Below are 57,671 nucleotides of genomic sequence, written 5' to 3'. Positions count from 1 at the left end.
ATCAAGACGATATTGTTATTGCACCTTATACTACGGTTCAGAAGCGAATCTTGGCAATCGATCATTTAAATGAAATTTTAGCATCGGCTATAAGTGAAGAAGATGCACCGGAAGCAGTAATAGAAGTGACAGCAATTTTACGTGCCCAGCACAAATTAACAACCAACGAAGACGACGATTTTCACGTGCGGTCTATGGAAGAATTAATTTCGACCTTCAGTTCTACCAGTGATATGTTAACGGTGCTTTTAGTAGCGGTTGCCGGAATTTCATTATTAATTGGTGGTATTGGAATTATGAATATTATGTACGTATCTGTAAAAGAACGAACCAAAGAAATTGGATTAAGGATGGCTGTTGGAGGAAAAGGTTCGGATATCCTAATGCAGTTTTTAATCGAAGCGATATTAATTAGTATCACAGGGGGGATTTTGGGTGTAATCTTAGGACTAGTATCGACCGTGTTTATTGAAAAATTCTTAAATTGGCCTACCAGCGTGGCGATGTATTCTATTGTAATATCCTTTGCGGTTTGTGCAATAACAGGTATCTTTTTCGGATGGTATCCAGCACGAAAAGCGTCAGCTTTAGATCCAATCACTGCACTGCGTTACGAATAGCAATTATTGCAGTTATTTAGAAACAAAACGTAAATACAATGAAAAAGACACTTATCTTATTAATGATTGCACTTCTATTTGTGAGTTGTGCGAAAAAGAAATCAAAGTCAAAAGAATTGGCAAGTCGTTCTGAAGCTGTAAAATACAACGGAACGGCAAGTGTTACACAAGGTATAGCAACCACGATAACTGAAGATATTTATACTTGTGAACGCGGACGAAAAACAGATGTAGGAGAAATTACGTCTACCGATGGTAAAACATGGACGGTGCCTGCATCAACAAATTATACGAATGATGACTTTCCGTTTTCTTCAGACTTATTTAATTCGTGTGAAGGGAATACGTATGAAACGGTAGAAGAAGCTTTATCTCATTTTGATGATTCTAGCATTATAGAAATAGATGAAGACGGTGAGGTTTTCACCGCCTTTATATTTGCAGATAACTATTTTGAAATGTATGTTAATGGTATTCCTGTAGGAAAAGATAAAGTACCTTTTACCCAGTTTAATTCTAGTATCGTAAAGTTTAAAGTTGAAAAACCATTTACTATCGCCATGAAATTAGTAGATTGGGAAGAACATCTTGGTGTGGGGAGCGAAGCCAATAGAGGGAAAGCGTTTCATGCAGGAGATGGCGGTATGGTTGCTGTTGTTAAAGATGAACAAAACAAGGTTGTCGCTACAACTAATGAAAATTGGAAAGCACAGACATTTTACACCGCACCAATTAAAGATTTAAATTGTGTTTCTGAAGTTGGAAACTATCGATATTCTGAAAATTGCGATACCGATGGTGGTCAAGATGGAACGTCGTTTTATGCATTACATTGGGAATTACCAAACGGATGGATGGATGCCGATTACGATGATTCTAATTGGCCAAATGCAACGACGTTTACTAACGAAACTATTGGTGTAGATAACAAACCGTCGTATACCAATTTCACGTCTCTTTTTGACGATTCAGCACATGATGCTGAGTTTATTTGGTCTACGAATGTGATTTTAGACAATGAAGTTTTAGTCCGACATACCGTTAAATAATAATGCAATTACCTTATAATAAAATGAAACATCACAACATAAAAACGCGTTCGATACTTGGTCTGGGCATACTGCTTTTATTTTTAGCTACGTCTTGTGCCAACAAGGACACTTCTATTTATATGTATGATGATTTTATAACCATTCATCCCGATTTTAAATTGACTAGTAAAGCGGTAGCCGATGGAAAATTATTAGATGCTTTTAAATGTGAAGAGAAAGTAGATGATGTAGAAAATTCCATCCCACTGTCTTGGTCTAACGTCCCTGAAGGCACAAAGTCTTTAGCTGTAGTGATGTATCACTATCCACATAAGGATGATACATCAGAAATAAATTCCTATTTACTGTTATGGGGAATTAATCCATCGGTTTCCGAAATTCCTTATAAAATGGCAAACAATCCGAATTGGTATATGGGGCCTAATAAAGACGGAACCGCTATTTCTTATACGTCACCTTGTTCTCGCGGACCAGGAAAACATGAGTATACCATTGCGCTGTTCGCATTGTCTGAAACGCCGAAGCTTCCAGAATCGAATACGCTTGAAGTTGATTTAAATACATTTATGAACGCTATTTCTAGCGATATCGTTATTGATAGAACGACTTTGAGTTTTATAGATTCTAAATAATTTGTTCATGAAAAAATATATAACCCTTATAACCATCCTGTTTGTCTGTCTTCAGGCTTTTGCTCACGAAGGCGGACACGGTTTACCTACCAAAATTTGGTATTTTACAAATAGTGAAAAGAACTTAAAGGGTGAATTTATTGAACGCATAGACGAAACTGTGTATCTTATGAATGAGAACCATAAGGTCGTGTTTTTCGATATTTCAGAATTTACAAGTGAAGAGCAACACTATATTTTAAATAAAACCACTTGGATTACCGATAAAAACACTTCGCCGTCAGAAGATCAATTACTTTCGATTAACTATTCTAATCTTTTAATCTATTTGGGAGGTGCGTTATTACTATTTTCCTTCTTAAAAATAAAGGAAACGAATAAAGCTAAAATTTTAGCTTTTAGTCTCATTGGCGTTGCTTTTGTGATTACAGGATGTAAAACCAATGTATCCTCTAATGTCATTAAAATGGCAAAAAATAAGGTGTCCTATTTAGAATCAGTTTTTGGCGTTTCAGACAAAGTATCGACACGTTTCGATAACAAATATTTCTACATAGAATCCGATGGTATACCAGAACACGAGATGATGACAGGGATAACCAATTGGCAACAACAGGTTCCTATTAATCACGATTATACAGGTTCTAATGCTTGGGCGATTCCGTTGCAACCCGAATTGGCAGATAATCCGCTTTCGACCAAAGCTAATTTTATGAAAGGCGCCATTGCTATTGCCGCGAATGGAATACCGATTTTTAATCCGTTAAACAATCGAGGTGAAGATGCCAACGCTATTGGAGAATTAGATAAGTGGGGCGGACATTGTGGAAAAGCAGACGATTATCATTACCATTTAGCACCTACACACTTGCAGTCTAAAGTAGGAGCGGACAAACCCATTGCGTATGCTTTAGATGGTTTTCCAGTGTATGGAGAAACGAATGAGACGTTAGACGAAAGTCTTGGACGTTTTACATCAGACAGCACTTACCAATATCACGCCGTTAAAGATTATCCGTATTTAATAGCTTCTATGAAAGGCAAAGTTGAGCTAAATCCAAGAACGCAAGCTCCAGAAAACGAAATCATGCCACAGGCAAAGACAAAAGGTGTTCGACCAGATTTACAACCTTTACGTGGCGCTAAAATAATTGACTTTAAAAACCCTGAACCCAATCAGTATAGTTTAACTTACGAGCTTGAATCGGTTATGTATATCATTAATTATGGTTGGGATACTAACGAAACGTATAAATATCAATTTATTAACCCAGACGGTACAATTACAACGTCTACATTTAATAGATAGTAAATAGTCTATTTTTACAGCTAATAAATGGGTAATAAAATTAAACCGAATGCATAAAAATAAAAACATTACCATCTTTTTACATCTGTTAGTATGGCTAACACTATTTTGTTTGCCTTATTTGCTATCTTACAGTGAAGAACAAGAATTAGATCGAGTTAAAGCGCATTTTTGGATTCCCTTATTCTTTTCAGTAATTATATTTTACTTCAATTATTTTGTGTTAATAGATCGGTTTTTGTTCCCTAAAAAAACGATATTATTTATCGTACTAAATACGGCAATCATTGGGCTTTTTTTGTTTTTAAAAGAATATATTGAGGATAACTACTTTCAAGATATTTTAAAAAAACGTTTTGAGAATACCAGTAGAGAAGAACCTCCATTTAAAATTGCGATATACATACAACTATTGTCGTATCTAGCGCCTTTATTCTTCGCTGTTGCTTTGAAATCTACAAAACGTTGGGTAAAAACGGAAGCCGAACGAAAGGAAGCTGCTAATTTCAAATTGAAGTCGGAGTTGCAACATTTACGGTATCAGTTGCAACCGCATTTCTTTTTTAATTCGTTGAATAACATCTATTCATTGGTCGATATTTCGCCAGAACAAGCAAAATCTACCATTCATAGTCTAAGTAAATTGATGAGGTATTTGTTATACGAAACGAATATTGAAGAAGTACCACTGTCTAAAGAAGTCGATTTTATGAAGAAATATCTAGATCTTATGAAATTGCGTATTTCCGATAAGACTCATGTGGTTTATCAATTTCCTTCTGGCATAACGGCGATAAAAATCGCACCACTTTTATTTATTTCTTTAATTGAAAATGCCTTTAAACACGGGGTGTCTGCAAATAAAGAAAGTGAGATTAAAATCGCTATGTCTGCAGAAGGAAGTACGGTTCGATTTAAAATTGAAAATGCCAATTTTCCAAAACAAAGCGATGATAAAAGTGGTTCAGGTATTGGACTCCAAAACTTAAAAAAACGTTTAGATTTGTTATATCCCAACAAACATATTTTTAATACAGACATAATTGAGGGGCAATTTATAGTAGATTTACAAATAGAAACATAAGCCGCATGGAATCTTTAAAATTGAGTTGTATAATTGTAGATGATGAGCCTATGGCTCTGAATTTGGTAGAAAGTTATGTTGCAAAAACACCCTTTTTAGATCTTAAAAAAAAGTGTAGTAGTGCTATAGAAGCTTTAGATTTTATAAATTCTGAAACTGTAGATCTCCTATTTTTAGATATTCAAATGCCAGATTTATCGGGTATAGAATTTTCTAAAATGTTACCAAAAGGCACGCGTGTTATTTTTACAACTGCCTTCGACCAATATGCTTTAGAAGGTTTTAAAGTAGAGGCATTAGATTATTTACTAAAGCCTTTTGATTATGCCGAATTTTTAACTGCAGCAAATAAGGCCAGAACGTGGTTCGATTTGGTACATTTAAAAAATACTGAATCAGAAGCGGTTGTTGCGGGTTCCGTTTCAGAGAAAAAAGAGTTCCTTTTTGTAAAGTCGGAATACAAGCAACTACGTATCAAATTAGCCGATGTGTTGTATTTTGAAGGGTTAAAAGATTACATTAAGATTTGGTTAAAAGATAATCCGAAAGCGATATTAACTATTATGAGCTTAAAATCGTTAGAGGAAGAATTACCAAAATCAGATTTCATGCGCGTGCATCGCTCTTTTATAGTTTCATTAAAAAACGTAGAAGTTGTAGAACGGAGTCAGATTATAATCAACAACCAACGTATTACCATTTCTGAGCAATACAAACCTAAGTTTCTAGAATATATCAATCAGAACTCACTGAATAATTAATGCGTTAAAAACGCTACGTTTTGTGTCTTAAAGAACGCTATTAGTTCTAAAGGTATTGATCAACGTTTATATTTTAATGCCTTATTTTTTCCAGATTTCAGAACCTTAAGTCTTTATGATTTCAAAATTCATCGAAGGATTTGGCGTGTTTGTCTATCGTATTTTCATAATCGCAGCAATCCTAATATGTTTATACTTTCAACTCTAAATTTATAGTATCATGAAATCAATCGTGTGTTTAATAATTCTAAGTTTTTACACCTTTTCTGCAACAGCGTACGCAGAAGATGGTATTATAAAATCTGATACAATTGTGGGGTCTAGCGAGCAGGTCGATTATAAAGTCACCCAGCATCAAGGAAACCTCACGTTACAATTAAGTACTCGAGATAATAAAACGATGATGTCTATGTTAAGACACGGAGTCACTGTGTTTTTCGATTTAAAAGGCAAAGAGAAGGAAGACGTTGCTGTAACGTATCCTATCCAGCCGATTCAAATGTCTATGAAGCCTGAAGGTGGGCGTGAAGTTGGTTTTCAATCGGAAGCTGAAATAAATCAGATGAAAACTCAAATTAATACGTTAGTTACTACAGACTTTCCGGAGGAGGCATTACTTAAGCTATACGATTCTAAAGAAAATTTTAATGTGCTTTTAAATGGTATGGGTATTTCTGCTACCTATTTTTATAATCAAAAAGAGAATCTATTAACTTATCAATTAACGATTCCTCAGAATAAAATTAAAGAAAAATCTAAAAATGATTTCTCAAAATTAATGATCGGTGTACAAACAGCAAAGCCAGATAAATCTAAAAGAAGCGAAGGATCGGAAGATTTAAATTCGAGCATGAGTTCGCGTGGTGGTGGAAATCGTCAAGGTGGTTCTGGAGGACGCGGTGGCGGAAGAGGAGGTTCTCGTGATGGCGGACAAAGACCAGGAGGAGATGCTGAAAAGGCACCTCAAGGCATTGATTTTTGGTTTGAAGCACATTTGTAATTCAAGTCTTTTGAACAAAATACGTTTAAGTTGATTTTGAAACGTTACAATTCGGAACGGTTGCTAATCTGTAATGTCTCGTATATAATTTTTAAATGGTACTTCACCGTATTTACTGAAATGAATAAGATGTCCCCAATCTCTTTATTGGATTTGCCTTGTTTCACTAAATCGATAATTTGAAGTTGTCTTTCGGTTAAAGAATAGGCGTTTAAGTCTAATTTAGTATGGCCCGACTCATTTAATTCCTTTGTAACACGTTCTAATTCATTACGCATATTATCCATTTCTTGCTCTGCTACGATGCGTTTCTTCTTTGCCGATTTATAAAAATAAATTAATAAGAAAAGCAGAATAATAAGGGTGCCTACAAGTGTGATTAAGAAATTTTGATGCTGTTTTTCTTTTTCTACTTCTTGTTCTTTGCGTTTTTGTAATAGGTCTTTTTCTACCTTTAATAATTTACTACTTCTATTAGTTGCATCGTGAGCAGTAGATAATCTTTTTACTTTTTGTTCTGCCAATTGTGCGTTTTTAAAATCGCCGATTTCAGAATAATAGTAAGTCATATCATCATATAAGCCTAGTACATAGGCTGGTATCTTGTGTTTTCTCGCGTAGAATAAACCGGTTTCGAAACTTTCAATTACTTTGTCGTGCTCACCTAAGCTTTTATATAGTTCTATCTTTTTACGATAGACCAGAGGGAGCTGTTTTGGCTCATGTTTTAATAAGACGTCTAAAGCTTCATTTAAATATTTATCAGCTTTGTCGGTATTTCCTTTACGAATTTCCATGCGTGCTAAAACCATCCAATAGAACGACAGTGTTGTAGGGGTAATATACTTTAAATCTTCATCCGATATCTCAGATATAATTTCAGATACTTTGTCATATTCTAATAAGTCGAAATGAACTAATAATTTTTCAAGTTTAAATTGTGCTTTTACCTGTTCTTTCTCGTCTGTTAACAGCCCTGATTCCAAGGCTAAATCTAAATTTTCTAATGCTTGATCGTAATTGAATAATTCTTTATAAATTAAATATTTTTCATAATAAGCTCTGCAGATATCGTAAGGTGTAGAATCGCTATTATGAATAATACTTTCTAGTCTTTTAATCTTATTTTCATTTTGAGTATTGTCCTGTATAATAGGCTTATCATCATTTTGCTGTATACTAATTATAGTATTACCTCTGCATAAAATGACAAAAAATAGAAAAAGTAGAAGTAAAGTGTTTCTTAACACAAAATATGATTTAAGTAGGTCCTTAACAAATATAAGAGGTTCTGTTTAATTCACAACCATTTATAATCCAGATATATGTGGCGAAACCCTTAATTTCTTATGCTTTTTATAGCAGTTTATTTAAGCTACGAAATAGAATTTATAAATAATAATAAGTAGTGTAATTATTCATACGAAGTGCTGATTTTTTAATGTATTAATTATCAGTTGTTTAATACAGACTACCCGATGGGTAGTCCTTGATTTTAAGCGTTTTGGTTAAAACTACTCGCTAACTACCTAACCAATTTTTGTCTTTTTTAAGAAACTTAATCAAATTTGATAAACGTCAATACCGTATTAAAAACGATATAAATTTTTGATGTTATTTCCTAAACCTACTTAAACCGCTATTACTATGCTTAAGAAATCCCGATCGATTATTCAACAGTACTATTTTAAAGTTCCATGTGATGTCTTAATTACTAATGACTTTAATCGTGTATAATATGGAAAACGTAATTGAAATTTATGCGTTAATCATCCTTCTAGGTATTGGATTACTATATGGTTTTTACAAATTAACCGAGTATGCCTTTTGGTGCAATCAATTATGGATTGCTATCATGTTGTTAATGGTATATATAATAGATAGTGCGACCATTCCGTTTGTATCGGCTTTAATCTATTTTGGTTATACCTTTTTTTTATTAAATGTTATTGGCTTTGTGGTTTTCCAAAAAGAAGAATGCTTAGCTAGTAATGAATAGCTACCTAAAAACTCGAGATGTATTAATTTGCGAATACCTGTGGTGATATGCCGAACTTAAATTAAGTTTGCATTTATATGGATTCACTTACTCAAATCGTTTTAGGAGCTGCCGTTGGCGAAGCTGTACTTGGTAGAAAAATCGGAAATAAAGCTATGCTTTACGGAGCTATAGCGGGCACAATTCCTGATTTAGATGTATTAGCTTCTCACTTTACCGACACTGTTACGGCTCTAGAAATTCATCGTGGATTTACACATTCCATCTTGTTTTCTATTGTATTTGCTCCTGTAGTTGGATGGTTAGTCTCGCGATATGAACGTTATAAAAATGTAAAAGGTTGGTCTTGGTTATTTTTCTTGGCTTTTGTAACACACCCGCTTTTAGATGCACATACTACTTGGGGAACACAACTGTTTTGGCCGTTAGATTTACGGGTCGCTTATAAATCTATATTTGTTATCGATCCGCTATACACTGTGCCATTTTTGGTATTTTTAATTATGGCGATGTTTCAAAAACGTACGTCTCAGAAAAGAAGAACATTCAATAATTGGGGACTCGCTTTAAGTTCAATATATTTACTAATAACTTTAGTTTTAAAAGGCATTTCATTCACTAAATTCGAATCTGCTTTACAAGATCAAAACATTTCATATTCAGAGATAGACACACGACCTTCTCCCTTAAACACTATTTTATGGACGGCCAACGTAGATACTAAAGAGGCGTATTTAGTAGGACACTATTCTTTTTTCGATTCGCAACCGATCTCGTTTCATCGCTATCCCAAGCATCATGACTATATTACGGATATAATGGGAGACGCAAAGATGCAACGTATGATTCGTATTTCTAAAGGCTGGTATACTATTTCTAAACAGGATACAGATTTATACTTTAACGATTTACGATTTGGTACGTTAAGCATGAACCCGAATGCCGAAAATTTTGTGTTTCAGTATAAAATTGAAAAAGATAAAAACGGAAACATTCATTTCGAGGAAACACCTAAAGACCGTAATGATGCCAAACATCTACTAGGCGATTTATGGACGCGTATTAAAGGAAATTAAGAACACTATAATCACATTGTTTCAATTATAGATTAGTGTGTTTAAAATGATATTAAATTACGTTTACGCGCTGTAATAATCGTGCGACTTCCATATAAAACTCCAATTTTAGAAAGCACGTTTCCGTTTTAACGGACAATAAACGGCATTCGCTTAAAAGTATCTACACTTCACTTAATATGGTACTATGACAACATTATTTTGCTGACATTCACCTCATATTAAAAACTTTTAAACGTATTGAAATGAAAAAAGTAAGTATAATTTGCCTTTTAGCCTTGCAAATGGTCGTGATGTACTCGTGTGCAGATGACGATACAACAATAACAGACGAAACCACTACAGAAGAGAGTGATGTCGTTGAATTTGATGATACAGATTTTGAAACCACAGATTGGACAGAGGAAACGCACAGTAAAGATGCAGATCCCAATTTTGACGAAGTTTTCGAAGATGAAGCTGTAAAACGTTTAGATATTGTTATTTCTGAAACACGTTGGAATAGTATGTTAACAGATATGACCACCTTGTACGGTACGTTTGGCTCGCATTCTGGAGGAAATGGCTTGAGTGATAGCGACGAGGATCCTATTTTTGTTCCTGGAGAAGTATTTTATGAAGGGAAAGAATGGTATCGCGTAGGAATTCGTTTTAAAGGAAATTCTAGTTTACAATCTAGTTGGTCTTCAGGCATATTAAAATTATCGTTTAAATTGGATTTTGATGAATATGAGAAGGAGTATCCACAAATCGATAATCAGCGTTTTTACGGATTTAAAAAATTGAGTTTAAAAAACAACTATAACGACAAATCGATGTTACGCGAAAAAGTAGCGGCCGATGTGTTTAGAGATGCAGGATTAGCAGTGTCTCATACCGCGTTTTATACCGTGTATGTAGATCATGGCGATGGTCCAGAATATTTTGGTGTGTATACTATGGTCGAAGAAGTAGATGATACGGTAATCGATACACAATTTTCAGATAACGATGGGAATTTATATAAGCCTGATGGCGATGGTGCAAGTTTTGCATCAGGAACTTTTTCTGAAGATGTATTTGTAAAGAAAACGAATGAAGATGATGCTGACTTTACCGATATTCAAGATTTGTTTACGGCATTGCATGCGGCAAACAGAACAACAGATCCCGAAGCTTGGCGCTCAGAATTGGAGTCTATCTTAGATACAGATACCTTCTTAAAGTATTTGGCTGTAAATACGGTTATTCAGAATTGGGATACGTACGGAAGAATGACACATAATTACTTCTTGTATAATAATCCAGATACAGAGCGTTTGTCTTGGATTCCTTGGGATAATAATGAGGCTTTACAACGCGGAAACGGACAAGGAGCTGTGTCCATAGATTTTTCGAATGTGAGTAGTAGTGAATGGCCATTAATAGGCTATTTATATGCAGATGAAACCTATAAAGCACAATACGATACTTATGTACAAGAGACTTTAGATACTGCATTTAACACCAGTACAATTCAGGCAAAATATGCTGTGTATAGCGCATTAGTAGAACCTTATGCGACTACCGAAGTATCTGGATATAGCTTCTTAAATTCGAGTTACGATTTTCAGACCGCTGTTAACGAGTTGTATAATCACGTTTCCGAACGTACATCTACAGCAGTGTCTTATTTAAATAATTAGTTACTAATTAGATCTTTTTAATTCAAAACTAAAGCCAGCTATTTTTATAATAGCTGGCTTTTTTATATAGATATATTGGGGTTTACTATTCCGAAACGTAATCGTTTCAAACTAAATGATACTAGTATATTTGTTTTTTAAGTCACTTTATATGCGAGATTAAGAATACAATATCAAGAACACACCCAGCATAATTCCCGCTAAAGGCACAAGTTTTTTACGCTTATTTTGTTCTTTAAAAATCAAGCCTCCAATAACAACAGCAATTATAATTTGACTTCGTTTTATAGCCGACAGCAACATAATTAAAGCTTCGGGATCTTGTAAGGCTTTAAAATAGAAATAATCTGCGGTTTGTAATAATACACCAACAGCAGGAATAGACCAACGCCACTTAAATGCAGTCCGTTTTTCTACTTTCGGAAACCAAATAACAGACATAATAACTAATAAAATTAAAACAGTATAAAAGCAAAACCAAAATTGAAGTGTTTGTGGTGTTAGTGCTAAACTTTGTATTAGAAATTTGTCATATAATCCGCTTGACGCTCCAAGAAATGTAGCGACAATAATAGCTAATATCCATTTGTTACGTGTAAATACAATCCCTTCTTTTTTCCCAATTCGAGAATATAGAATAACAGAACCAATAATTAATACAAAACCAATCCACTGCAACGGACTCGGACGTTCCTGATAAATAAAAATGGCTCCGATAAATGTAAAAAAGGGTCCAGCAGAGCGTATAGGAGTAACTATTGTGATGGGTAAATGTTTTAATGCCTGATAGGCTAAAACCCATGAAGCCGCCATTATAGAAGACTTAATAAAAATAAATCCATGCGTTTTTAAAGAAATGTCTTCAATATAAAAACCTAAAGAATGCATATAATCTGGAGCAAATTGCGATCCCAAATAAAACGGGAGAATCAATAAAAACCCAGAACTTATAGTTCCTAAAAGTACAGGAAAGACTTCGTTGCCTTGAACGGCATGTTTTTTACATAAATTATGTAATCCTAAAAATACGGCCGAGAGTAGGCCTAAATACATCCACATGGCGGCAAATATAGGTTTTTAGAGATTTTTAGCTTTTGTTTCTTTTTAAAATTTATTCAAAATCTTTAAATATAAATTTTAATTAAAACTCTTAGCGGATTAATTTCTCTTATAGATTTCTTTAAATAATCCTTCAGATTGATTAAGCGTTATGAATTCGTTAAGATTTTAACGTTTATGGTGTTGTGTAGGAACTTCAATTTCATATTTTTGCGTACCTAAAAAAATAAATATGAAGTCAGTATGTATGGCACTTTTTATAGTGCTTTTCGTCTCTTGTAGTTCGGACGATGAAAATTCGAATAAAGATTATACCCTTGAAAATCAAGAAGAAATTTTATCGTATATCGCAACTAATGGTATTGATGCTATAGGCACAGATTCTGGTTTGTACTATGTTATAGACAAAATGGGAGAAGGAAATGCCATCACAGCAGATTCAGATGTTTCAGTGAAATATAAAGGGTATTTTACAGACGGTAGTGTATTCGATGAAAATACAGAAAGCGGAGTTACTTTTAATTTACAAGGTGTTATTGAAGGCTGGCAAGAAGGAATTCCTCTTTTTAATGAAGGTGGAAGCGGATTATTAATTATCCCTGCACATTTAGCCTATGGAAGTAATTCTTTTAATGGTATTCCTGGAGGTTCTGTTTTAATATTCGAAATTGAAATTTTAGATTATAACGCACTAAACAAACAAGAAATTGAAGACTATATCGCAGAAAATGAATTAAATGCTATGAGTACAGCATCTGGATTATATTATGTGATAGAAGAGCAAGGTGAAGGTGAAAAACCAACGAGCACGTCTTCAGTAACAGTTAATTACGAAGGGTATTTTACCGATGGTGAAATTTTTGCAGAAAGAAGTTCAAACCTAAATTTAGAAATAGAAGATATTTTAGAAGGTTGGCAAGAAGGTTTACAATTATTGAATGAAGGTGGGACTATGAAATTATTAATTCCATCTGAATTAGGATATGGTCTTTACGATTATTCTGTTATTCCTGGTGGTTCAGTAACTATATTCGATATAGAATTGGTCGATGTAAATTAACTGTTTCTATAGAAACCAAAATATTAAAAGCTCATCTGTATCAGATGGGCTTTTTTTAGGACTTCATTTTACATAGCACCTTAAAAGTCTACTATAAAATGAAGTTTAAAATGGCACCAATTATTACCAAAAATATAAAGTATATTCGTAACCTAAATTAAATTGATATGCACGCTAAGAGTGAAGATGAACAGGGACAATTGAGTCAGAAAGAAATAGACGAATGCCTACGTGTATTAGAACAATTAAATGCCGATACCAATCTTATTTTCGATATTCCAAAGGGTAAAAGAATTGCTTTAATTAAAGCTACCGGAGCTTTTTCTAGACCTAGTCGTGAAGAATTTGCAAAACGTAAAAAAGATGCAAAGAAGAATGCAAAACGTAAAAAGGAAGTCCAAGATCGTGTCGCTCGTAAAGTAACCGGTATAAGAAACGCAAGAGAGACGCCAATTTTTATGGCGCCTAAATTATTACTTGCTCAAGAGTTGGAAAACCGCGAAACCATAGAATTAGAAACCGCTAGAAATTGCTATGTATGTAAAACAGCGTTTACTAAAATGCATCATTTTTACGATACCATGTGCATTGATTGTGGCGATTTTAATTATGCTAAACGGTTTCAAACAGCAGATGTTAGCGGACAAGTAGCTGTGATTACAGGATCTCGTTTAAAAATCGGTTATCATATTACATTAATGCTATTAAGAGGAGGGGCAACTGTGGTCGCAACTACGCGTTTTCCTGTAGATTCGGCAATCCGGTTTGCTAAAGAAGACGATTTTAGCGCCTGGAAAGATCGCTTGCATATTCATGGCTTGGATTTAAGACACATTCCGAGTGTAGAAATTTTCTGTAATTATATTGAACAAAAATACGATCGCTTAGATATTTTAATCAATAATGCCGCACAAACCGTAAGACGACCATCTGGTTTTTATGCGCATTTAATGGGTAAAGAAGAGCAGTCTGTAGAAACATTACCACAAGCGGTTCAAGACCTATTATCAGATCATACAACTTGTTTAAATGAGTTGAAATCACTGACATCTGGCGCATCTTCAAACAAAAATATGCCCGTGACTTGGCACGGACCAGAACCTGGGATCGGATTAAGAGCTTCTGCAAAATTGTCTCAAATCCCATACAGTTTCGATAATTCGTTAGTCGCAGAAGAGGTGTTCCCTGAAGGGAAATTAGATGCCGATTTACAGCAAGTCGATTTAAGAAAAACCAACAGCTGGCGTTTAAAATTAGGGGCTATAGAGACTACAGAAATGATTGAAGTGCAATTGGTAAATTCTGTTGCTCCCTTTGTGCTATGTAATCGCCTAGCAGAGATGATGAAAAAAGAAAACACGGGGCAAAAGCACATTATAAATGTAACAGCTATGGAAGGTAAATTCCATCGTGTGTTTAAAGAATCGCGTCATCCACATACCAATATGGCGAAGGCAGCCTTAAATATGTTGACGCATACGGCATCTGGCGAATTAGCTAAAAGTGGGATTTTCATGAATGCGGTAGATACAGGTTGGGTAACGGACGAAGATCCTGCAGCTTTAGCAAAAATGAAACAGGAGGTGTACGACTTCCAACCGCCTTTAGATATTGTAGATGGAGCTGCTCGTGTTATGGATCCGTTATTAGACGGAATTAATACAGGAAAACATTGGTGTGGTAAATTTCTTAAAGATTATAGACCTATAGAATGGTAAGATTCAAAATTTAAGTGCGTAATTATTAGGGAAGTAATTAAACCTTTGTGTTTATATTTAGTCTGAATAGTGTTAACTTTCGATTTTACTATTTAAATCCCCATATTTTATAATGTCAATCCCATTGTGTAAAAAATTAAATATTGTAATTCTTAGCTTTTTTTTATTGATTATTAGTAGCTCTACGGTTAGCGCCCAAGATAAAAAAGAGATTATTCCAACCGTCGAAAATATATATTTACATACCGACCGGAATACGTATACGCTTGGCGAATCGTTGTGGTATAAGGCTTATGCTGTGTATCCCTACAATAATCAGCTTTACAATAAGAGTGATATTTTACATGTGGAACTCATATCTCCTGACAAACAAATCATTGCTCACCATAAGACGAGAATAGAAAATGGCTTGGGTTATGGTGATTTTAAGTTAACAGATTCCTCTGGTATAAAAAAGCCAGGAATTTATCAATTACGCGCTTACACCAATTGGAATCGGAATTTTGATAAAGCGTTTATTTTTAGTAAAGATATTACTGTTTTAAACGTTTTTAATAGTCCGGAAGTCAGCGGTATAGCTGAAACAAATAATAAAGAAAATTCAGATTCTGAAGCGGATAGTAAATCTTTTAAGGTGCAGTTTTTTCCTGAAGGCGGTTCTCTCGTAGAAAACGTTATTAATATTGTGGCTTTAAAAGCGCTGGACAGCAATGGGTTTCCGATAGAAGTAAAAGGGGAAATTTACACTACAAAAGATTCTCTAGTAACCTTTTTCGAAACGATTCACGATGGTATGGGAACGTTTCAATTAAATCCTAAAAACGGGGAGCAGTATTATGCTAAAACATCTCGTGTAGGAGCAAAGGAGGCTCTAAAATTTCCGTTACCTCAGGCTAGAGAAATGGGGTTTGTGTTAAGTTCAAAACCTGTTAAAGGCAACACGTCTAGAATACTTACCGTTAAAACCAATAAGAAAACACTTGCTAGTCAGCAAGATCAGAATATTAATATTATATGTAAAATTAAGGATATTATATATTTCGAAATCAATCAACCTATCACGAGTACGATCGTGAAATTTGAACTCCCTCAAGATAAACTTCCTGGCGGTATTAACCACATCACTTTGTACGATGCTAACAACAAGCCACAAAGTGAGCGACTTATTTTTATCGATAAAAGTGATAAATTAGAGGTTACGCTAAGTACAAATAAGCAAACTTATAAACCTGACGAAAAAGTAACGGTTACAGTGTCTTCAAAAACGAAAGCAGGAACGCCTGAACTGGCTAGTTATTCCTTAAGTAGTATAGATATGAACGGTATGGAAGATAAAGGTTTAGACACCAATATTTGTTCGTATTTTTTAGTAGAATCGGATATTAGAGGACAAGTATATAATCCGGGGTTTTATTTTAATAACGAAAACCCGTGGCGGATTGAAAAGTTAGATTTGTTATTATTAACCCAAGGGTGGAGAGATTTTGTATGGAAAGACAGTTCTAATATTACCGACAATAAATTGGCTTTTCCAGCAGAAAAAGGAATTAATTTAAGTGGTCAACTTACGCAAGTATTAAGCAATAAAGGGAAAGGCGGTAACAATATAACCTTGACGTTATTTAATAAAGGAGAGATTAAAATGTTAAATACGGTAACCGATTCTTTAGGACATTTTAAATTTGAAAATATACTGTTTTATGGCACTTCAGAAATAATTTTAAGTTCTAAAGACAATAAAGGAAAATCGCGAGGTTTGTTGTCTTTAGATGATAAAACCCAGTCTGATTTAGCTGTAAATTTTACACCTCAATCCATAAAAGTAGATGTTTCAGAAGACATTATTTTAAAAAACAATGTCTTAGAGAAATACAAATCGATAGGTATCATGGAAGAGAATGTTTTGGATGAAGTGGAGATTATAGCGCCCAAAAAAGATGAGCCATTATCTATGTATGGTACTGCAGATCGTTCTTATGTTTTTGGAGACGAGGTAGAAACCTTTTTATCCATTTACGACCTGATTCAGACCACACTTCCAAGTGTTGTTATTGAAGAACCTTCTATCCGATTTATTAGAAATGCTGGGCCAGCAATGATTATTGTAGATGGAATAATATGGCAACCAGACGAACTTTCGTTTTTACAGCCAGCAGATGTTGTTAAAATTGAAACTTTAAATGGAGCAAGTGCAACTATTTTAGGATCTAACGGTGGTAATGGTGCTATTTTAATCTACTTGAAGAAAGGCGGAACTACTAACGAGAAAATAGTACTTCAGACCGTAAAAGAAAATCTAGAAGGACTTTACGAACCTCGTGTGTTCTATGCTCCAGATCCAACCGACATCACTTTTGAAAATCAAAAAGAAGACGTTAGAAACACGCTATATTGGAACCCCTTTATGCATCCAGATACTACCGGAATTGTAGAAGCAGACTATTATAATAGTGCTGTGGAAACAGAAATTAAAGTGACTATAGAAGGTGTAACAGCCTCCGGAATTCCTGTGGTTGTTAAAACGCGGTATACCATAGAAGAATAATAAAAAGCTTCCAATAAGTCAACTATCAACTTCGTTGTACTTCGGACTTATACATAAGTCCAGAGTTGTCATGAATACTATAATTCCGATACTAGTCATTAAAAACTTAAGTATCGGAATTTTGTGTTTATAGGTTTATAGTTTATTATTTAAAATCGTCATTTAGACTTCATTATGGTGCATATTTACTATTAGCCTTAATAAGGTTGCACTTCTTACATTCAAGATCAACCTTTGGAATAGCGTTATTTTTATATGTTTTTAAGTTAATGTATACTAGGTAATAGGCGTAAATTGCATCAAAACATATATAATGGAAAACGTATTAGTAGTTGGTGCGACAGGTACCACAGGAAATAAAGTAGTGCATCATTTAAAAACATCTCAAGATTTCGAACCTATTGCTATGGTTAGAAACGAAGAACAAGAGAAAGATTTCAAAGCCCATAATATAAGAACGGTTTATGGTGATTTGGAAAATGACGTGTCAGAAACCGTAAAAGAAGCGAGTCATGTGATTTTTGCTGCCGGTTCTGGTGGTAAGAAAGTAGAAGCCGTAGACCAAGATGGAGCTATTAAAATGATTAAAGCTTCGGAAGGTGCAAATATTAAGAAATTTGTAATGCTTAGTTCTATGGGCGCAGATAACCCAGAACAAAGTGAAAAACTTCAAGATTACCTAAAAGCAAAACATAATGCCGATGTCTTTTTAAAAGACTCAAAACTAAATTATACAATTATAAGACCAGGAGCGTTGACTAATGATTCGGGGCAAGGTCGCATATCTTTATCTAAATCTTTTTCAAAACAAGGAGAAATCACGCGCGACGATGTTGCACAAACACTCGTGCAAGCTTTAAGAGACAGTGCTACGGACAAAACCACCTTCGAAATCTTACAAGGTGACACACCTATTGAAGAGGCGTTTAGAACGATCTAAATAATATCAATTACCAAAATACGACACTTTAATTTTAATTTTAAAATCAAGTATTATGATTAAACCAAGAACAGAAACACCCGATTTATCAATAAATTTATTAAACGATACAAAGTGGACGCTAAGCGAGCAGAAACCAGAAAACTTCACATTAGTGGTGGTTTATCGTGGTAAGCACTGTCCCGTTTGTAAAAAGTATTTAGAAACCATACAAGATCATTTAGGTGATTTTAAGGATAAAGGCGTAAATGTTGTCGCTATTAGTTCCGACTCTAAAGCCAAAGCCGAAGCGTCTTATAAAGAATGGGACATAAAAGATGTACCACTTGGATACGAATTTCCAATAGAGGAAGCGCGTTCATGGGGACTTTTCATTTCTAAAGGGATTAAAAACGAACCTGAAGAATTTGTAGAACCTGCTATCTTTTTAATTCGTCCAGATCGCACGCTTTATGCGTCATCAATTCAGACGATGCCGTTCGCAAGACCAGAAATCGTGGAGCTTATAAAGTCTATTGACTTTGTAAACAATAAAGATTATCCAGCTAGAGGAGAAGCTTAGATACTAATTTAAAGTATATAATTAAATAGCCCCTAAACAAAATGTTTAGGGGCTCTTTTTATGCCTTTATGAAATGACCTATTTATTGAGGATCACTAATCATAACAGATTTAATGTTTACAAATTCCTTCATTCCAAAACCGCCATGCTCTCTTCCGAAACCAGAATCTTTAACACCTCCAAAAGGCATTTTCGGATCGGCTAATCCAAAACTATTTATAAACACCATTCCGGTATCAAAATGTTTCTTAGCAAGTTCTGTGGCTTTATCGACATCTTTAGAGAAAATACCACCGCCTAATCCAAAACGACTATCGTTCGCGATGCGCATAGCATCTTCGCCGTCTTTGGCTTTTATTAATGAGGCAATCGGACCAAAAAGCTCATCGTCGTAAGCAGGTTGTCCAGGCTTTACATTTTCTAAAACAGTTGCTGGATAAAAGTATCCTGTACCAGAATCCGGTTTACCACCGCATAAAACTGTAGCACCTTTGTTCACACTCTCTGTTAATTGTTCGTGTAAAGTCTCACGTAAATCTTTACGCGCCATAGGTCCGAGGTCCGTATTTTTATCTTTAGGATCTCCCAATTTTAAGTCGGACATCGCTTTTACAAAGCCTTCTTTAAAGGTGTCGTAAACAGATTCGACCACGATAAAGCGTTTGGCAGCGATACAGGTTTCTCCATTATTGTAAATTCTACCTTTTACACTTTGTTCTACAGCCAATTTAATATCGGCATCTTCTAGAACAAGATAAGCATCATTACTTCCTAATTCTAAAACTGATTTTTTTAATGCGCTAGCTGCTTTTTGACCTATAATTTCTCCTGCTTTCGGACTTCCTGTCAGCGTTACACCACGTACTAATCTATTTTTAATAATAGCATCAGATTGATCATGACCGATAACTAATACTGTAAATAGCCCTTCTGGTAATCCTGCAGATTTAAATATAGTTTCTAGCTTTTTAGCCGTCCCCGTTACATTCGACGCGTGCTTTAATAACACACTATTTCCTGCCATTAAATTGGCAATGGTATAACGAATCACTTGATAAGACGGATAATTCCATGGCTGAATTCCATATATAATTCCAATAGGCGAGTGGGTAATAATACCTTTTCCTCCTAAAGTTAATTCTCGTGTTTCATCCTGTAATTCCGTTGCGGCATGTGTCGCACAATAATCGCAAATAGCAGTACACGTATCTACTTCCTGTTCACTTTGAGACAGTAATTTCCCCATTTCATCAGTCATTAAACTCACTAATTCCGATTTATGGTCTTGTAAGGCTTTCCCAATTGCTTGAATCACTTCCCCACGCTTTTCGAACGATTCGAAACGCCAATCTAAAAACGCTTCCTGTGCTTGCTCTATTTTAGATTCAACCTCGCTATCTGTCATATACGTATATGATGCTAAGGATTTCTCCGTACTCGGATTAATGGTTTCGAAAGTATCTTGTTTTGTTGCTGTATCCATAATTTTGTAAATTTTTAAGTATAAGGCAATCACTTTTGCCTAATTCTAAGCAAAGTTAGGTTGGTCCTCATGCTTTTATTTGCTCTAACATTATAGATGTTAACGCAGATGCTTCAGAGCCTGAAAAGTTCGAATAATTAACTGTACTTTGGGTTAAGATTATAATTGGGCCATTCAATTAGTAACTACATCTAGCTATAAGGATGTTTAAAAACACTTAAAATAAAAAAACATGATACATAAAACAATCGCATTACTCGCACAATTACCTTTAGGTACACCTAATCCCGACGATAATCAGCCGGTAGATTTTTCGGATCCGTTTAATATCGTGGTGTTTATCGTTTTGCCAATAATTGCTATACTATTATATGTGTATTGGAGAAAGCAACAGCACAAAAAATAATTAGGTGATAACCGTATAAGGCGTGATTTTCATTCGTATTTTAGTTGTTTAAAAGCTATATTTTATAGTTCGTTTATTCATTACAGAAATACTATGAGTATTATAAATACATTGTTTGGTAGCTCCCAAACGCCTAATAAAATGTTTCCAAAATCTACAGATGACGGCGAAGTGAGGATTGAAAATAATCAGCTTATTTGCCAGGATTTTAAAGGTGTGCATAGTTGTGTTGTTAAATTAGCAGATTTGCAGTATGCCTATATTAAAGTGACACCTTCTAAAGAGCGTTATTTATTTCTTTTCGATCACCATCAAAACGATATTCCTGTCACTTTTAAAGGGTTTCAAAGTGTTTATGAAGAATTGTCGCTTACATTCAGCTTTAATGATGATATCTTCTTTGCACATGTTCATAATGAAGACCAATTAAATAAGCAACTTTGGAGACGCAAACATCCAAAAAACTATGGGGTTTTAGATGCAAATTATGCCGATTATAACGACGGTTTTGAAATACAGTCAGAACCTAAATTATTTGTGTCATGGGATATAACCTATCAAGAGATAGAGCAAAATAAACACATCTATTTTGAGACTTCACCTTACGGACAAAAGCTTTTAAAGTTTAAGTATCCCGTCCGTATTGGCAACGTAATATATGATGACTTTCAAGCTTATTTTGATAATAAAAGAAGCGATGTTCCTGTATTATATTTTTATAGTGATTGCTATAACGATTCGGGAAATGATGGTAGTTATTACGACTTAAAACATGTGCTTTCTCGAGATTTAATGGGCAATGAAGCGCTTAATGGTTACGAAAGAGACGATCAGAAAAATCTAATTTTTAACCTAAAAGGGATCGCACTTTCTATATGTTATACTTACGATTCTCGCTATCAATATGATGGCGGAAATACATCTGTAATCATTCAAAACCATAGAGAATATCCAGAATTATTAATGGACAAAGATTATGAAGCGCGTATTGTAATATCTGATGCAGTGACTTTTGACGGCGATTTTAGTTGTCCTAAGGATTATACGAAAAATGAGAGAATTAAGTACAGGCCAAGTGTAATCACTGAAAAATTTAAAGCGCAGCCCGTTATTTGGATTGATGCTGTGAATAATAAAATGGGTTGCTCGGCTAACGGATATGCACAAACATTTAATGTTGCCGAAATAGAGTCCTTAAGTGTTCGTAATATCTTGCCCGCTAGAGGTCGTGGAGGCGCAGAATTATATATCATCACAACTGATAAAATATATCACAGTATATTGAGTGGGATATGCAAAGCTTTCGATAATTATGTGAAAAATATTGAACAATTAACCGGTAAAAAAGTGACTTTCGAGAAGGAATATTACGATTGTTAATTGAAAATAATAGTGTAATAAAATGGATGCCTTAAAGTTATTTAGTGTTTAAAAATCAAAAAATAATGTAAAAGGCATTCTAAAAATATAAGATACCATGTGCAAAGAGAAATTTATGCAAGAAGCTGTAGACGCAGCATTAAGAGGAATGAATAATAACGAAGGCGGACCCTTTGGTTGCGTGGTTGTTAAAGATGGAAAAATTGTAGGTCGCGGTAATAATAAAGTCACCTCGACTAACGATCCAACGGCACATGCGGAAGTTACTGCGATTAGAGATGCCTGCAAAAACCTAGATACATTTCAATTAGATGGTTGCGAGATCTATACCTCTTGCGAACCTTGTCCGATGTGTTTAGGCGCTATTTATTGGGCACGGCCAGATAAAGTGTATTATGGAAGTAATCAAGAAGATGCTGCAAATATAGGGTTTGATGATGCTTTTATTTACAAAGAAATTCCATTGCCTTACGAAAAACGAAGCATTCCTTTCGAGCAACTAGCGCGTGAAATTGCTTTGGCGCCATTCCAGGAGTGGAGTAAAAAAGGAGATAAAACTCTGTATTAAGCTAATACCTTATGTTTTATTTAGAGACCTTCTTGGTCTGAAGTAATTCGGATTCCTTTTTAAGGTTCTTACAAGTACTAGATCAATTCTAATTATAAAAAGTACGCCTAAAGTGTATGCAATTAAGTCGCCAAAACTAAAGGTGTTTCCAAAAACAATGCGAGCCATTCTGTTTTCAGATAAACCGATTACTTCTAAAAAAGGAGTGAGTTGTAGGGTTTCAATCATAAAAGAAAATAATAAAACTCCAATACCTAGTGTTATGGGGTCAATATTGAATACAGATTTTACTAAAACGTAAACGCCTATTACAGCTAAAAAATCTCCAAACGTATGACGGATAAATCCGGAAGTTGTAGCAATTAATAGTTCTGTACAAAGTAGTAATACAAATGCGATAAAATATTTAAGGTTGAAAGTCATTAGTGCCTTTTTTAGTGCTTTGAGATATAGATTTAAAACAATTAAAAAAGTATCAAGCTTTATAAAAACTTGATACTTTTTTTGTGACTATTATTCTCCGTTTTGCCAATCTATTTTTCTAGAAGCGTACATTACAGCAGCTAAAATTGCAAACAAACCAATACTTCCAACTAATAAAGCGTAGCTCTCTAACTGTATAATTACAAATATAAAAGTGTATAATATGGTTAGTGAAAGCCCAATAAAGAGTGGGAATTTTACATTCTTTAAAATGGATTTAGAATACAGCGTAATCAGTACAATAACAGATGCACCAGCAATTACATACGCTTTTAAATAACTACTATGTTCCGAAATAGAAATTAGTAAGGTATAAAACATGGTTAATGCAATACCAATCATTAAATACTGAAAGGGATGAATATTAATTTTGCTCATAGTTTGTATTAAAAAGAAGATTAAAAAGGTTAATCCAATCACTAAAAAGCCATATTTTGCAGAGCGTTCACTTTTCTGATATTCGTCTACTGGAATCATAAAATTGACACCAAAAGCATAGTGTTTCAAATCGGGAAGTCCGTTAAAAGATTCCTGAGAAAACGGACGGTTTATATCTAATACTTTCCATTTGGCATTAAAACCATCGGTAGATATTTTATCAGAATTCTGGGGTAAATATTCCCCTAAAAAATTAGCTGTTTTCCAATCAGACTGAATATTTACATTGGTTTCTTTCCCAACAGGAATAAAACGTATTTGCTTACTTCCATTTATATTTATGTTTAGATTAAAACGCACATCATTTTTAATGGGTAAATCTGTTTCTTTTAGCGATTTACTTTCTAATTTATGTAATCTTATATCGTCTAAATAACCCGTGTTTTCTTCCTGATATTTAGATTCTAACGGGTATTTACTTTCATTAAATGTAATTTCAACCAAACTGTTCACTCCTTTTAAATTAGAGGTTTCGACAATCAATTTCGCCTTATCCCATAAAATGTCTTCGTCTTTAATATCCTGTTCACTAAAATCAGGTTTAGTAAAACTACCCGCAAGATCAATGTTACTTTTATATACAGCTGTTTTATAAATGCCCCGTTGTTTTTCTTCCGGATTTATGGTTGATGTAATGTCTAGTTTATTCGGAAAAAAATAAGCGTAATCCGTAGAGGTATAGCTTTCCTTTTTACTCTTTTTAGTGGTTTCATCATAAATTTCTTTGATATGATGTATTCTATAAGGCACCTTTAAAATGGGACCATATAATAATACTTCGTTTCCCCATTTCTGATTAATTTCATTAACAACCTCTTCTTGTCTATCCATTCTCTCATGGATTAGACTTTTTATAAATGATAGCGGAATGAGTAGTATAGATGTTAATAGTCCCACCATTAACATTCTTGCGGTAATCGAAGTCTTTACCCATTTTCCAATTCTACTCGGTTGCTGATTTTGTTTTTCCATTTTTATAGTTTTAAATTTTAGTGTTTATGTTTTAAAAGAACTTTGAATTTCAAAGTAAGTAGATAAATAAAAAAAGCTAAGTGTTTTTAATTAACTTTTCTAAGGCATTAATATGTTTCTTAAATTCTTCTTTTCCTAGGGGAGTAGCAAGATATCTCGTGTTTGGTTTTCTTCCAATAAATTGTTTTTCGACGGTAATAAATTCTTCTTTTTCCAAAGCCTTTGCATGGCTAGCCAAGTTTCCATCAGTACAGCCTAATAATTCTTTAAGCGTTTTAAAATCGGCATAGTCGTTTACCATTAAAACCGACATAATTCCTAGTCGAATTCTATGATCTAAAGTCTTATTTATGTTTAAAATAATGTTTTTCAAAATCAGTCGATTACGTTATAAAATGGCACTTATTTTCTTTCGTATTTATAGTACATCAAAATACCATAAATAATATGCATAAACCCAAAACCAATCACCCAAAACCAGAATCCTAATCCGGGAACGAAAGCACTAATTAAGCCCAGACTAATTTCTATTAACCCTAAATATTTTATATAACCTAAAGTATGTTTAGAGGCATTGTATAACGCTAAGCCATAAAAAATAAGCATTAAGCCACCAGTCTGACCGTATTTCCCTTGACTTAAAATAATTAAGATGTATAAACCACCTGCCACAAGTGGAATTAAGAAACTAGCTAATAAATTCTTTGTAGTTGTATTCCAGTAAGATTCTTTATTTTTATTTGCTCTCTTCGTCGTTAAAAAGATGGAAGTTCCTATACTTAAAGCTAATACAATTAGTAAATCTAACAAAACCAATCTAAATACTTTTCCGTCTAACATCAGTTTGCCATAAGAAAACGAGTTGACTAACCAATAGGCATAGCCTGCGCCAATTAAGGCATAAATTCCTGCCAATATACCTGATATACCACTCAATGAAATAAATCGTGACGATTTTGTCATTAAGCTTTTAATTTCCGAAATGTCGTTTAAATACTTTTCTGTGCTCATGTGTAAAGAACTTTGAATCGCAAAGTAAATAAATATAAATGTATTGTACAACTAAATTTTGAAAGTATTTAAATGTTGTCCAAAGCACTGATTCATAGTAAATAAAGGAGTAATAAGGTTTTAAAAGTGCGGAGTTCATCTTTAAAATTTTAATACAACGTTAAAAAGGTCTGTGTTTTCAATAGACTATTGCATCAACCAAAATCATTTAGCATCTTTGTATGATGCATCCATCAATAGTGTCACATATCCGTCAGCATATCCATCCGAATACCGAGGATATGCAGATATTCCTTTCAACTTTAAACGAAGTATCAGTTTCTAAAGGCGCATTCCTCTTAAAACCAGGCACAGCCGTTATGCATGAATACTTCGTGGTAAAAGGGTGTTTAAAAGCCTATTATATGGATGCAAAAGGCAGTAAACACATTCTTCAATTTGCTATAGAAAACTGGTGGATTGGCGATTTCGAAGCCTTTTATAATCAGGGGCATTCTAATTTATATATAGAAGCTATTGAAGACGCTCAGTTATTAGCTGTAAATCATGATAAACTACAAGACGTATACGAAGACGCTCCGATTTTCGAACGTTACTTCAGAATTTTAATTACTAAAGCATTTATTTCTCAGCAGAAAAGAATCTTATCTACGCAAGAAAAAAACACTCAAGAACGTTATATAGAATTTTGTAGTTCTTATCCGACCATAGAGCACAGAATTGCCAATTACGACGTTGCCAATTACCTTGGTGTATCTCCCGAAAATTTAAGTCGTGTTCGGAAAACCATGAAAGGTTAAAACTATCTTAATTGATATAGGTCAATGATATTGGATACTGTGAATTGTAAATTTGATTATAGTAAAATTTATAAAAATCACAGCAATGAGCAAGCAACATGTATTGACCCCATATAACAAGAATATTACACTTAAGAATAGAATCGTTATGGCACCGATGACACGTAGTCGTGCCGATAATGATGCTAAAATAGCGACAGACGAATTACAAGGTTTGTATTACGAACAACGTGCTTCTGCAGGTTTAATTATTACCGAAGGATCTCAAGTTTCGGCAGAGGCTGTAGGATATATTAATACGCCTGGAATTTATACAGATGAGCAGGTTGAAGGTTGGAAAAAGGTTACCAAACGCGTTCACGATAAAGCGGGTACTATTTTTATCCAATTGTGGCATGTAGGGCGTATTTCGCATCCTAATTTCCATAATGGTGAATTACCTGTTTCCGCTTCAGCGATAAATCCACATGCAAAATCGTTTACACCTGAAGGATTCAAAGATACGGTTACGCCAAAAGCTTTGACTGTTGAAGATATTAAAAGAACAGTTAAAGACTTTCAAAACGCAGCCGCTAATGCCGTAAAAGCAGGATTTGATGGTGTAGAGATTCATTCATCTAATGGGTATTTATTTCAACAATTCTTTAACGCATGTTCTAATACAAGAACAGATGAATACGGCGGATCTATTGAAAACAGAACGCGTTTCTTTTTTGAAGTTTTAGACGCTATTAAAGAAGTTATGCCTCAAGAAAAAATAGGTGTACGTTTTAATCCGTCATTACATGGATTATTCGGTATTACGATTGATGAGGAAACCATCCCAACATTCGAATACATCATCAAGAAACTAAACGATTATAATTTAGCGTATGTACACTTATCAGAACCATTTACAGATGTATCTGATGTGCCATTTGCAGTTACAGAAATCGCCAAACATTTCCGTCCGTTATATAATGGTACGTTAATGATTAATACTGAATTTGATCAGGAAAAAGGAAATAAAGTACTTGAAGCTGGCGACGCAGATTTAGTAGCTTACGGAAAGTTATTTATCTCTAATCCTGATTTAGTAGAACGTTTTGAAAACAACCTAGATTTAGCAGAATGGGACGAGAAAACATTTTACGTGCCAGGAGAAAAAGGATATACAGATTATCCGAAAGCTTCAAAATAGTACCCGTTTAACTTAAAACAGAATGATATGAAATTTACAAGAAAAGCAAATGCAGAATGGAAAGGGAGTGGTAAAGACGGAACCGGTCATATTACTACGGGAAGTAAAGTTCTAGATAATCAACAATATTCGTTTCACACCCGGTTTGAAGATGGAGAAAAAGGAACCAATCCTGAAGAATTAATAGGTGCAGCCCATGCAGGTTGCTTTGCAATGCAATTAAGCTTCTTATTAAATGAAGCCGATTATACCGTAACATCTTTAGACGTAGATGCTACAGTTAATTTTGAAGACGGCGCCATTACTAAAATCATTTTAAATTTAGAAGGCGATGTTCCAGAAATAGATGCCGAGCAGTTTCAGCAAATTGCACATAAAGCAAAAGAAGTTTGTCCCATCTCAAAACTTTTAAATGCAGAAATCGAATTAAAAATAAACTTAAAAAACACATTATAATGAACACTACAATAGTAAAAGCATATGGTGCAACAGCATCAACAGAAGATTTAAAACCTTTAGATATAGAACGCAGGGCCGTAGGAGCAGACGATGTAAAAATCGATATTACCTTCTGTGGTGTATGTCATAGCGACATTCATACCGTAAAAAACGACTGGAAAGGGTCTACATATCCCGTAGTTCCAGGACACGAGATTATTGGTCGTGTATCAGAAATTGGTTCAGGTGTAAGCAACTATAAAGTTGGCGATTTAGTAGGTGTAGGATGTTTGGTAGATTCTTGCCAAACCTGTTCATCTTGCGAGCAAGACTTAGAGCAGTTCTGTGAAAATGGAGCGACGTTTACTTACAACAGTCCAGATAAACATTTAGAAGGTAAACAAACTTTTGGAGGCTATTCTAATGCTGTCGTTGTAGACGAAAAGTTCGTACTTCGTATTCCTGAAAACTTAGACGAGGCCGCAACAGCTCCTTTATTATGTGCAGGTGTTACGACATGGTCGCCATTAAGTCATTGGAACGTTAAAAAAGGTGATAAAGTAGGTATCATTGGTTTAGGTGGTTTAGGTCACATGGGAGTGAAATTTGCAAGTGCATTAGGCGCTCACGTTGTTATGATTACAACATCGCCTGAAAAAGGAAAAGATGCGACACGTTTAGGTGCTCATGAGGTTTTAGTGTCTAAAGATGCAGAAGATATGAAAAAACACCAAGGCAGTTTCGATTTTATTCTAAACACTATTCCTGTAGGTCACGAAATGGATCCGTATTTAGGATTGCTTAAAATAGATGCCACTATGGTATTAGTAGGTGCTGTAGAGCCCTTAAAACCATTCCATGGCGGAAGTCTTATTGGCGGGCGTAAACGTGTTGCAGGTTCTCTAATTGGTGGGATTAAAGAAACACAAGAGATGTTAGATTTCTGTGGAAAACATAATATTACAAGTGATATCGAACTTATCGATATACAAAACATCAACGATGCTTACGAGCGTGTGATTAAAAACGATGTAAAATATAGATTTGTTATTGATATGAAATCGCTTAAATAAAAGCATTTATCTTAATAAGAATACTGAAACAGCACCTTTGTAAATAAGGTGCTGTTTTTGATTTCAATACTGTGGTCATGAATGTAGTTTTCTAGAAATGATTAATAAAATCAGTGTTTTTATGCATCAAAAAGGAAGTTGCAATTATTTCAACAGTTTTTTTAACGGCTGTTCTAATACAAGAGCAGATGCATTCTGAACCGTTTACAAACGTATCTGATGTGCCGTTTGCAGTACAGACATCGCAAAATATTTCCGTCCGTTATACAATGGAATGCTCATGATTAACAATGAATTCGATAAAGAATCTGGAAATAAGGTGCTAGTAGATGGAGAAGCAGATTTAGTAGCTTAAGTAAAACTATTCATCTCGAATCTAGATCTAGTAGAACGTTTTGAGCAAGATGCCGAATTAGCAGATTGGGATAAAGATTCATTTTACACCGCTGGTGCAAAGGGCTATACCGATTATCTAAACATAATGGACTAGCATGTTTTAGCATCCCAAATATATACAACTTAGATGTATCGTTAAATTAGAGCTATCACTGATTACAGATGATGACATTAAAAACCGTGAGAACTATTCCTGATTATGGATGATTCTCACGGTTTTTTTAAGGGTTAATTAGCCGTTTAAATCTTGTCTTTAGTTGTGCTTTTAGGCGTAACTTTAGGAAATATCACATCAAAACGAATCTGATCTTCTTCAATGAATCTTATGTTTGTAATTTCTAGATGAGACGAAGTACCATCCCACCATTTTGAATTAGGAAGACTTGTATCGTTAAACGATTTACCTGGAACATAAATATCGCCAGCATTACCACGGTTTGTGGGTTTGGCAGGACCGCGTTCCAATTCAAATAAACCGTCCGCTTGTACTATGGCGTGTTTATAATGTTTTTCTGGCGTCATGCCCTGTTCTTTATTACTCGTTTTCACATTTAAATCGGTGTGCCAAAACAGTAAACCAAGATCTACTGGAAATTTCTCATTTCCTAACGTGCTTTGTTTTCGGGCTTCGATAGAGAAATACTCTTTATCATCTAACGGATTCTTATAGACTACCACTGCATCGCCATCTGCTTTTAAAGTAAAGGTTTGCGTTCCTGGTTTAGGTGCGATTTTTATAACACGTCCCCAATTCTTTTCGACTCTAAACGGAGCACCAACCGGTTCTATTAACGACGTTTTTCCACCACTCATAACGGTATACGCACCTGCACCTCCAGAATCGTAACCCGTATCGTAGGTGTCTGGAAATCTAAAAAAGGCGTGTCCACTTTCGTGAATGGGTGTAAATAGGCTAGGTTCTCCATTTCTAATCAGGTACGAGCCATACACAGATTTTGTTTTTACACCATTCGCCAAGGTCCATCCACCATGATGAGCGGCCGCAATCCAAGACACAAAATTATCGCTATTGTAAAACATTACCGATCTCAGATTACCATCCGTATCTGTCGATAACCGATTCCAATCGTAATCCGGATTATTAGCGACTACATGTTCTAACGCTTCTTTCCATAATAAAATACCTTCTTTGTAATTTAATTCTGCATAGTGCGAAGCGGGGAGTGGTGCGCGGTAATAAAAGATATCATGTTTTAATAGCACTTCGCCAAAACTTTGTTCGTACCAGTATTTGCACACAGAACGATGTATATTAGCTTCAGAATATTCCAAATCGTTTAAAAGCGATTCTAAGCGCTCTGGAGTCTCATTTTCTGGTCTTGGCAGATCTGAATAATCGATGTAGACGGTGATACCACGATACTGTTTTTGAGCATGTAAGCTTGTCGCCAAGAGCGCAATGCATAATACAGTTACTAGTTTGAATGTCTTAGAAGCAAGTGCATATAAGGCTGTTTTGAGAACGGAATTTTTCACAGTTAAATTATTTTACTCAATATTAATATAAATTTAATGGGCTTTCGAGACGATATTTGCAACATACTGTAGGATATTAACACTTTTAGTATTTTTTCTAGTGTTTTGTTGGTCAGTGACTAAAAATTACCTGTTTTCGTAAAGAGATTAGATAATATGCTATTTGAGTACCGTCAACGTTTATATCTGATGCATATGAACATTAATTCACGGTATAACGTGCATTATTATTGCGATAGCGTTAAAACTTTATATTAACAGATGAAGTATCGTATCTTTAATTTTTAGAAATTTGCAAAACGAATCCCTAGCACAAAGGGACATCAGATTTAATACTTCAATCCAATTCATTTCATGAAAAATTATTTATTAGTGTGGGGACTAATGCTCTTAGTCTCTCCTTTATTTTCACAAACCTATACCCGAGAAGAAGTCAATAGATCTATCGAGGAAGATGAGCGGTTTTCGATACATGAGGATAATTATATCATTACGGGAATCCCCACAAATGAAACCGTTAATTCATCTACAGCAGATGTGAAGTACCAAATTAGTTTTAAGCAGTTATTAAGTCGGAATCCCATTGTTTGGGACTCGTATTTATATTTAACCTATACGCAAAAGGCCTTTTGGAATTTCTATGAATTTTCTAGTCCGTTCGAGGAATTAAATTTTAATCCTACCGTAGGTCTAAGTAAAGTGGTTTACAACAAGAACGACGAAGCCAAAGGTATTGCCTCGGTGATGTTAAATCATGAATCTAATGGGCGAGACAGTATATATTCTAGAAGTTGGAACAGTATAAACTTTAAGTATTCTATGGCTTTAAGTCGTAAAAGTATATTGAGTTTAGAAGTTTGGGCACCTTTTATATATAAAGAATCTAATCCCGATTTAATGGAATATATCGGAATCTCAGAAGTTTCGTTCGCCTACGATATTGTGCCCGAAAAACTTAATTTTGACATTGCTGTTAAGAAAGGCGTCAATTGGAATAATTGGAATGGCTCTGTGCGTTCACGTTTATATTATAATCCGTTTAAATCTAAAAACCAGTATTTTATGCTTGAATGGTTTGCCGGTTATGGCGAAAGTTTAATCGATTACGAGGTTTTCTACAGTATGGTCCGACTTGGATTTGTTATTAAAACCAATGAGTTGGAGTTTTTAAAGTTTCGGGAAAGTGAATAGAAAATAGATATATAAAAAGCGCAAAGGACTATATAATCCTTTGCGCTTCTTAATGTTTACGTACATAAAGTGCACGTTACTTTCTAGATTTACTCTCTTTCAGATTTTGTAATTCTCTGATCAAGGTTTTCGTTATGCTCACTGCCTAGACTGTGATGCGCATTTTCCTCGTCAGGTGTCGGCTTTCCATTAGATAATGGTCTCGCAGGACTTGCGCCAGGAATATCTAAGTTTTCGGCAGCAAAATCAGGTTCGTTTTTACGCTTTTTAAGCAACTCATCATCGCCGTTATCTTGTCTTAAATTTCCCGATTTATCACCTAATATTTTTTTATCTGCTTCGGTGATTTCTGGATTGTAATCTGTTTTTTCATCTTCCTTTTTCATAATATCATTTATTTACTGTTAACATAAAAGGCATGAATTACTCCTGGTAACCAACCTAAAAGGGTAAGTAAAATACTAACTAATAAGGCTGTTCCTATACCGTGCTTTAAAAATACAGCTACTGGTGGTAAAAGAATACTAAGGATAATGGTAAGTAATGACATGTTTTATGTGTTTTGATTTATTCAAAAGTACGGTGTATCTATGCGGGTGGTTGACTTAAATCATTTAATAATTGATGCTTTTAATGATTGTGATAGTCTCGTCTGCACAGGATGGTATGGCGCACTATTTGGAAATTCGTATACGTTTCCATCATATTAAGAAGTCATGAGGTTCTGAACGTACAATCGCTAAAAGTGTTTTAACTGTGCGTTTAAAACTAAATATTAAATCGATGCGTTTTATATACACTTACAACTAGGCGGAAAGCGATACTTGTATTATATTAGTTAGCTGATAACTAGGACACTCTGAGAATTACTAATGAACCACTTCGGATTGAAATCTAGATGTCGGATTACTGAAACAAACCAACTCAAACCAACTCATTTATGTCTGCAATTGAAACCAATACTGCGATTAATATGAAATTAATTATCGCAGGCTTACTCGTGTTTTTTAGTATCGTGTTTTTTGTCGATTTACAACCCGGAAATCCTGGAGTAACCTATACGGCGGCCATTGCCTTTTTAATGGCGTTTTGGTGGGTAACGGAAGCCTTACCCATTGGAATTACATCCTTTTTACCCATTATTTTATTTCCAGCGCTTGGTGTTTTAGATGGTAAAGACATTTCTGATGCGTATATAAATTACGTAATCTTTCTCTTTATTGGTGGTTTTGTTATGGCATTAGCTATGGAAAAATGGGATCTTCACAAACGCATCGCTTTAAAAATATTGTCGGTAGTTGGAGGCAGTCCGTTTAGAATCATGTTGGGTTTTATGTTGGCATCATCCTTTTTATCGATGTGGATGTCCAATACGGCAACCGCCATGATGATGCTTCCTATAGCTTTTTCTGTAACTAGTGCCTTGGAAGAAGTTTATGGCGAAGGCAAAATAAGTTCGTTTGCTGCGGGCTTGTTATTGTCCATTGCACACGCGTGTTCTATTGGTGGAATAGCCACTTTAGTGGGCACACCGCCCAATTTATCTTTTTTAAGAATTTTTGAAATCATTTATCCTGGGGCTCCAGAAATTTCTTTCGGACAATGGATCTCTTTTGCATTTCCTATAACTGTAATGATTTTTCTATTCTCACTATTAATCCTATATTTTACATACCGCCCAAAAGGGACTATCGAAACCTTAGACAGATCCTTTTTTAATGATAAATACGACGCTTTAGGTGCTGTGAGTGTAGAGCAAAAACGGGTCTTTCTTTTATTTGTGACTTTGGCGCTATTGTGGGTATTTCGATCTAATCTTAATTTAGGATTTATTACAGTTCCTGGATGGAGCAATATATTCCAAAACCCGAAATTTTTAAACGATGGTACGGTGGCTATATTTATAGCGATGTTACTCTTTATTATCCCATCTACTAAAAAGAATGAAGCTTTGGTGGGCTGGAAAATCATGGGGAAATTACCTTGGCATATCGTGTTTTTATTTGGTGGTGGCTTTGCTTTGGCCAAAGGATTTATCGACTCGGGGTTATCTACTTATGTGGGCGGACTTTTAAGTAGTACCGGGAATATGTCGTCTATTAATTTAGTGGGAACGCTAACCGCATTAATGTCTGTGCTTACAGAATTTACGTCCAATACCGCAACCACAGAGATGCTTTTACCTATAGTTTCAGGACTGGCTTCAGAAATAGAAGTGAATCCGTTGTTAATCATGATTCCGGTAACATTAGCCGCTTCTATGGCTTTTATGCTACCCATTGCAACACCTCCAAATGCCATAGTGTTTGGGACTGGGAAATTAAAGATGATTCAGATGATTAAAACGGGACTAATTATCGATGTTTTTGCGGTGATTATTATTGTGCTCATGACCATGTTTTGGGGGACTATTATTTTTGATATCGACCCAAATGTATTTCCAGAATGGGCAGAACAAGCCGAAAAGATAATAGCACATTAATCGATTCCGAGATTCGCTTAGCCATTAGCGTTGAAGCATAAGGATTATAGCTTATGTTTAAATGCCATATTTTTTGTATTTTAATAGATACTAAATCAACTGTTTATGCAAGCATATTTATTTCCGGGGCAGGGCACGCAATTTCCAGGAATGGGGAAGGCGTTATATCATACTTCGAAATTAGCACAAGACTACTTTGGACGGGCCAATACGATTTTAGGATATTCTATTACAGATATTATGTTTGAAGGCTCAGCAACGGACTTAAAACACACCAAGTACGCGCAACCTGCTATTTTTTTACACTCGTATATCTTAACCAAAACCTTAGGGACAGCCTTTCAGCCAGATATGGTCGCCGGACATTCTTTAGGCGAAATATCGGCTTTAGCGGCTATTGAAGCGTTAGATTTTGAGTCCGCTTTAAGACTTATTGCCATCCGTGCTTCGGCCATGCAAAAGGTTTGCGAAGTGGAACATACCGGAATGGCTGTTGTGGTTGGCCTATACGATGTTATTGTTAACGCAGTGTGTAAACAAGTACAGGGCATTGTTGTGCCAGCGAATTACAATTCTTTACATCAGGTGGTGATTTCTGGAGAGGAGCAGGCTTTAAAAGAAGCTTGCGAGAAGTTAAAACCAGGAGCGATTCGTGTGGTGCATTTACCTGTGAGTGGCGCATTTCATTCGCCCTTTATGGAACCTATAATTGAAGAGTATACCGAAGCAATTTCACAAACAACCTTTAAAACACCGCGTTGTCCCATTTATCAAAATATTAAAGGACGTCCTACAACCAATGTCAATTTAATTAAACAAAATCTAATCAATCAGCTTACGCAACCCGTGATGTGGCGTCATGGCATATTACATATGATTGAAGATGGTGCCACCACATTTACTGAAATTGGTCCTGGGAACTTTTTGAGAGGTTTGGTGAATCAGATAGACGGTAGTGTGATTACAAAAGGTGTTTCATAAGCGTATTCTTGTTATGGGGTTCGTTGGAGTATTCTAGAAAGTAAAATGATTTTTGTTCTCGACTCCGCTCGAACACCCTAGAATATAGTGTGTTATGTCCTAGACTTCGTTTGATTCCTTTAGGCCCTTATGTTGATTTTGAATGGTCTTCGAGCATTAGTGAGAAAGAATAGTAAGATTCTTTCGAAACTAGCAAACGAAGTTTGACGAGAAGCTTATATTATTTTCTAGAACAGAAGAATTATTTAGGTATCGTTAATCTTCTTATATGAATATGATATGCATATTATCATGTTTTTTAGTTCTCGACTCCGCTCGAACACCCTGGAAAATAAAACGAGTTATGTACTCGATTTCGTTTGATTACTTTAGACACATGTGTTGTTCTTTAACGGTCTTCGAGCATTAGTGAGAAAGAATAGTAAGATTCTTTCGAAGCTAGCAAACGGAGTTTGGCGAGAAGCTTATATTATTTCCTAGAATGGAAGAATTATTTAGATATCCTTAATCTTCTTATTGAAAATGTGATAAGTATACTATCATGTTTTTTAGTTCTCGACTCCGCTCGAACACCCTAGAGACGTATGTTGATTTTGAATGGTCTTCGAGCGGAGTCGAGAAGCACGTGGTTAATCGGTCTTCGAGCATTAGTGAGAAAGAATAGTGAGATTGTTTCGAAGCTAGCAAACGGTGTTTGGCGAGAAGCATATATTATTTGCTAAAATTGAAGAATTATTTAGATATCCTTAATCTTCTTATTGAAAATGTGATAAGTATACTATAATGTTTTTTAGTTCTCGACTCCGCTCGAACACCCTAGATACGTTTGTTGATTTTGAATGGTCTTCGAGCGGAGTCGAGAAGCACGTGGTTAATCGGTCTTCGAGCATTAGTGAGAAAGAATAGTAAGATTGTTTCGAAGCTAGCAAACGGAGTTTGGAGAGAAGCTTATATTATTTTCTAGAACTGAAGAACTATTTAGGTATCGTTAATCTTCTTAGTAAAATGTGATACGTATACTATCGTACATTCTAGTTCTCGACTCCGCTCGAACACCCTAGAAAATATAGCGTGTTATGTCCTCGACTTCGTTTGATTACTTTAGGCCCTTATGTTGATTTTGAATGGTCTTCGAGAATTAGTGAGAAAGAATAGTGAGATTGTTTCGAAGCTAGCAAACAGAGTTTGACGAGAAGCATATATTATTTGCTAAAATTGAAGAATTATTTAGGTATCCTTAATCTTCTTATATGAATATTATCATATTTTTTAGTTCTCGACTCCGCTCGAACACCTTGGAAAATATAGCGTGTTTTTTCTAGATTTCGCATGAATGTCCTAGAGACGTATGTTGTTCTCGTCTCCGCTCGAACACCCTAGAGAACTTGTTCTAAGATTTCACCATAGGTCCTAAAACATCCCAAACGGTATACGCTACTAGTTTATGACCTTCAACATTAGGATGAATACCATCACCTTGATTCAGTTCTGGTTTGCCTCCAACTTGTTCTAAAATAAACGGAATAAAGGCTAGGTTGTTTTCTGCTGCTAAATCTATAAATAGCTGTTTAAAATCGGTAGTATATTCTATTCCCATATTTGGTGGCAATTGCATGCCGGCCAAAATAATTTTAGTATCTGGACTTTTAGCTCGAACCACATCTATAATGTGTTGTAGGTTGGCTCGTGTTTCAGTTACGGGTACGCCACGCAAACCATCATTGGCTCCTAGCTCTAATAAAAATATGTCTGGGGTTTGTTTAATCACCCAATCAATTCTGCTTTTTCCGCCTGCACTGGTTTCGCCACTAACTCCTGAATTAATCACGGTATACTCCAAGTGTAAAGCATCGATAGTGTCTTGTAAAATCCCAGGATAGGCATCATCTGTATTGTCTAATCCGTAACCTGCAGTAATACTATCTCCAAAACATAAAATGGTTTTGTCTTTTGGCTGTTCCGCTTCAGTCGAGGCTGTTGTAGTGGTTTCAGCTTTTTGGTCTTTGGCTTTTTCCGCTTTGCCATCACCACAAGAATAGAGTGTTAGGGCTAAAATAAAATAACAAAACTTTAAGAGTTTAGAGACCCTAAACCCGGGGTGATTTGATTGCAATTGTTTATTTTGAGCCTCGCACATAAATAGTGATTTAAATTAAAGATTAGATGTCAAAGATATTAAAGATAACTGGGTTAGAAAAGACTTATACCAGCGGTAACAAACAATTAACGGTATTACACGACATTTCGTTTGCTGTCGAGCAAGGTCAAATATTTTCGATTGTTGGCCCTTCTGGAAGCGGAAAAACGACCTTATTGGGATTATGTGCAGGTTTAGATCAGGCGAACGGTGGTACAGTGGAATTATGCGGACAAGATTTAGCGACCTTGAATGAAGATGAACGGGCGCAGTTACGTAATAAAAACGTGGGGTTTATATTTCAGAATTTTCAGCTTTTACCTACGTTAACGGCTTTGGAAAATGTGAGTGTCCCTTTGGAACTGCAAGGCGATAAAAACGCCACTCAGGTAAGTTTAGACTTGCTAGAGAAAGTCGGTTTGGGAAGTCGTGTGCATCATTATCCGTCGCAGTTGTCTGGTGGCGAACAGCAACGTGTGGCTTTAGCGCGTGCCTTTGCGAATAAACCAGCAATATTATTTGCCGATGAACCTACGGGGAATTTAGACGAAGAAACCGGGGAAAAAGTCATCCAATTGCTTTTCGAACTGAATGCAGAACATGGTACCACTTTAGTGATTATTACTCACGATTTAGAGTTAGCCAACCGCACCCAACACATCTTAAAACTTAAAGGTGGAAAAATTATTACGAACCAACCGACTACAGCACTTTGATAGATTCTAACACCTCAAAAAATATACAATTACGATGGCTTTTTAAAATGGCTTGGCGGGATGCCAAAGCGAGTAAAGTCCGTTTACTATTATTTATGGCCTCGATTATTTTGGGGATCGCTGCAGTGGTTTCCATTCAATTATTCAGTTCTAATTTACAGGATAATTTAAAGAGCCAATCTAAAACCTTAATGGGTGCCGATTTTATAATCGACTCCAAACAAGAACCGACAGCGCGAGCGCAAGCCATTATCGATTCGTTACAACCGCAGGCTTCCGAAGTGAACTTTGTGTCCATGATTGCCTTCCCAAAAAGTGGCGGTACCAAATTGGTAAAAGTTCAGGGAATTGCAGGCGATTTTCCGTTTTACGGTGAAATAGATGCCGAACCTGCCTCTGCATCAGCGACGTATCAGTCTTCAGGTGGTGTATTGGTTGATGCCACACTTATGATACAATTTAATGTGAACACGGGTGATTCCATTAAAATCGGGGAACTGACGTTACCTATCGTTGGGGCTTTAAAATCTATGCCGGGGAACTCGGGAATTTCCAGTTCTGTGGCGCCTCCGGTGATTATGCCACGGGGTTTGGTAGACGCCACCAAGCTGTTACAGTTCGGAAGTCGGAAAGAATACCAGTATTACTACAAAGTATCGGACACGGTTAATTTAAAACGTTTAGAAGACCGTTTAGAACCGCTATTAGATTTAGAAAATGCCGATTTAGATACGCATACAGGAACCTCAAAACGTTTAGGAAAGCGTTATGAGAATGTAGGGAATTTCTTAAATCTAGCCGCTTTTATAGCCTTATTACTAGGCTGTATTGGGATTGCAAGTTCGGTACATATTTACATCAAAGAGAAGCTTAAAGCCATTGCCGTTTTAAAATGTATGGGCGCATCTAGATTGCAAAGTTTTTTGATATTCCTCATTCAAATTGGAGGTATCGGGGTTCTTGGTGGTGCTATAGGGGCGTTAATAGGTGTGGGGCTACAGTTGGTATTTCCGTATTTATTACAAGACTTTTTACCCTTTACATTAGAGATTTCCATTTCGGCAGTTCCCATTTTAATTGGAATATTACTCGGCTTGTTTATGTCGGTGTTATTTGCACTCTTACCTTTATTGTGCACCTGGTTTGTGTCGCCTTTAGATGTATTACGGGTGAGCGAAGATGGGGCACAAGAACCATTGTGGGTACGTCTTTCTGTATTTACAGCCATTTTAGTTTTTCTGTTTTTATTCTCATTTTGGCTGATAAAAAACGCACTATATGCCCTGTCGTTTGTAGGTGCTACCGTGGTCACTTTTGCCTTATTAGCAGGTGTTGCCATCGGATTTACACGTTTAATCAAGCGTTATTTTCCAAAGCATTGGAGTTTTACAGCCAGACAAAGTGTACTGAATTTATTCCAACCAAACAATCAGACCGTTGTGCTGGTGGTGGCCATTGGTTTGGGAACATTTTTAATCAGTACCCTATACTTTACCAAAGATATTTTATTAGCAAAAACCGAAGTCGGCGCGCAAACCGAAAGCGCCAATATTATTATTTTAGATGTACAACCGGCCCAGCGTGCGGCCATTTCGGAACGGATTACTGCCAAAGATTTACCTGTGCTTAGCGACATCCCGTTAGTGACCATGCGCATGCAACGGATTAACGGACAATTGGTAAACGAGATCCGCCAAGACAGTACACGCCAAGTCCGCGGTTGGGTACTAAATCATGAATTTAGAACCACCTATCGCGATACCCTAATCGATTCTGAAACCATAATAGCAGGGGAGTGGACGCCGAGATTAGAAGCAGGCGAACCGGTGGTGATTTCCATTTCCGATAACCTCGCCGACGATGCCAATTTAGAGGTGGGCGATCCCGTAGTTTTTAATGTACAAGGTGTACTTATGGAAACTACAGTGGGAAGTATCCGTCAGGTCGATTGGACTCAAGTACAACTAAACTTTACCGTGGTCTTTCCGGCTGGCGTGTTAGAAGACGCGCCACAGTTTAATGTGTTAACCACGTTGGTGCCCGACGAAAACAGTTCGGCCGCTTTACAGCAAGATTTGGTGAGCCGTTTCCCGAATGTCTCTATCATTGACTTACGACAAATATTTACGGTGGTCGAAGACATCTTAGAAAAGGTCTCTTGGGTGATTAGTTTTATGGCATTCTTTAGCATGTTTACGGGGATTATTGTGTTAATAGGATCTATACGCACCAGTAAATATCAGCGTATTAAGGAAAATGTATTATTACGAACACTGGGTGCTAAGAATATCCAAATTTTAAAAATTACCGCCTTAGAATATCTGTTTTTAGGACTTTTAGGAAGTGTGGTTGGTTTACTATTGGCCTTGGTAAGCAGTTTATGTTTGGCGGTACTAGTCTTTAAAGAACCCTTTGTGCCTTCTGTTATTCCGTTTTTAGTCTTACTACCAGGCATTACGCTATTGGTATTAATTATAGGCTTAAGCAACATCCGTACGGTACTAAAAAGCTCGCCATTAGAAGTGTTGCGTAAGGAAGCTTAAGGCTTGTCGATAGTTCCCAATGTAATCTAAAATAGTATTTCATATATAACCGTTTTTAATTCAGGTTCTAGAGTGTGTTACCATGCTTTGGAACCTGTGTTATATATATTATTTTCTAGTTTTTTTAAATAAGTTTTCAGAAGTTTTTAAATGATTATTTGTCAATAACTTATAATAAGAATCTTATAGCAATTTAGTTTACCGGGATATATTTGCCAGATAATATTATTTATTACTAATTAAAAAGGGGTAATAATTAAAAGAAATGGACAGTATATGATAAAAGGTGATTTAAAAAAAATTGAATTTATAATAAATAGACTTGTTAAATATCGCGGTCGAGTAGACATGAATGATTTACAGACTTACAAATTGTATTCCAATAAAATGGATGATTACGATATAATACCTGATTTTGAGAGGATATTAAGGATTATCAGAAAGTATGATTTAGCTAAAGTAATAATAGAGCCTGCAAATAAGTGTGCTTTGTTAAATGACAATACTTGTGAAGTAGAAGAAATTGGTGTCGAAAATTATATAGAAGAATTAAAAAATAAGCAAGAGGCTAAATCGTCAAATAGCGACTTGAAAGGCTCCACTACACAAACTAAAGTCCAAACTACAGACAATGTGCCTAGTACAAAATCTGTCATAGAAATGATTTCTTATCTTATAGGTATTATAACTGGAATCATTCTTATTTATGAATTTATATTAAAACAATACATTTAAAACATTCTTATCACTCTTAACTTAAATTTTAATTTTATGAACTACATTTTAACAGTAAAAAAGACTAAAGAAAGATATGATAATATCACTTTAGATAATTCTACATCTATAAAGGACAGAATAGAATGGAATGGTCAAAAATATTCAATAAAAGAAATAATAATAACTAATCCCGAAGTAGGAATAATTGAACTAAAGTGTTATAATATCAGTGACTCAGGGAAGGAGATTGAATTAACCTCTATTTGGAATTAGTATTCTGAATTTAATATAATCAAAAGACAGTAATTAAAGTACTGTGGTAAAAACCAACTATAACACCTTATTTTATTACCAACATACGTCTAATCGTATCATGATATAACCTCACACTGTCTATATAGAGCAAACCGTTGTAAAGCAAATATATAAGATAACAAAATGTGCTACTGCCTAGAAAGCATAAGTGCTTATAGTTTATATTTGTTTTGATATAACATGCTACCTACAATATTGAAAAAACTACTTCTATTTACAATTCTGACTTTAATCACAGCCTGTGGTTCAATAAAAAACACGAATGATTTAATTGCAGATGAAAAGTTTGAATTATGTACTGCGATAAATTCCGAAAGACGAATAACAAGATTTGGACCAAAAGAAGGAAAACTGATTTACATACAAAATGTACATAGCCTATTAGAAAACTCATTAATACAAGGAAATTATCTTTCTGAAATAAGTAAAAGAGGATATTCAGAATTATTAAAAAAGGCTAATAAGAAGGAAATAAATAGTGATTTTTTTAAGAAATTTAGATCGGATCTAGAATTTGACCCTTTTATGCTATTCAAGCTAAGCCATCACGATCAATGTTACAGTTACTTAATTGAACAATTAAAACTTTTAGATAAATCTAGTTGGCAATATAAATTCAGGGACGCATATTGGAAATTTTCAGCTAGTGGAGATTTGGACTCAAGTTGTGAATACTTAATTAATGCACTAAATAAAATTCCCGATGAAAAATTTGAATTAATTATGTATCGAAAATTATTTTTAGATATAATATATACCCATTTAAATTAAAAAATACTGTAGGTAACTTGGTGTAAAAAACATTGCTTATTTTAGTTAAATCGAAAGGCAGTTGCTTTTTTGCTAACTCTGATTTTCCTGCGGAAAATCCTCACACACAAAACGGCAACGTTCCTTGAAACATAAACGTTGTGAATAATATCCGAACCGAACGTAATGAAAGAAATTATAGATAGAGTTATAATTGCAAGTGATATTAATGAACGTGACGGAATTGGAGTTGAAATCTATCGAAATGACGAATTAATTGCGGAAATTTTTAGGGATGATACAGATAAAATCAGAGCAATACGAGTTTTTAAAGAAAATATTTCTGTTGAATTAATGGAGGAATGTATTAAGATATTTAAAAAAGAGATTCCTTGGGAGTTTATAAAATATGACTAACTATGCACCAAACGTTGTCATTATTTTGAGAAACAAAACGCTGAATGAAAAAAACTACAATCTTTATTGCAATATTTCTTGTAATTGGAATTAAAATCAATGCGCAGGAATTAACTTGTGAAGATTTTAAAATCGGAACTTTCTACATTCCAACGAGTGATGAAATGAAAAAATATAAAATTACTTCAAATGACAGTATAAGTGAAATGACAGCCGAAAGAGACCTAGATGTTAATCGTTATGTTGTTATCCGAGAAAAAAACTCTCAAACCGAATGGAAAAACGGAATCGGAAACGGAAACCCAACTTATGAAATTCTTGAATGGATTGATGACTGTACTTATCGACTAACTTACGATTCTTCCAAAGGAGAAATGGACGAAAGGACTAAATGGGTAAATGAAAATAACGGAATTGTTGTTTCTAAAATTAAAATTGAAGGAAAATGTTTGTTCTACGATGCTACAATGACGACGAATGAAGGACAAAAAATTTCACAAGAAGGAATAATTTGCGTAGAATAAATACTATGCTCAACAAAGTACCGCGGTAAACAACAAGTAAAACTACATTAATTTTTAACTAAAACACTTCTGTAAGCATCATCATGTAATAATCCTGATTTTCCATTAGCAAATGGATGTTTTAATAGGGTGTTACAAACTGCAATTAATGCTAATTTTTTACTTTTCTCTTTGGCTACTATGCGCTCATTAAGTTCCTGACATATACTTATTGGGTTTACATGCATTAAAGTGCTGGAAAAAAAGCAATTAATCTATACAACGACATACCAATTCATTTATCTTTAGATTATAAAATACCAAATATGGTATATCAATTATCTGCCTAAAAACAATTTTAACCTGTAGCCATATTTAAGGAGAAGACATGTTACATATACCTTATATTTGGGTATAATGAAAATAATGTTCATTAATATATTTGTTACCACACATATGAAAAAAACCTTTTTGCTGATTTTAATAATCTCAACATTAATTATAAGTTGTTCGTCTTTAAAAAGATTAAAAACTGTAACACAAGGAGAAGTTGAACAAGAAAATTACATTGAAGAAATTCCCTTTAGATATGTCAAAAAACAAATAGTTTTAGAAATTACGATTAACAAAAAAAAGTATGATTTCATATTTGACACAGGAAATGATTTAACTTTGATTGACAATAGCATAATCAATGATATTAATTACAAATCAAATAATGTAGTTGGAGAAATATCCGATGCTAATGGAATTATTAGTAAAAGTAAATATTTATCAATTGACAACTTAATGATTGGTAAAATTAACTTTCTAAATATTGGAGCATACACTTCTGACCTTTCTCATTTATATCAAGTTTTAGGGCGTGATACTTACGTTGGCATTATTGGAAGTAATTTAATGAGAAAAGCAAAATGGCAAATCGATTATAAAAATAAAGTGATTCGAGTATCTGATAATATTGACAATTTTAACATCAGTAATAACGCACACTTATTTAAAACAAAATCTGGAAAATATGGAGATGCAGAAATTAAAATAGAACTAAATGGTACTGAAGAATTATATACATTCGACACTGGTTTTAACGGAAACATAAGTGCTGACTTATCCCTTTTTAATAAAATAAATTCCAATAAAAACATACCATATATAACTACAACAGGAATAAACAGTATTGGAGCAAATGGAATTACTAAAAGCACTAAATATAGTGCATTACTTTCAGTAAATTTACTCAACAACATTAGACTTTCAAATCAAATTGTAACGTTTAAAGAGAATGAATCAAACATACTTGGAAATCAATTTTTGGAGAAATTTACAATTACTTTGGATTGGGCAAATGAAGTTTTTTATTTAGATCAAAATATCCAATTTAAAGAAGATGTACTATCTGAATATCAAGTTTTCTTTCACCCAAATTATGTAGAAAATAAAATTATACTATATTCTTATGAGAACAATTACCTGCTAGATAAACCAATTGAACTAGGCACACAAATAATAGCTATTAATGGTGTTAATGTTTCAAATTTCAAGACACAAGAACTTTATGATTATTGGGCAAACAAAAACTTAACGAAGAATATTGAAATTCAAATTGAGGAAAAAGGTCTCAAAAGAAAAATAATATTAACAGAAAAACAGTTGCTTCCGAAATAAAAACGTGTGGTAATAACTAAGTATTCGGCTCGCCGATAGGCCAGAGCTGCATATAGTGTTGACGAAGTCGGCAGAATAGATTTAGATGAATTTGAAAAAAGTACTTTGCCTAACACCGGTAACCATTGCACAAGCCAATAATACATAGTTCAACTATAATTAAAACCCGTCTTTAGAGACGGTTTTTATTTTTATATAGTTAATATTTTAGGTGATTTACAAGGTCCTAAAAGCGACCTAATAGCTATTTGTAATCGTGATTTGGTTTATATATAAGATATAGATAACATATGTTACATATACCTTATATTTGGGTGTGTAATGAACATAATGTTTATTATATAATTGTTGCCAGTAATTTGAAAAATGACAGTACTTAAAGCAATCTTACTGACTTTATTCCTGATTTTGGTTTTTACTATAACCCAACTTGCATTTGGATTGTTGGTGTATAAAACTGAATTGGTATCTGAAAGTTACCAAATTCATTACGGAATAACGATTGGTTTGTCATTCATTATTGGATATTTGGTCACGTTCAGAATTTTCTGGAAACCTAGTTTTAGAATTAATAAATCGCTAAACCTTAAAAAAATTGATTTTAAATTAATACCCTATTTAATTTTAATAGTGATTGGACTTCAATTATTGGATAGACCTTTTTGGGATTTAGAAAGAATATGGAATTTTATCAATTACTCTGAATTCCAAGCTGACATTAGCTCGTTTGGTGGGTTTAGACCAGCACTTTTATACAATACAATAACGATTTTAATAATTTCACCGATTTTTGAAGAGTTGTTTTTTAGAAAATTTCTATTGCAAAACTTATTACAGAAAAACAGTAAACTAATCGGAATATTATTTTCAAGTTTATGCTTCGCTATTATACATATTGAAACACCATTGAATTTAGTGCCGACTTTCATTTTTGGAATAATTAGCGGACTAATATTTATTAAAACTAACAGAATAATTTATTCTATAATTTTACATTTTTTGGTCAATTTAATGGTTCAAATATTATATGTATTTAACTTGACTTTTGACAGATGGTTATTAACTTTAGATTTTAATTTTATATATTGGTTAATGTTTTTAATCGGAATAGGAATAACATACTTTACGACCAAAAAACTACCGGCAACAAAGTACTGTGGTAAAAAACAAGTAAAAACTCATTAATTTTCCACTAAAACACTTCTGTAAGCATCATCATATAATAACCCTGATTTTGCAATAGCAAATGGGTGTTTTAATAGGGTATTACAAACTGCAATTAATGCTAACTTTTTACTTTTCTCTTTGGCTACTATGTGCTCATAAAGTTCCCGACATATACTTATTGGGTTTACAGGCATTAATGTGCTGGAAAAAAAAGCAATTAATCTATATAACGACATACCATTTCATTTATCTTTAGATTATAAAACACCAAATATGGCATATAAATTATCTGCGTAAATTCAATCTTAACCTGTAACCATATTTTAGGACAAGACATAAAAAAACAGACCGTAAATGAATAGAATTTTGATTTTGACATTCTTAATTTTAAGTTCTTGTGGAAAAGGAAATTCTTATTCTAAAACTGATTTTAATGAATCTGACTTCACTCAAACGCAAGGAATAATAACTGAAATAGAAAATGTTTTTTCATACTCTGAAAAATTCAAACGGACGTATCATTACGCATACGCAACTGAATCTGACACAAAACTGTACGGAATTGAAAAAAAATCTGATTTGATTCTAAATGTAGACGACCCAATAATTGTTCTGGTAAATAAAACTGACCGAACTAAAACTTATATAGCACAACGTGGAATAATAAATAAAAAAACGTTAACGGAATTAAAAAATATTGACAAAACCGAAGCGGAATAAAAATAACGTACTACAACACCAGTAACCGTTCCACAAGCGAATACTAAATAGAGTTCAACTATAATAAAAAACCGTCTATAAAGACGGTTTCTGTTTTTATACACTTAAAATTTCAGATGATTTACAAGATCTTAAAAGGGGATTAGTAGCTATTTCTAATCGTGATTTCGTTTATATATAAGATATGTTCAGTATACAATTGTTGTAACAGGCTGAAAAAAAAACTCGAACTTCAAAAGAAATCATTGGTAAGCCAATCGTGCTAATAGCACCTTAGTTTTTTTCAATGGCCTTTTATAATACAATTATTTTAAATACTGAATCAGAAACGCAATCACTAAACTGACCGCAAGTCCGATATTTACTTTACCAAAATCTTTGGCAATAATGATGTAAGTGTATTTCATCTTCTTTTTATTCAACAAATAAGTTATCGCCAGTTCCCTTCCTGCCAAAATACCAATAAAAACCCAAGTAGTGCTCATTGGAATCGAATTAAGGTTGCCAAATACAAATAGGAAAATACCATAGATTAAGTCGATGATAGTGGCAGAACGAATATTCTTGGTATTTGATTTTTGATTGACTATTTCCTGAATCTTTCCGCCTCGCTTCCTGAAAATGTATGCCATAATGAGTAGGATGGAGGTTAAAGATATTATGAGTTGCTCGATAGAAAGCTTTCTAGGAAGAAAAACAAAAATATTAGCAAAATCCTGAATCAGCCATTGAGACCATAGAAACCCGGTAGAAAACCATTGCGCCACTAGCCAATAATGCTTGTTTTTCTGTTTGTCTAATTTATCCAAGGAGAAATTCGATTCAAATTGTCTTGAAATAACAACATATATCACTAGGGCAAAAACAAAGGAAATTGCATAACCATATACCGATTTCAAAATCATTTTTTCTATAATCATACTCGATGAAAAAATACTTAAAATCATAAACGTCGTACTCACAGGGATTCCGTATCGAGTAATGGTCAATAGGCCAATAGGTGCTAAAAGATACCACCACTGCAAATTTTCTGGATACGGTATATTGTTAAGTCTGCCATAAGACACATCACCACCGTTAATATACCAACCATAACATAATACTAACGATAATATGCTAATGGCAAAAAGCCAAAGCCACCACCATTTTACTTTAAAATTTGAAGAAATAAACGTGCCAAGAGTTTGAATAACATCGTTTGCTATCACTGAATAAGCCGAAATAATAAAACCAATATAGCCAATGTACAATTCCATAATGCAGTTAATAATTGTACAACAAATGTAGTTATAATTCAATCTAAAAAAATATTTATGAATTTATTAAAATACTATGTTACAAGCATTCTAACTACATTCTAATACCGAAAATCTATGCTTAAAGGCTAATCTCAACTAAAAAAAGCACTAGCCTAACATATGGAATATACTACACCTTGGATTGTACTACTATCTTACGTTATAATTCTTTTACTAATTGATTACTTCCGAAAGTCTTCGCGAACTTTGAACTGCCCCAAAAAAGTTAGACACTATTTGAGGGTATTTTATGGGAAGAAAAGTCAAGTACAATCACGTTAGGCACACATTTAAAAAAAACACTCTACATATTAATTTTAACTTTAATTCTTTTGTCTTGTCAATCTGATAAGAAGTTGAAGGGAAATTGGATTGGAGATTATGCATATTCTTTAGAGGGCAACGAAACAAGAATGATAAAACCTATTAGACGAATTTTGACTTTGGATAATGGACTTTTAATTGCAAGAGGAAGCAAATACGATTACGGAACTGATACTGAAAAAGGTGAATATAATCTGATTTGGAAAACACTGGAACTGGAAGGGGAATATGAAAACTACGATATAGAATTTTTTTGAGAGTGATAGTCTTGTTTTAATAAATAAAGCGAACTCTTATAGATCGGTAACCGTTGCTCAAACCAATACTAAATAGTTCAACTATAATAAAAAACCGTCTTTAGAGACGGTTACTGTTTTTATACGTATTTACTCCATACAGTACCGTAAACGAGAGTAGACGGTCTTCTTTATTTAGCAATAGCAAGGCCTTGTAAAACAGGATTGTAAAAACAACAGAAAAGGTTTGTATTGCTGCTTAATAAGTAATTATCTTATATATTTGCTTTGATATAATGTTGTAGCCAATTAAAAAAAACGAAATGTCAATAACAAAGGAATCTGAATTAATCGGAATGGAAAAAATTAGTGAAGTTGTTGGAACTACGCTAAAATTAATGAGAGAATATGCTAAAGTTGGAATGTCGACCAAACAACTAGATGAATATGGAGGTGAAATTTTAAAGCGTTATGGCGCTAAATCTGCACCTTATGAAACTTATGGATTTCCTGGTTATTCTTGTATAAGTATAAACAAAGAAGCAGCACACGGCATACCATCAGAGAAAAAAATATTGAAAGAAGGAGATTTAATTAATATTGATGTTTCTGCGGAACTTAACGGATTTTGGTCTGATAATGGTGGCTCTTTTGTTCTCGGAAAAGACATTCATAATCACCAACCTCTTGTAGATGCTTCTAAAAATATTTTGCGTAAAGCTATAAACAATATAAAAGGCGGAGTGAAAATTTCTGAAATTGGATATTTAATAGAAACTGAAGCAAAAAAGTCAGGATTTAAAGTTATTAAAAACTTGGCTGGTCACGGAGTCGGTAGAAGTTTACACGAAGAGCCTGAAAATATTTTAAACTATAGAGTTAAAAGCAACAGAGAGCGATTCAAAAAAAACACAACAGTAGCAATAGAAACTTTTATTTCAACAAATTCAACTGTTGCTGTAGAATTGAATGACGGTTGGACATTAGTCGGAAACAAAGGTGGGTATGTAACTCAGCACGAACAAACAATACTTGTAACTGATACATATCCTGTTATTTTAACAGAATCGAATGAAATTTGGAATTAAAGAACTACACCCAAAAGCAGTAATCGATGCACAAGCCCAATAATAAATAATTGCACTATAATTAAAAACCGTCTTTAAGGGCGGTTTCTGTTTTTATACACTTAAAATTTTAAGTGATTTACAAGGTTTTAAAAGCACATTAATAGCCTAAAACATACAGAATATCCAAACGAGTGGTTTTATAAATAAAATTAAGATCTATAGCTATCTGAGACCGACGCTGAAAATGGTCTTCGGGCACACGTCCGCTAAGTCTAAACGGATTGAATAGCTTCACGTGATACGTCTTTTTCTCGTACATATATAAATATAAGAAACCCTCGTTTTTTTAAGGAATTGCTTTACTGCTTTTTTCTTAACTTGTGCAACAGGGACATTAAATATAGGTCGTTTGGCGGATGTTATTAAATTTAAAAATTAGTACATTTAATAAAATATAAAGTGGTTTGATGGGGTGTAGCATTAAAAATGCCAAACGCTTCATGCACAAACACGTTACGTTGCATATAAAAAGTGCTACAAACTTTAAACTGTATCTTATGAAAAAGACAATTTCGCTTTTATTAATTATTTTATCTTTAACGTCTTGTTTGACGGTGAAATATGAGGAAATTAAGAGTCCGCCTAATGCAGATGTGAACAATACTGAGTTAAATAATAACAGAAATCAGTCAACCCTGTCATCGGATGCCTTAAACGACAAAGACAGCGAAGTAAGAAAATTAGCAGTTGAGAAACTGACACTTCAATCGACTCTTGCGTCAGTAGCTCTGAACGACAATAACACTGAGGTAAGAAAACTAGCCGTAAACAAACTTAACCTTCAATCAGCGCTTTCAAGCGTTGCTCTAAATGATAAAGACAGCGAAGTAAGAAAATTGGCCGTTGAAAAACTGACACTTCAAGCGACGCTTTCGTCAGTAGCTCTGAACGACAATAATACTGAAGTAAGAAAATTAGCTGTTAACAAACTAAATCTTCAATCAACGCTTTCGAACGTTGCTCTAAATGAGAAAGACAGCGAAATAAGAAAATTAGCAGTTGAGAAACTAACACTTCAATCGACGCTTTCGTCCGTAGCTCTACAAGACAATGATACTGAAATAAGAAAACTAGCTGTAAAGAAACTAACCCTACAATCAACGCTTTCGAGCGTTGCTCTAAATGAAAAAGACAACGAAGTAAGAAAATTAGCAGTTGAAAAACTGACAGTTCAATCGACGCTTTCTTCCGTTGCTTTGAACGACAAAGACAGTGAAATAAGAAACTTAGCCCTAAAGCGATTAAAGTAGTTAAGAATAGAGTTGTAAATAATTGTAATAAACCTTAAACTTCTAACCAAATGAGACATTTTTATTTAACCTTTCTAATGATTTTAGTATGCTCTATACATGCCCAAAGTCAAGACACCTTAGTAGACATTGGGGGATATAACATGCATTTTAACATCATAAAAGGAGAAGGAACTCCAATTCTTTTTGATGCAGGTGCAGGTAATGATGGTTCCGTTTGGAACGATATTTTGGATAAAATTCATAAGGTTACGGGCACAACATTAATTACATACGACCGCTCTGGATTTGGACAGAGTGAAGTGAATCCAAATTTAAAAAACGATTCAGATTTTGGAATAGTAAATGGAATTAAAGAATTAGAGACAGGTCTTTCTAAGCTAGGTTTTAACAATGAAATCATTCTAGTTCCTCATTCCTACGGTGGATTCTATACAACCTTTTACGCATCACGTCATCCTGACAAAGTGAAATACGTTGTACGTATTGATGCAAATTTAGTTGAAGTTTATACGGATGACGTATTAAAAATTATGGATCAGGAAGAAACGCCTCCTAAAAGCCCAGAAACGTTGGGCATATATTATCTGCTAAAAACATATCCTGAAACAGTTAAAATATTACGTGAAATAGATTTTCCATCGAACATACCTGTAATAGACATTATTTCGCCCATTAACAGAGGGTATCCAGATGAGTACTGGACACTAATAAAAAAAGTCCATAAAGATTTTGTGAATGCTGAATCAAATCGTGTAGAAATTATCGCAGAAGGCAGTGGTCATTACATATTTCAAGATAATCCAGGGCTAATCATAAATACAATTATTAAAGCATACGCTGAAACTCTAGATGAAAAACAACAACATGTTCTCTTAAAAAAGGCTCTAGATAATGCCATTGACTTAGCTATTGAAGCGAAAGTAAATAACCGTTCAGAACATGATTTGAATACGTTAGGATATTCATTTTTGGGAAATGGAGAATTAGAAAAGGCTTTAGAAGTTTTCAAATTAACTACAATTTTATTTCCAGATAGTTTTAATGCGTATGATAGTTATGGCGAAGCCTTATTGAAGGCAGAAAAGAAAGAAGAAGCCATAAAAATGTATGAGAAATCAATCGCATTGCATCCAGAAAATGAAAATGGAAAAACAGTATTACGGCAATTGAAAGAAGAGTAACTATGTGCAACAAAGCTTAAACGTAATGTGGACTTAAGGGTGAAATTTATAGTCTAAGAATATCAAATTACAAAAGAATTGAAAAACTTGAGCTAGCTTTTGGCATAACAGATTTTATATGTTTAATCGGGCGAGGAGCTTCAGGGAAAATAACTATTCTTGACGCTATTCCGAAAGGTCTATCTCCAATGCGGAATCAGACTTTTTATGATACAGATGTACTAAAATATTTCTAAGTAATACTGAGATAAACGATAAAACGAAACACATAAATTGTTCTCCATAAGTATAAAATACAGGCGTAAATTAAATTCCAATACTGAAGGCGACCTTCTATTTGATCACATAGAAAACGAGCTGATAAGATTAAAAATCAACAAAATTGAACGCTCTGATTTACAAATAAGTTTTCGAAATCCGGTTTCTAACATACAAGGAAGATGGTATTTAATGGCTACAATAGATAGAGGGGATTTTAAATTAGATAGGAGGTTTGGAAAGTTAGAATATTCAATTTCTTTAATTAGAACATTTTATATAACGTTAGCAATGAGTTGCTTTTTCGCATTAATATCTCAAAGTTATGGGTTCGGATTAATTTCTTTTCTATGGTTCTTTGGATTGAATTATATAATTACTTTAATAAGACAACGGGTGTTTTTAAAGAAGCTACTCAAATTTAAAAAGCCTGAACCACCAAAAAAATCAGCTATAGTCACCGATGACGTAAAGATGTCTTAAAGCTGACGCTATCGATAGGTTGTTTTGCATGTAATTTTGTGACAACAAATTAAATATAAAACACTCATGAAAAACAATGATCTCTCGAAAAAAGTAAAAGCCTTAAGAACAAGAAAAGGGTTCTCTCAAGAGGCTTTATCGGAACATTCAGGACTCAGTTTGAGGACCATTCAGCGTGTTGAAAACGGAGAAACCAAACCCACAGGTGATTCCCTTAAAAAGATAGCCAACGCCTTACAAATTACCCCAGACGAATTAATAGATTGGACTGTAATTGAAGATTATGGATTTTTAAAAGCCATGAATTTATCGGCATTAACCTTTATATTGTTTCCGCTTCTTGGGGTGCTGGTGCCGTTAATTATGTGGACTTCTAAAAAGGACAAATTAAAAGACATTAATACCATTGGGAAAGCACTCATTAACTTTCAAATTTCCTGGGTGTTGATCCTGTTTTCAGGATTCGTTTTAAATATACTGTGGCTGGCATCAGATTTTAGTGCAGACCAATTTATAACGCCTAGTATTATAATTTCTAGTCAGTTTCGCCTATTCGTATTCATAATCATTATGTATACTTTAAATCTTGTGTTTATTGTATTAAATACGTTTAAAATCGAGAAGCATAACGCGGTATTCTATTATCCTAAAATAAATTTTATTGGGTAATAGGATGTATGGGCGATATGTAAGGAAAATACATGTCCTATTTATATATTAAGTGCTATAGCATTGCACTTTCATTTTTAGAAGATTGATTTTATAAGCTAGAGAAGAGGAGAGAGGTCATCACATAATATACTTGGTCTAAAAACATTATTTATTATATAGTTGCTGTTTTTGTAACTGATATAAAAAAGATATATTTAGTTGAAAATTAAGATTACACGTTTTGTTAACGCATGATATCGTAGCATTTAATTTTATTAAAAGGCATTGTAAACAATTTAAGATATGAAAAAACTTTTAGGAATAATAATAGTCATTACACTGACCTTTTCTTGTAAAAACAAGGAGAATAAGAAGACAGAAACTACGGTAAAAACGGAATTTCAAGAGGTAACAACAACCGACTATGTTTTAAATAAACCTACTAAAAACATAAAAGCAGTTTTAATACTTTTTGGTGGTTATCCAGAAAATGCGAATGACATTAAACGAGAATTTAAAATACTTGAAAACGCCCAAGAAAATAATGTAGCTGTGCTGTATATGAACTACAATCGTAAGTTATGGCTAGAACAACATGAATTATTACAATTGTCTGAACAACTTACAAACATTGTTAAAGAGCATGAATTACCAACAGACAATGTTTACATCGGCGGATTTTCAAGTGGTGGAAATATTGCATTATTAATCAGTAATTTTATAACAAAACAGAATTCTGATATCATTCCAAAAGGTGTTTTTATAGGGGACTCTCCAATTGATTTAGCATCACTATATAATACTGTTGAAAAAAATGTTAAACGCGATTTTTCTGGACCTGTAATGGAGGAGAGTATTTGGCTACTTGAAACTTTGGGTAAACAATTTGGAAACCCAAATAGTAATATTTCAAAATATGAAGCGTATTCTATTTTTACCTCAGAAACAAACAATATTGACAATCTAAAATACTTAAAAAACACCAAAATCAGACTTTATACAGAACCAGATTCTCTTTGGTGGAAAAAAAGAGCAAGGGTTAAATACGAAGAAATGAATGCATACCGTATAAAAGGACTTTCTGAATCGCTAAATACGTTGCAATTTAAAGATGTGGAGTATATTCCAACAGTAGACAAAGGATATCGGTCTAATGGAGAACGAGATCCTCATAGTTGGTCTATTATAGATACACAGAATTTAATAGCTTGGATGTTAAAAAAATAGAAACGATGCGCAACAAAGCGTAGTGAATAGCTTATAGCATTACTCGCTGTTGAATAAGTCGTAAAAAAAGCATGGCATGAGATGAATAAAATAGTCTTTAGAGAATCACCAGTATTGGAAGTTTCTTTTGATAATACACACATTCACATCGTGGATTTTGAAAACGAACTGAATAATGATGTGTTTTATTATGATAACGGAATACATATTGAACGTATTGGAAAAAGGATGACCATTGCATCTGCAGTTAAAAAGATAGGATTTGAAATTGATGAAAATATCATTTAGAACGCTGATAATTTGATGTCTGAAGTGAATAAATTAAAAGGTTCTAAAGAGATATTATACCCTAAAACAGCCTACAAGGAAGAATCTTTTCAGGATTTTACAGCGCGTTATAACGGTTTTGGTAAAAATCTTTATGAAGCACTTAAAGATGAAAACATAGAGCTATTTGAAAAATTAAAGTTTTATCAAATGGTAAACGAAAAAGAAGACAGTTTTGCTGAATATATTCACAATGGAATTTCGTTTACCATACATCTTTGTTTTTATAGTGAATTAATTATTCTTAGTACCAATAAACAGTGTATTGAAATTGGAAGTTGGGAAAAAAATGAAATAGAAAAAGCGGTTCATTTTATATTGAAAACCTTAATAAAATAGAAAAGACATACAACGACGCTCTTTTGAGTGTAATTTTAGAAGGATTAAAATATCTATTATAAGTTATAGCTTTGAAGACACCATTTAAATCAAAAATATGCACCTTAAATATGTTAATTGCAGTTTGTGTTTTAATGATATAGTACTTCATGTTCCGTTATATAAACGCCTAATTTGACTATGATAACACCTTAAATAGAAAGATCATTATGGCAATATAAAAGTGCTGATATCCCGAAGTTGCCCACAATTTATGAAAACCGTCAAATACATTATAATCCTGCTTTTAATAACAAGCTGTTCGGTTGACAAAACTGAAATAGTTCCTGCAAAATTTAATGGAAAATACGGAGCAATAAATCTTAAAGGAAAATGGATTATTGAACCAATATTTGACTCTATAAATAACTTTTACAATGGTTTTTCGGAAACATATAAAAACGGGAAACAAGGCTTAATAGATACCGAAGGAAAATTAATTATTGATTATAAATACGATTTCGTTGGACTAGTTGAAAATAAGAGAGTATTAGTTCAAACAGAAAATCATTATAATTTTGCAGATTTAGAAGGAAATTTAATATCCAAAATATCATTCACAGATGCAGAAGACTTTTCAGAAGAATTAGCTTCTGTCCAGTTTAATGAAAATGGAAAATGGGGATATATAGGTGTTAATGGAAATTTAAAAATAGATACTTTGTTCTCTCTTGCTTACGAATTTAAAAATGGATTTGCCGAGGTCGAAATAGAAACTATTGACACAACAACTGTAAGTCCAGACCTTATCGTTTTAGAACCAAAATTTTATGATTGTATAATCGACAAATCAGGAAAAATCATTGATACAATTCGATATTTAAAGAAACAAAAGAAATTTCCATTAATTGGTTCCGCCAACACAAACACTTTAGGAAAAATAAATAGTCGTGGAGATACAATAATGCAAAAGAAATATAGAGCTTTTGGCTATACACAAGGACAATATATGTGGTATAAAACTTATGGTAAATATGGATTAGCAGATACAACTGGAGTTATATTAATAAAACCGATTTATGAAAATCTTACATATTTCAGCAATAATGGTTTAGCGGTAGCAAAACAAAATAGAAAATATGGTTATATAGATAATAAAGGAAATGTAATTATCGATTTCCAATTTGACGAAGCGAGAGGTTATAAATATGATTTAGCGCCTGTGAAAATCGATGGAAAATGGGGATTTATAGATAAATTTGGTTCTTTCAAAATCAAACCGAAATTTGAAAATATATTAGGTCATTTTAGAAAATCAAATGGAAAAACCGAACGAATTTATGAATACAACGAGGAATAAAAACTGTGGGCAACAAAGTACTGTGGTAAAAAACAAGTAAAAACTCATTAATTTCCCACTAAAACACTTCTATAATTATTATCATAGGTTAATCCTGATTTGGCTATGGCAAAAG

The 57,671-nt window shown here is 34.0% G+C and carries 57 protein-coding genes and 3 pseudogenes (1 of these 60 running past the window's edge); 45 read left to right on the top strand and 15 right to left on the bottom strand.

Translation table 11 applies throughout. The annotated features are described in order from the left end of the window. The 7 genes from ACFFVB_RS11230 to ACFFVB_RS11200 all read left to right on the top strand — a co-directional run. Nucleotides 1–620: the 3' portion of an ABC transporter permease gene (locus tag ACFFVB_RS11230; RefSeq protein WP_382382870.1), read on the top strand. 601 nt of this gene lie to the left of the window's left edge; the window shows 620 of its 1,221 coding nt (coding positions 602–1,221); the start codon falls outside the window, past its left edge; its stop codon occupies nt 618–620. A gap of 38 nt (nt 621–658) precedes the next feature. Continuing rightward, nucleotides 659–1,669 (top strand): hypothetical protein, encoded by a 1,011-nt coding sequence (locus ACFFVB_RS11225; protein WP_382382868.1) that lies wholly within the window; start codon nt 659–661, stop codon nt 1,667–1,669. Between the two features lie 23 nt (nt 1,670–1,692). Further along, complete coding sequence (locus ACFFVB_RS11220; RefSeq protein WP_382382867.1) at nt 1,693–2,304, top strand: YbhB/YbcL family Raf kinase inhibitor-like protein; 612 nt, start codon at nt 1,693–1,695, stop codon at nt 2,302–2,304. Between the two features lie 7 nt (nt 2,305–2,311). Continuing rightward, nucleotides 2,312–3,613 (top strand): YHYH protein, encoded by a 1,302-nt coding sequence (locus tag ACFFVB_RS11215; protein ID WP_382382865.1) that lies wholly within the window; start codon nt 2,312–2,314, stop codon nt 3,611–3,613. Nucleotides 3,614–3,662: 49 nt separating this feature from the next. Then, on the top strand, nt 3,663–4,697 hold the full coding sequence (locus ACFFVB_RS11210; RefSeq protein WP_382382864.1) for a sensor histidine kinase: 1,035 nt from the start codon (nt 3,663–3,665) through the stop codon (nt 4,695–4,697). A gap of 5 nt (nt 4,698–4,702) precedes the next feature. Continuing rightward, nucleotides 4,703–5,458, top strand: coding sequence for a LytR/AlgR family response regulator transcription factor (locus ACFFVB_RS11205; protein WP_382382862.1), 756 nt, complete (start codon nt 4,703–4,705; stop codon nt 5,456–5,458). Between the two features lie 220 nt (nt 5,459–5,678). Continuing rightward, nucleotides 5,679–6,458: a hypothetical protein gene (locus ACFFVB_RS11200; protein WP_382382861.1), complete on the top strand. Its 780-nt coding sequence runs from the start codon at nt 5,679–5,681 to the stop codon at nt 6,456–6,458. Nucleotides 6,459–6,502: 44 nt separating this feature from the next. Here the strand turns inward: ACFFVB_RS11200 and ACFFVB_RS11195 are convergent, their stop codons facing one another. Beyond that, nucleotides 6,503–7,708 (bottom strand): LuxR C-terminal-related transcriptional regulator, encoded by a 1,206-nt coding sequence (locus tag ACFFVB_RS11195; RefSeq protein ID WP_382382860.1) that lies wholly within the window; start codon nt 7,706–7,708, stop codon nt 6,503–6,505. Nucleotides 7,709–8,196: 488 nt separating this feature from the next. Here ACFFVB_RS11195 and ACFFVB_RS11190 point away from each other — a divergent pair, with 488 nt between their 5' ends. From ACFFVB_RS11190 to ACFFVB_RS11180, 3 genes are all read left to right on the top strand, one after another. Then, nucleotides 8,197–8,457 carry a hypothetical protein gene (locus tag ACFFVB_RS11190; protein WP_382382859.1) on the top strand — a complete coding sequence of 87 codons (261 nt, stop codon included), beginning with the start codon at nt 8,197–8,199 and terminating at the stop codon, nt 8,455–8,457. Nucleotides 8,458–8,534: 77 nt separating this feature from the next. Then, nucleotides 8,535–9,533 carry a metal-dependent hydrolase gene (locus tag ACFFVB_RS11185; protein WP_382382858.1) on the top strand — a complete coding sequence of 333 codons (999 nt, stop codon included), beginning with the start codon at nt 8,535–8,537 and terminating at the stop codon, nt 9,531–9,533. A 245-nt stretch (nt 9,534–9,778) separates the two neighbouring features. Then, complete coding sequence (locus ACFFVB_RS11180; RefSeq protein ID WP_382382856.1) at nt 9,779–11,197, top strand: CotH kinase family protein; 1,419 nt, start codon at nt 9,779–9,781, stop codon at nt 11,195–11,197. A gap of 159 nt (nt 11,198–11,356) precedes the next feature. Here the strand turns inward: ACFFVB_RS11180 and ACFFVB_RS11175 are convergent, their stop codons facing one another. After that, complete coding sequence (locus tag ACFFVB_RS11175) at nt 11,357–12,256, bottom strand: EamA family transporter (RefSeq protein ID WP_382382855.1); 900 nt, start codon at nt 12,254–12,256, stop codon at nt 11,357–11,359. Nucleotides 12,257–12,488: 232 nt separating this feature from the next. Here ACFFVB_RS11175 and ACFFVB_RS11170 point away from each other — a divergent pair, with 232 nt between their 5' ends. From ACFFVB_RS11170 to ACFFVB_RS11150, 5 genes are all read left to right on the top strand, one after another. Further along, complete coding sequence (locus ACFFVB_RS11170; RefSeq protein ID WP_382382853.1) at nt 12,489–13,316, top strand: FKBP-type peptidyl-prolyl cis-trans isomerase; 828 nt, start codon at nt 12,489–12,491, stop codon at nt 13,314–13,316. 167 nt (nt 13,317–13,483) lie between these two features. Next, complete coding sequence (locus tag ACFFVB_RS11165) at nt 13,484–15,034, top strand: SDR family NAD(P)-dependent oxidoreductase (RefSeq protein WP_382382851.1); 1,551 nt, start codon at nt 13,484–13,486, stop codon at nt 15,032–15,034. A 166-nt stretch (nt 15,035–15,200) separates the two neighbouring features. Continuing rightward, nucleotides 15,201–17,579, top strand: a complete 2,379-nt coding sequence (locus ACFFVB_RS11160; RefSeq protein ID WP_382382850.1) for a hypothetical protein — start codon at nt 15,201–15,203, stop codon at nt 17,577–17,579. Between the two features lie 313 nt (nt 17,580–17,892). Beyond that, entirely contained in the window at nt 17,893–18,519 is a 627-nt protein-coding gene (locus ACFFVB_RS11155) for an SDR family oxidoreductase (protein WP_382382848.1), read from the top strand. 55 nt (nt 18,520–18,574) lie between these two features. Continuing rightward, nucleotides 18,575–19,081: a peroxiredoxin-like family protein gene (locus ACFFVB_RS11150; protein WP_382382847.1), complete on the top strand. Its 507-nt coding sequence runs from the start codon at nt 18,575–18,577 to the stop codon at nt 19,079–19,081. Between the two features lie 82 nt (nt 19,082–19,163). Here the strand turns inward: ACFFVB_RS11150 and ACFFVB_RS11145 are convergent, their stop codons facing one another. Continuing rightward, a complete protein-coding gene (locus ACFFVB_RS11145) occupies nt 19,164–20,564 on the bottom strand; it encodes an NAD-dependent succinate-semialdehyde dehydrogenase (RefSeq protein WP_382382846.1) in 1,401 nt (466 codons plus the stop codon). Between the two features lie 232 nt (nt 20,565–20,796). Between ACFFVB_RS11145 and ACFFVB_RS11140 the strand changes: the two genes are divergently transcribed. From ACFFVB_RS11140 to ACFFVB_RS11130, 3 genes are all read left to right on the top strand, one after another. After that, entirely contained in the window at nt 20,797–20,970 is a 174-nt protein-coding gene (locus ACFFVB_RS11140; protein ID WP_382382845.1) for an adenylosuccinate synthetase, read from the top strand. Nucleotides 20,971–21,063: 93 nt separating this feature from the next. After that, nucleotides 21,064–22,350, top strand: coding sequence for a hypothetical protein (locus ACFFVB_RS11135; protein WP_382382844.1), 1,287 nt, complete (start codon nt 21,064–21,066; stop codon nt 22,348–22,350). Between the two features lie 97 nt (nt 22,351–22,447). Continuing rightward, on the top strand, nt 22,448–22,918 hold the full coding sequence (locus tag ACFFVB_RS11130) for a nucleoside deaminase (RefSeq protein ID WP_382382843.1): 471 nt from the start codon (nt 22,448–22,450) through the stop codon (nt 22,916–22,918). Between the two features lie 9 nt (nt 22,919–22,927). Here the strand turns inward: ACFFVB_RS11130 and ACFFVB_RS11125 are convergent, their stop codons facing one another. The 4 genes from ACFFVB_RS11125 to ACFFVB_RS11110 all read right to left on the bottom strand — a co-directional run bounded on the left by ACFFVB_RS11125 (nt 22,928) and on the right by ACFFVB_RS11110 (nt 25,822). Beyond that, the gene (locus ACFFVB_RS11125; protein ID WP_382382842.1) at nt 22,928–23,341 is read right to left on the bottom strand and encodes a ribosomal maturation YjgA family protein; all 414 of its coding nucleotides are present in this window, start codon (nt 23,339–23,341) and stop codon (nt 22,928–22,930) included. Nucleotides 23,342–23,431: 90 nt separating this feature from the next. Continuing rightward, a complete protein-coding gene (creD, locus tag ACFFVB_RS11120) occupies nt 23,432–24,811 on the bottom strand; it encodes a cell envelope integrity protein CreD (protein WP_382382840.1) in 1,380 nt (459 codons plus the stop codon). A gap of 76 nt (nt 24,812–24,887) precedes the next feature. Then, nucleotides 24,888–25,184 (bottom strand): winged helix-turn-helix domain-containing protein, encoded by a 297-nt coding sequence (locus ACFFVB_RS11115; protein ID WP_318498718.1) that lies wholly within the window; start codon nt 25,182–25,184, stop codon nt 24,888–24,890. A gap of 29 nt (nt 25,185–25,213) precedes the next feature. Continuing rightward, nucleotides 25,214–25,822: a hypothetical protein gene (locus tag ACFFVB_RS11110; RefSeq protein ID WP_382382838.1), complete on the bottom strand. Its 609-nt coding sequence runs from the start codon at nt 25,820–25,822 to the stop codon at nt 25,214–25,216. A gap of 221 nt (nt 25,823–26,043) precedes the next feature. Here ACFFVB_RS11110 and ACFFVB_RS11105 point away from each other — a divergent pair, with 221 nt between their 5' ends. From ACFFVB_RS11105 to ACFFVB_RS11085, 5 genes and pseudogenes are all read left to right on the top strand, one after another. Beyond that, nucleotides 26,044–26,622: a Crp/Fnr family transcriptional regulator gene (locus tag ACFFVB_RS11105; RefSeq protein ID WP_382382837.1), complete on the top strand. Its 579-nt coding sequence runs from the start codon at nt 26,044–26,046 to the stop codon at nt 26,620–26,622. Between the two features lie 85 nt (nt 26,623–26,707). Beyond that, nucleotides 26,708–27,802 carry an alkene reductase gene (locus ACFFVB_RS11100; RefSeq protein WP_382382835.1) on the top strand — a complete coding sequence of 365 codons (1,095 nt, stop codon included), beginning with the start codon at nt 26,708–26,710 and terminating at the stop codon, nt 27,800–27,802. A gap of 27 nt (nt 27,803–27,829) precedes the next feature. Beyond that, entirely contained in the window at nt 27,830–28,258 is a 429-nt protein-coding gene (locus ACFFVB_RS11095; protein ID WP_382382833.1) for an OsmC family protein, read from the top strand. After that, nucleotides 28,258–29,313, top strand: a complete 1,056-nt coding sequence (locus tag ACFFVB_RS11090; protein WP_382382831.1) for an NAD(P)-dependent alcohol dehydrogenase — start codon at nt 28,258–28,260, stop codon at nt 29,311–29,313. The genes ACFFVB_RS11095 and ACFFVB_RS11090 overlap by 1 nt, the downstream gene beginning before the upstream one ends. A gap of 194 nt (nt 29,314–29,507) precedes the next feature. Further along, nucleotides 29,508–29,803, top strand: a pseudogene (locus tag ACFFVB_RS11085) (alkene reductase); the annotation flags it as partial. Nucleotides 29,804–29,949: 146 nt separating this feature from the next. Here ACFFVB_RS11085 and ACFFVB_RS11080 read toward each other — a convergent pair. After that, nucleotides 29,950–31,206: a metallopeptidase domain-containing protein gene (locus tag ACFFVB_RS11080; protein WP_382382830.1), complete on the bottom strand. Its 1,257-nt coding sequence runs from the start codon at nt 31,204–31,206 to the stop codon at nt 29,950–29,952. A 354-nt stretch (nt 31,207–31,560) separates the two neighbouring features. Here ACFFVB_RS11080 and ACFFVB_RS11075 point away from each other — a divergent pair, with 354 nt between their 5' ends. Next, complete coding sequence (locus ACFFVB_RS11075) at nt 31,561–32,397, top strand: phospholipase A (RefSeq protein WP_382382828.1); 837 nt, start codon at nt 31,561–31,563, stop codon at nt 32,395–32,397. A gap of 89 nt (nt 32,398–32,486) precedes the next feature. Here the strand turns inward: ACFFVB_RS11075 and ACFFVB_RS11070 are convergent, their stop codons facing one another. Both ACFFVB_RS11070 and ACFFVB_RS11065 read right to left on the bottom strand, forming a co-directional pair. After that, nucleotides 32,487–32,783, bottom strand: a complete 297-nt coding sequence (locus ACFFVB_RS11070; protein ID WP_382382826.1) for a hypothetical protein — start codon at nt 32,781–32,783, stop codon at nt 32,487–32,489. 8 nt (nt 32,784–32,791) lie between these two features. Continuing rightward, nucleotides 32,792–32,947 carry a YqaE/Pmp3 family membrane protein gene (locus ACFFVB_RS11065; RefSeq protein WP_382382825.1) on the bottom strand — a complete coding sequence of 52 codons (156 nt, stop codon included), beginning with the start codon at nt 32,945–32,947 and terminating at the stop codon, nt 32,792–32,794. Nucleotides 32,948–33,337: 390 nt separating this feature from the next. Between ACFFVB_RS11065 and ACFFVB_RS11060 the strand changes: the two genes are divergently transcribed. Both ACFFVB_RS11060 and fabD read left to right on the top strand, forming a co-directional pair. Then, the gene (locus ACFFVB_RS11060) at nt 33,338–34,879 is read left to right on the top strand and encodes an SLC13 family permease (RefSeq protein ID WP_382382824.1); all 1,542 of its coding nucleotides are present in this window, start codon (nt 33,338–33,340) and stop codon (nt 34,877–34,879) included. A 105-nt stretch (nt 34,880–34,984) separates the two neighbouring features. After that, a complete protein-coding gene (gene fabD / locus ACFFVB_RS11055) occupies nt 34,985–35,860 on the top strand; it encodes an ACP S-malonyltransferase (protein ID WP_382382823.1) in 876 nt (291 codons plus the stop codon). 1,390 nt (nt 35,861–37,250) lie between these two features. Here the strand turns inward: fabD and ACFFVB_RS11050 are convergent. Beyond that, the gene (locus ACFFVB_RS11050; RefSeq protein ID WP_382382822.1) at nt 37,251–37,997 is read right to left on the bottom strand and encodes an arylesterase; all 747 of its coding nucleotides are present in this window, start codon (nt 37,995–37,997) and stop codon (nt 37,251–37,253) included. A gap of 26 nt (nt 37,998–38,023) precedes the next feature. On the opposite strand from ACFFVB_RS11050, the gene ACFFVB_RS11045 reads away from it, so the two are divergent. The 7 genes from ACFFVB_RS11045 (at nt 38,024) to ACFFVB_RS11015 (ending at nt 43,979) form a co-directional block, all read left to right on the top strand. Next, nucleotides 38,024–38,713 (top strand): ABC transporter ATP-binding protein, encoded by a 690-nt coding sequence (locus tag ACFFVB_RS11045; protein WP_382382820.1) that lies wholly within the window; start codon nt 38,024–38,026, stop codon nt 38,711–38,713. Between the two features lie 47 nt (nt 38,714–38,760). Beyond that, nucleotides 38,761–41,256 carry an ABC transporter permease gene (locus ACFFVB_RS11040; protein ID WP_382382819.1) on the top strand — a complete coding sequence of 832 codons (2,496 nt, stop codon included), beginning with the start codon at nt 38,761–38,763 and terminating at the stop codon, nt 41,254–41,256. A 276-nt stretch (nt 41,257–41,532) separates the two neighbouring features. Next, complete coding sequence (locus ACFFVB_RS11035; protein ID WP_382382818.1) at nt 41,533–41,991, top strand: hypothetical protein; 459 nt, start codon at nt 41,533–41,535, stop codon at nt 41,989–41,991. Nucleotides 41,992–42,027: 36 nt separating this feature from the next. Continuing rightward, a complete protein-coding gene (locus ACFFVB_RS11030) occupies nt 42,028–42,246 on the top strand; it encodes a hypothetical protein (protein WP_382382816.1) in 219 nt (72 codons plus the stop codon). A 237-nt stretch (nt 42,247–42,483) separates the two neighbouring features. Further along, nucleotides 42,484–43,059: a hypothetical protein gene (locus tag ACFFVB_RS11025; RefSeq protein ID WP_382382815.1), complete on the top strand. Its 576-nt coding sequence runs from the start codon at nt 42,484–42,486 to the stop codon at nt 43,057–43,059. A 165-nt stretch (nt 43,060–43,224) separates the two neighbouring features. Beyond that, nucleotides 43,225–43,455 carry a hypothetical protein gene (locus ACFFVB_RS11020; protein ID WP_382382814.1) on the top strand — a complete coding sequence of 77 codons (231 nt, stop codon included), beginning with the start codon at nt 43,225–43,227 and terminating at the stop codon, nt 43,453–43,455. A gap of 44 nt (nt 43,456–43,499) precedes the next feature. Next, the gene (locus ACFFVB_RS11015; RefSeq protein ID WP_382382812.1) at nt 43,500–43,979 is read left to right on the top strand and encodes a hypothetical protein; all 480 of its coding nucleotides are present in this window, start codon (nt 43,500–43,502) and stop codon (nt 43,977–43,979) included. A 47-nt stretch (nt 43,980–44,026) separates the two neighbouring features. Here ACFFVB_RS11015 and ACFFVB_RS11010 read toward each other — a convergent pair. Beyond that, nucleotides 44,027–44,228 (bottom strand): annotated as a pseudogene (locus ACFFVB_RS11010) (IS110 family transposase); the annotation flags it as partial. A 186-nt stretch (nt 44,229–44,414) separates the two neighbouring features. Here ACFFVB_RS11010 and ACFFVB_RS11005 point away from each other — a divergent pair. Both ACFFVB_RS11005 and ACFFVB_RS11000 read left to right on the top strand, forming a co-directional pair. Beyond that, nucleotides 44,415–45,623 (top strand): retroviral-like aspartic protease family protein, encoded by a 1,209-nt coding sequence (locus tag ACFFVB_RS11005; protein WP_382382810.1) that lies wholly within the window; start codon nt 44,415–44,417, stop codon nt 45,621–45,623. A gap of 366 nt (nt 45,624–45,989) precedes the next feature. Beyond that, entirely contained in the window at nt 45,990–46,808 is an 819-nt protein-coding gene (locus tag ACFFVB_RS11000) for a CPBP family intramembrane glutamic endopeptidase (RefSeq protein WP_382382809.1), read from the top strand. On the opposite strand, the pseudogene ACFFVB_RS10995 reads toward ACFFVB_RS11000, so the two are convergent. After that, nucleotides 46,805–46,991, bottom strand: a pseudogene (locus ACFFVB_RS10995) (IS110 family transposase); the annotation flags it as partial. The gene ACFFVB_RS11000 and the pseudogene ACFFVB_RS10995 overlap by 4 nt on opposite strands. A 153-nt stretch (nt 46,992–47,144) precedes the next feature. Here ACFFVB_RS10995 and ACFFVB_RS10990 point away from each other — a divergent pair. Then, nucleotides 47,145–47,510: a hypothetical protein gene (locus ACFFVB_RS10990; RefSeq protein ID WP_382382808.1), complete on the top strand. Its 366-nt coding sequence runs from the start codon at nt 47,145–47,147 to the stop codon at nt 47,508–47,510. A 305-nt stretch (nt 47,511–47,815) separates the two neighbouring features. Here ACFFVB_RS10990 and ACFFVB_RS10985 read toward each other — a convergent pair whose 3' ends face one another. Next, nucleotides 47,816–48,766: a hypothetical protein gene (locus ACFFVB_RS10985; protein WP_382382807.1), complete on the bottom strand. Its 951-nt coding sequence runs from the start codon at nt 48,764–48,766 to the stop codon at nt 47,816–47,818. Nucleotides 48,767–49,140: 374 nt separating this feature from the next. Between ACFFVB_RS10985 and ACFFVB_RS10980 the strand changes: the two genes are divergently transcribed. Beyond that, entirely contained in the window at nt 49,141–49,389 is a 249-nt protein-coding gene (locus ACFFVB_RS10980; protein WP_382382806.1) for a hypothetical protein, read from the top strand. Between the two features lie 302 nt (nt 49,390–49,691). After that, nucleotides 49,692–50,456: a type I methionyl aminopeptidase gene (gene map / locus ACFFVB_RS10975; protein WP_382382805.1), complete on the top strand. Its 765-nt coding sequence runs from the start codon at nt 49,692–49,694 to the stop codon at nt 50,454–50,456. Between the two features lie 139 nt (nt 50,457–50,595). Here map and ACFFVB_RS10970 read toward each other — a convergent pair whose 3' ends face one another. Then, nucleotides 50,596–50,757, bottom strand: coding sequence for a hypothetical protein (locus tag ACFFVB_RS10970; protein ID WP_382382804.1), 162 nt, complete (start codon nt 50,755–50,757; stop codon nt 50,596–50,598). Between the two features lie 238 nt (nt 50,758–50,995). Here ACFFVB_RS10970 and ACFFVB_RS10965 point away from each other — a divergent pair, with 238 nt between their 5' ends. From ACFFVB_RS10965 to ACFFVB_RS10935, 7 genes are all read left to right on the top strand, one after another. Next, complete coding sequence (locus ACFFVB_RS10965; RefSeq protein ID WP_382382803.1) at nt 50,996–51,748, top strand: hypothetical protein; 753 nt, start codon at nt 50,996–50,998, stop codon at nt 51,746–51,748. Between the two features lie 50 nt (nt 51,749–51,798). Further along, entirely contained in the window at nt 51,799–52,932 is a 1,134-nt protein-coding gene (locus ACFFVB_RS10960; protein WP_382382802.1) for an alpha/beta fold hydrolase, read from the top strand. Between the two features lie 807 nt (nt 52,933–53,739). Then, the gene (locus ACFFVB_RS10955) at nt 53,740–54,342 is read left to right on the top strand and encodes a magnetosome magnetite crystal formation protein family (RefSeq protein ID WP_382382801.1); all 603 of its coding nucleotides are present in this window, start codon (nt 53,740–53,742) and stop codon (nt 54,340–54,342) included. Between the two features lie 285 nt (nt 54,343–54,627). Then, nucleotides 54,628–55,551, top strand: coding sequence for an alpha/beta hydrolase (locus ACFFVB_RS10950; protein ID WP_382382799.1), 924 nt, complete (start codon nt 54,628–54,630; stop codon nt 55,549–55,551). An 81-nt stretch (nt 55,552–55,632) separates the two neighbouring features. Further along, the gene (locus tag ACFFVB_RS10945) at nt 55,633–55,839 is read left to right on the top strand and encodes a hypothetical protein (protein WP_382382797.1); all 207 of its coding nucleotides are present in this window, start codon (nt 55,633–55,635) and stop codon (nt 55,837–55,839) included. 12 nt (nt 55,840–55,851) lie between these two features. Next, nucleotides 55,852–56,217 carry a hypothetical protein gene (locus tag ACFFVB_RS10940; RefSeq protein WP_382382795.1) on the top strand — a complete coding sequence of 122 codons (366 nt, stop codon included), beginning with the start codon at nt 55,852–55,854 and terminating at the stop codon, nt 56,215–56,217. A 253-nt stretch (nt 56,218–56,470) separates the two neighbouring features. After that, nucleotides 56,471–57,556: a WG repeat-containing protein gene (locus ACFFVB_RS10935; RefSeq protein WP_382382793.1), complete on the top strand. Its 1,086-nt coding sequence runs from the start codon at nt 56,471–56,473 to the stop codon at nt 57,554–57,556. Nucleotides 57,557–57,671 lie beyond the last annotated feature (115 nt).

Origin of the sequence: Formosa undariae, from assembly GCF_042427615.1 — a bacterium.
Lineage (GTDB): Bacteria > Bacteroidota > Bacteroidia > Flavobacteriales > Flavobacteriaceae > Formosa > Formosa undariae.
Note: the sequence above shows the minus strand (reverse complement) of the source record. Positions and strands in the feature narration are given on the sequence as shown.

Excerpts from the sequence above, each read along its gene's own strand:
- ACFFVB_RS11225 (WP_382382868.1), top strand. The coding sequence starts at position 659 with ATGAAAAAGACACTTATCTTATTAATGATTGCACTTCTATTTGTGAGT.
- ACFFVB_RS11220 (WP_382382867.1), top strand. The coding sequence starts at position 1,693 with ATGAAACATCACAACATAAAAACGCGTTCGATACTTGGTCTGGGCATA.
- ACFFVB_RS11215 (WP_382382865.1), top strand. The coding sequence starts at position 2,312 with ATGAAAAAATATATAACCCTTATAACCATCCTGTTTGTCTGTCTTCAG.
- ACFFVB_RS11210 (WP_382382864.1), top strand. The coding sequence starts at position 3,663 with ATGCATAAAAATAAAAACATTACCATCTTTTTACATCTGTTAGTATGG.
- ACFFVB_RS11205 (WP_382382862.1), top strand. The coding sequence starts at position 4,703 with ATGGAATCTTTAAAATTGAGTTGTATAATTGTAGATGATGAGCCTATG.
- ACFFVB_RS11200 (WP_382382861.1), top strand. The coding sequence starts at position 5,679 with ATGAAATCAATCGTGTGTTTAATAATTCTAAGTTTTTACACCTTTTCT.
- ACFFVB_RS11190 (WP_382382859.1), top strand. The coding sequence starts at position 8,197 with ATGGAAAACGTAATTGAAATTTATGCGTTAATCATCCTTCTAGGTATT.
- ACFFVB_RS11185 (WP_382382858.1), top strand. The coding sequence starts at position 8,535 with ATGGATTCACTTACTCAAATCGTTTTAGGAGCTGCCGTTGGCGAAGCT.
- ACFFVB_RS11180 (WP_382382856.1), top strand. The coding sequence starts at position 9,779 with ATGAAAAAAGTAAGTATAATTTGCCTTTTAGCCTTGCAAATGGTCGTG.
- ACFFVB_RS11175 (WP_382382855.1), bottom strand. The coding sequence starts at position 12,256 with ATGTGGATGTATTTAGGCCTACTCTCGGCCGTATTTTTAGGATTACAT.
- ACFFVB_RS11170 (WP_382382853.1), top strand. The coding sequence starts at position 12,489 with ATGAAGTCAGTATGTATGGCACTTTTTATAGTGCTTTTCGTCTCTTGT.
- ACFFVB_RS11165 (WP_382382851.1), top strand. The coding sequence starts at position 13,484 with ATGCACGCTAAGAGTGAAGATGAACAGGGACAATTGAGTCAGAAAGAA.
- ACFFVB_RS11155 (WP_382382848.1), top strand. The coding sequence starts at position 17,893 with ATGGAAAACGTATTAGTAGTTGGTGCGACAGGTACCACAGGAAATAAA.
- ACFFVB_RS11150 (WP_382382847.1), top strand. The coding sequence starts at position 18,575 with ATGATTAAACCAAGAACAGAAACACCCGATTTATCAATAAATTTATTA.
- ACFFVB_RS11145 (WP_382382846.1), bottom strand. The coding sequence starts at position 20,564 with ATGGATACAGCAACAAAACAAGATACTTTCGAAACCATTAATCCGAGT.
- ACFFVB_RS11140 (WP_382382845.1), top strand. The coding sequence starts at position 20,797 with ATGATACATAAAACAATCGCATTACTCGCACAATTACCTTTAGGTACA.
- ACFFVB_RS11135 (WP_382382844.1), top strand. The coding sequence starts at position 21,064 with ATGAGTATTATAAATACATTGTTTGGTAGCTCCCAAACGCCTAATAAA.
- ACFFVB_RS11130 (WP_382382843.1), top strand. The coding sequence starts at position 22,448 with ATGTGCAAAGAGAAATTTATGCAAGAAGCTGTAGACGCAGCATTAAGA.
- ACFFVB_RS11125 (WP_382382842.1), bottom strand. The coding sequence starts at position 23,341 with ATGACTTTCAACCTTAAATATTTTATCGCATTTGTATTACTACTTTGT.
- creD (WP_382382840.1), bottom strand. The coding sequence starts at position 24,811 with ATGGAAAAACAAAATCAGCAACCGAGTAGAATTGGAAAATGGGTAAAG.
- ACFFVB_RS11110 (WP_382382838.1), bottom strand. The coding sequence starts at position 25,822 with ATGAGCACAGAAAAGTATTTAAACGACATTTCGGAAATTAAAAGCTTA.
- ACFFVB_RS11105 (WP_382382837.1), top strand. The coding sequence starts at position 26,044 with ATGATGCATCCATCAATAGTGTCACATATCCGTCAGCATATCCATCCG.
- ACFFVB_RS11100 (WP_382382835.1), top strand. The coding sequence starts at position 26,708 with ATGAGCAAGCAACATGTATTGACCCCATATAACAAGAATATTACACTT.
- ACFFVB_RS11095 (WP_382382833.1), top strand. The coding sequence starts at position 27,830 with ATGAAATTTACAAGAAAAGCAAATGCAGAATGGAAAGGGAGTGGTAAA.
- ACFFVB_RS11090 (WP_382382831.1), top strand. The coding sequence starts at position 28,258 with ATGAACACTACAATAGTAAAAGCATATGGTGCAACAGCATCAACAGAA.
- ACFFVB_RS11075 (WP_382382828.1), top strand. The coding sequence starts at position 31,561 with ATGAAAAATTATTTATTAGTGTGGGGACTAATGCTCTTAGTCTCTCCT.
- ACFFVB_RS11070 (WP_382382826.1), bottom strand. The coding sequence starts at position 32,783 with ATGAAAAAGGAAGATGAAAAAACAGATTACAATCCAGAAATCACCGAA.
- ACFFVB_RS11065 (WP_382382825.1), bottom strand. The coding sequence starts at position 32,947 with ATGTCATTACTTACCATTATCCTTAGTATTCTTTTACCACCAGTAGCT.
- ACFFVB_RS11060 (WP_382382824.1), top strand. The coding sequence starts at position 33,338 with ATGTCTGCAATTGAAACCAATACTGCGATTAATATGAAATTAATTATC.
- fabD (WP_382382823.1), top strand. The coding sequence starts at position 34,985 with ATGCAAGCATATTTATTTCCGGGGCAGGGCACGCAATTTCCAGGAATG.
- ACFFVB_RS11050 (WP_382382822.1), bottom strand. The coding sequence starts at position 37,997 with ATGTGCGAGGCTCAAAATAAACAATTGCAATCAAATCACCCCGGGTTT.
- ACFFVB_RS11045 (WP_382382820.1), top strand. The coding sequence starts at position 38,024 with ATGTCAAAGATATTAAAGATAACTGGGTTAGAAAAGACTTATACCAGC.
- ACFFVB_RS11040 (WP_382382819.1), top strand. The coding sequence starts at position 38,761 with ATGGCTTGGCGGGATGCCAAAGCGAGTAAAGTCCGTTTACTATTATTT.
- ACFFVB_RS11035 (WP_382382818.1), top strand. The coding sequence starts at position 41,533 with ATGATAAAAGGTGATTTAAAAAAAATTGAATTTATAATAAATAGACTT.
- ACFFVB_RS11030 (WP_382382816.1), top strand. The coding sequence starts at position 42,028 with ATGAACTACATTTTAACAGTAAAAAAGACTAAAGAAAGATATGATAAT.
- ACFFVB_RS11020 (WP_382382814.1), top strand. The coding sequence starts at position 43,225 with ATGAAAGAAATTATAGATAGAGTTATAATTGCAAGTGATATTAATGAA.
- ACFFVB_RS11015 (WP_382382812.1), top strand. The coding sequence starts at position 43,500 with ATGAAAAAAACTACAATCTTTATTGCAATATTTCTTGTAATTGGAATT.
- ACFFVB_RS11005 (WP_382382810.1), top strand. The coding sequence starts at position 44,415 with ATGAAAAAAACCTTTTTGCTGATTTTAATAATCTCAACATTAATTATA.
- ACFFVB_RS11000 (WP_382382809.1), top strand. The coding sequence starts at position 45,990 with ATGACAGTACTTAAAGCAATCTTACTGACTTTATTCCTGATTTTGGTT.
- ACFFVB_RS10990 (WP_382382808.1), top strand. The coding sequence starts at position 47,145 with ATGAATAGAATTTTGATTTTGACATTCTTAATTTTAAGTTCTTGTGGA.
- ACFFVB_RS10985 (WP_382382807.1), bottom strand. The coding sequence starts at position 48,766 with ATGGAATTGTACATTGGCTATATTGGTTTTATTATTTCGGCTTATTCA.
- map (WP_382382805.1), top strand. The coding sequence starts at position 49,692 with ATGTCAATAACAAAGGAATCTGAATTAATCGGAATGGAAAAAATTAGT.
- ACFFVB_RS10970 (WP_382382804.1), bottom strand. The coding sequence starts at position 50,757 with ATGTACGAGAAAAAGACGTATCACGTGAAGCTATTCAATCCGTTTAGA.
- ACFFVB_RS10965 (WP_382382803.1), top strand. The coding sequence starts at position 50,996 with ATGAAAAAGACAATTTCGCTTTTATTAATTATTTTATCTTTAACGTCT.
- ACFFVB_RS10960 (WP_382382802.1), top strand. The coding sequence starts at position 51,799 with ATGAGACATTTTTATTTAACCTTTCTAATGATTTTAGTATGCTCTATA.
- ACFFVB_RS10955 (WP_382382801.1), top strand. The coding sequence starts at position 53,740 with ATGAAAAACAATGATCTCTCGAAAAAAGTAAAAGCCTTAAGAACAAGA.
- ACFFVB_RS10950 (WP_382382799.1), top strand. The coding sequence starts at position 54,628 with ATGAAAAAACTTTTAGGAATAATAATAGTCATTACACTGACCTTTTCT.
- ACFFVB_RS10945 (WP_382382797.1), top strand. The coding sequence starts at position 55,633 with ATGAATAAAATAGTCTTTAGAGAATCACCAGTATTGGAAGTTTCTTTT.
- ACFFVB_RS10935 (WP_382382793.1), top strand. The coding sequence starts at position 56,471 with ATGAAAACCGTCAAATACATTATAATCCTGCTTTTAATAACAAGCTGT.